Annotated in this window: 54 protein-coding genes (2 of these 54 running past the window's edge); 30 read left to right on the forward strand and 24 right to left on the reverse strand. The window is 66.2% G+C overall.

Annotation, left to right across the window (positions count from 1 at the left end; translation table 11 throughout):
• Window positions 1–333, forward strand: partial view of an isochorismatase family cysteine hydrolase gene (locus tag QX041_RS01325; protein WP_315715675.1) — the 3' end only. Its footprint begins 354 nt before the window's first position; only the last 333 of its 687 coding nucleotides appear in the window; its start codon lies beyond the left edge, outside the window; its stop codon occupies window positions 331–333.
• Between the two features lie 75 nt (window positions 334–408).
• Window positions 409–2064 (forward strand): regulator, encoded by a 1656-nt coding sequence (locus tag QX041_RS01330; RefSeq protein WP_315715676.1) that lies wholly within the window; start codon window positions 409–411, stop codon window positions 2062–2064.
• Window positions 2065–2116: 52 nt separating this feature from the next.
• Here the strand turns inward: QX041_RS01330 and QX041_RS01335 are convergent, their stop codons facing one another.
• The 3 genes from QX041_RS01335 to QX041_RS01345 all read right to left on the reverse strand — a co-directional run bounded on the left by QX041_RS01335 (window position 2117) and on the right by QX041_RS01345 (window position 3680).
• A complete protein-coding gene (locus QX041_RS01335) occupies window positions 2117–2608 on the reverse strand; it encodes a TlpA disulfide reductase family protein (RefSeq protein WP_315715811.1) in 492 nt (163 codons plus the stop codon).
• Between the two features lie 106 nt (window positions 2609–2714).
• Window positions 2715–3179, reverse strand: coding sequence for a hypothetical protein (locus QX041_RS01340; protein ID WP_315715677.1), 465 nt, complete (start codon window positions 3177–3179; stop codon window positions 2715–2717).
• Window positions 3180–3242: 63 nt separating this feature from the next.
• Window positions 3243–3680, reverse strand: a complete 438-nt coding sequence (locus tag QX041_RS01345) for a DoxX family protein (RefSeq protein ID WP_315715678.1) — start codon at window positions 3678–3680, stop codon at window positions 3243–3245.
• Window positions 3681–3781: 101 nt separating this feature from the next.
• On the opposite strand from QX041_RS01345, the gene QX041_RS01350 reads away from it, so the two are divergent.
• Window positions 3782–4735: a LysR family transcriptional regulator gene (locus tag QX041_RS01350; RefSeq protein ID WP_316164322.1), complete on the forward strand. Its 954-nt coding sequence runs from the start codon at window positions 3782–3784 to the stop codon at window positions 4733–4735.
• Between the two features lie 132 nt (window positions 4736–4867).
• On the opposite strand, the gene soxA is transcribed toward QX041_RS01350, so the two are convergent.
• The 9 genes from soxA to QX041_RS01395 form a co-directional block, all read right to left on the reverse strand.
• Complete coding sequence (gene soxA, locus QX041_RS01355; protein ID WP_409977928.1) at window positions 4868–5644, reverse strand: sulfur oxidation c-type cytochrome SoxA; 777 nt, start codon at window positions 5642–5644, stop codon at window positions 4868–4870.
• Window positions 5644–5964 carry a thiosulfate oxidation carrier complex protein SoxZ gene (gene soxZ / locus QX041_RS01360; RefSeq protein WP_315715681.1) on the reverse strand — a complete coding sequence of 107 codons (321 nt, stop codon included), beginning with the start codon at window positions 5962–5964 and terminating at the stop codon, window positions 5644–5646. The genes soxA and soxZ overlap by 1 nt, the downstream gene beginning before the upstream one ends.
• Window positions 5964–6452, reverse strand: coding sequence for a SoxY-related AACIE arm protein (locus QX041_RS01365; RefSeq protein WP_315715682.1), 489 nt, complete (start codon window positions 6450–6452; stop codon window positions 5964–5966). The genes soxZ and QX041_RS01365 overlap by 1 nt, the downstream gene beginning before the upstream one ends.
• A gap of 6 nt (window positions 6453–6458) precedes the next feature.
• Window positions 6459–6902, reverse strand: coding sequence for a sulfur oxidation c-type cytochrome SoxX (gene soxX, locus QX041_RS01370; RefSeq protein ID WP_315715683.1), 444 nt, complete (start codon window positions 6900–6902; stop codon window positions 6459–6461).
• Complete coding sequence (locus QX041_RS01375) at window positions 6889–8166, reverse strand: NAD(P)/FAD-dependent oxidoreductase (RefSeq protein WP_315715812.1); 1278 nt, start codon at window positions 8164–8166, stop codon at window positions 6889–6891. Before QX041_RS01375 ends, soxX begins: the two co-directional genes overlap by 14 nt.
• Before the next feature lie 56 nt (window positions 8167–8222).
• On the reverse strand, window positions 8223–10406 hold the full coding sequence (locus QX041_RS01380) for a xanthine dehydrogenase family protein molybdopterin-binding subunit (protein ID WP_315715684.1): 2184 nt from the start codon (window positions 10404–10406) through the stop codon (window positions 8223–8225).
• A 10-nt stretch (window positions 10407–10416) separates the two neighbouring features.
• A complete protein-coding gene (locus QX041_RS01385; protein ID WP_315715685.1) occupies window positions 10417–10866 on the reverse strand; it encodes a (2Fe-2S)-binding protein in 450 nt (149 codons plus the stop codon).
• A gap of 137 nt (window positions 10867–11003) precedes the next feature.
• Window positions 11004–12404 carry an MFS transporter gene (locus QX041_RS01390; RefSeq protein ID WP_316164323.1) on the reverse strand — a complete coding sequence of 467 codons (1401 nt, stop codon included), beginning with the start codon at window positions 12402–12404 and terminating at the stop codon, window positions 11004–11006.
• A 130-nt stretch (window positions 12405–12534) separates the two neighbouring features.
• Window positions 12535–13167, reverse strand: coding sequence for a GntR family transcriptional regulator (locus tag QX041_RS01395; protein WP_315715813.1), 633 nt, complete (start codon window positions 13165–13167; stop codon window positions 12535–12537).
• 120 nt (window positions 13168–13287) lie between these two features.
• On the opposite strand from QX041_RS01395, the gene bioB reads away from it, so the two are divergent.
• From bioB to QX041_RS01420, 5 genes are all read left to right on the forward strand, one after another.
• Window positions 13288–14340 (forward strand): biotin synthase BioB, encoded by a 1053-nt coding sequence (bioB, locus tag QX041_RS01400; protein WP_409977927.1) that lies wholly within the window; start codon window positions 13288–13290, stop codon window positions 14338–14340.
• A 100-nt stretch (window positions 14341–14440) separates the two neighbouring features.
• Window positions 14441–15586, forward strand: coding sequence for an 8-amino-7-oxononanoate synthase (locus QX041_RS01405; protein WP_315715815.1), 1146 nt, complete (start codon window positions 14441–14443; stop codon window positions 15584–15586).
• Window positions 15583–16215, forward strand: a complete 633-nt coding sequence (bioD, locus tag QX041_RS01410) for a dethiobiotin synthase (RefSeq protein ID WP_315715687.1) — start codon at window positions 15583–15585, stop codon at window positions 16213–16215. Before QX041_RS01405 ends, bioD begins: the two co-directional genes overlap by 4 nt.
• Window positions 16212–17477 (forward strand): adenosylmethionine--8-amino-7-oxononanoate transaminase, encoded by a 1266-nt coding sequence (locus tag QX041_RS01415; RefSeq protein WP_315715688.1) that lies wholly within the window; start codon window positions 16212–16214, stop codon window positions 17475–17477. The genes bioD and QX041_RS01415 overlap by 4 nt, the downstream gene beginning before the upstream one ends.
• A gap of 82 nt (window positions 17478–17559) precedes the next feature.
• The gene (locus tag QX041_RS01420; RefSeq protein ID WP_315715690.1) at window positions 17560–19503 is read left to right on the forward strand and encodes an alkyl/aryl-sulfatase; all 1944 of its coding nucleotides are present in this window, start codon (window positions 17560–17562) and stop codon (window positions 19501–19503) included.
• Between the two features lie 46 nt (window positions 19504–19549).
• Here the strand turns inward: QX041_RS01420 and QX041_RS01425 are convergent, their stop codons facing one another.
• On the reverse strand, window positions 19550–20620 hold the full coding sequence (locus QX041_RS01425; RefSeq protein WP_315715691.1) for a glycosyltransferase family 4 protein: 1071 nt from the start codon (window positions 20618–20620) through the stop codon (window positions 19550–19552).
• A 291-nt stretch (window positions 20621–20911) separates the two neighbouring features.
• On the opposite strand from QX041_RS01425, the gene QX041_RS01430 reads away from it, so the two are divergent.
• The 4 genes from QX041_RS01430 to QX041_RS01445 all read left to right on the forward strand — a co-directional run bounded on the left by QX041_RS01430 (window position 20912) and on the right by QX041_RS01445 (window position 26877).
• Window positions 20912–22675: an ABC transporter ATP-binding protein gene (locus QX041_RS01430; protein WP_316164324.1), complete on the forward strand. Its 1764-nt coding sequence runs from the start codon at window positions 20912–20914 to the stop codon at window positions 22673–22675.
• 72 nt (window positions 22676–22747) lie between these two features.
• The gene (locus QX041_RS01435; RefSeq protein ID WP_316164325.1) at window positions 22748–24949 is read left to right on the forward strand and encodes an amylo-alpha-1,6-glucosidase; all 2202 of its coding nucleotides are present in this window, start codon (window positions 22748–22750) and stop codon (window positions 24947–24949) included.
• Complete coding sequence (locus tag QX041_RS01440; protein WP_410051855.1) at window positions 24949–25455, forward strand: PRC-barrel domain-containing protein; 507 nt, start codon at window positions 24949–24951, stop codon at window positions 25453–25455. The genes QX041_RS01435 and QX041_RS01440 overlap by 1 nt, the downstream gene beginning before the upstream one ends.
• A 96-nt stretch (window positions 25456–25551) precedes the next feature.
• A complete protein-coding gene (locus QX041_RS01445) occupies window positions 25552–26877 on the forward strand; it encodes an MFS transporter (RefSeq protein WP_316164326.1) in 1326 nt (441 codons plus the stop codon).
• Window positions 26878–26891: 14 nt separating this feature from the next.
• Here QX041_RS01445 and QX041_RS01450 read toward each other — a convergent pair whose 3' ends face one another.
• The 4 genes from QX041_RS01450 to fixL form a co-directional block, all read right to left on the reverse strand.
• The gene (locus tag QX041_RS01450; RefSeq protein ID WP_315715816.1) at window positions 26892–27596 is read right to left on the reverse strand and encodes a helix-turn-helix domain-containing protein; all 705 of its coding nucleotides are present in this window, start codon (window positions 27594–27596) and stop codon (window positions 26892–26894) included.
• A gap of 111 nt (window positions 27597–27707) precedes the next feature.
• Entirely contained in the window at window positions 27708–28112 is a 405-nt protein-coding gene (locus QX041_RS01455; RefSeq protein WP_316164327.1) for a response regulator, read from the reverse strand.
• A gap of 77 nt (window positions 28113–28189) precedes the next feature.
• Window positions 28190–28807 carry a response regulator FixJ gene (fixJ, locus tag QX041_RS01460; RefSeq protein ID WP_315715698.1) on the reverse strand — a complete coding sequence of 206 codons (618 nt, stop codon included), beginning with the start codon at window positions 28805–28807 and terminating at the stop codon, window positions 28190–28192.
• Window positions 28800–30323 carry a sensor protein FixL gene (fixL, locus tag QX041_RS01465; RefSeq protein WP_409998690.1) on the reverse strand — a complete coding sequence of 508 codons (1524 nt, stop codon included), beginning with the start codon at window positions 30321–30323 and terminating at the stop codon, window positions 28800–28802. Before fixL ends, fixJ begins: the two co-directional genes overlap by 8 nt.
• A 271-nt stretch (window positions 30324–30594) precedes the next feature.
• Between fixL and QX041_RS01470 the strand changes: the two genes are divergently transcribed.
• From QX041_RS01470 to ccoS, 10 genes are all read left to right on the forward strand, one after another.
• The gene (locus tag QX041_RS01470) at window positions 30595–31428 is read left to right on the forward strand and encodes a universal stress protein (protein ID WP_316164328.1); all 834 of its coding nucleotides are present in this window, start codon (window positions 30595–30597) and stop codon (window positions 31426–31428) included.
• A 37-nt stretch (window positions 31429–31465) separates the two neighbouring features.
• A complete protein-coding gene (locus tag QX041_RS01475; RefSeq protein ID WP_315715700.1) occupies window positions 31466–31891 on the forward strand; it encodes an HPP family protein in 426 nt (141 codons plus the stop codon).
• 215 nt (window positions 31892–32106) lie between these two features.
• Complete coding sequence (ccoN, locus tag QX041_RS01480) at window positions 32107–33753, forward strand: cytochrome-c oxidase, cbb3-type subunit I (protein WP_316164329.1); 1647 nt, start codon at window positions 32107–32109, stop codon at window positions 33751–33753.
• 10 nt (window positions 33754–33763) lie between these two features.
• A complete protein-coding gene (ccoO, locus tag QX041_RS01485; RefSeq protein WP_172236801.1) occupies window positions 33764–34498 on the forward strand; it encodes a cytochrome-c oxidase, cbb3-type subunit II in 735 nt (244 codons plus the stop codon).
• Between the two features lie 17 nt (window positions 34499–34515).
• Complete coding sequence (locus QX041_RS01490; RefSeq protein ID WP_315715702.1) at window positions 34516–34680, forward strand: cbb3-type cytochrome c oxidase subunit 3; 165 nt, start codon at window positions 34516–34518, stop codon at window positions 34678–34680.
• Between the two features lie 6 nt (window positions 34681–34686).
• Complete coding sequence (gene ccoP / locus QX041_RS01495; RefSeq protein ID WP_316164330.1) at window positions 34687–35559, forward strand: cytochrome-c oxidase, cbb3-type subunit III; 873 nt, start codon at window positions 34687–34689, stop codon at window positions 35557–35559.
• 112 nt (window positions 35560–35671) lie between these two features.
• A complete protein-coding gene (gene ccoG, locus QX041_RS01500; protein WP_316164331.1) occupies window positions 35672–37153 on the forward strand; it encodes a cytochrome c oxidase accessory protein CcoG in 1482 nt (493 codons plus the stop codon).
• Between the two features lie 17 nt (window positions 37154–37170).
• Window positions 37171–37671 carry a FixH family protein gene (locus QX041_RS01505; protein ID WP_315715705.1) on the forward strand — a complete coding sequence of 167 codons (501 nt, stop codon included), beginning with the start codon at window positions 37171–37173 and terminating at the stop codon, window positions 37669–37671.
• Window positions 37672–37685: 14 nt separating this feature from the next.
• Entirely contained in the window at window positions 37686–39887 is a 2202-nt protein-coding gene (locus QX041_RS01510; protein ID WP_315715706.1) for a cation-translocating P-type ATPase, read from the forward strand.
• A complete protein-coding gene (gene ccoS / locus QX041_RS01515; RefSeq protein ID WP_315715707.1) occupies window positions 39878–40063 on the forward strand; it encodes a cbb3-type cytochrome oxidase assembly protein CcoS in 186 nt (61 codons plus the stop codon). The genes QX041_RS01510 and ccoS overlap by 10 nt, the downstream gene beginning before the upstream one ends.
• Here ccoS and QX041_RS01520 read toward each other — a convergent pair.
• Window positions 40033–41262: an MFS transporter gene (locus QX041_RS01520; protein ID WP_315715709.1), complete on the reverse strand. Its 1230-nt coding sequence runs from the start codon at window positions 41260–41262 to the stop codon at window positions 40033–40035. The genes ccoS and QX041_RS01520 overlap by 31 nt on opposite strands.
• 92 nt (window positions 41263–41354) lie before the next feature.
• Entirely contained in the window at window positions 41355–41840 is a 486-nt protein-coding gene (locus QX041_RS01525) for a cupin domain-containing protein (protein WP_409977935.1), read from the reverse strand.
• Window positions 41841–42084: 244 nt separating this feature from the next.
• Between QX041_RS01525 and QX041_RS01530 the strand changes: the two genes are divergently transcribed.
• Together QX041_RS01530 and QX041_RS01535 are read left to right on the forward strand one after the other, a co-directional pair.
• Window positions 42085–42366 carry a hypothetical protein gene (locus QX041_RS01530; protein ID WP_315715711.1) on the forward strand — a complete coding sequence of 94 codons (282 nt, stop codon included), beginning with the start codon at window positions 42085–42087 and terminating at the stop codon, window positions 42364–42366.
• Window positions 42367–42451: 85 nt separating this feature from the next.
• Window positions 42452–43171, forward strand: a complete 720-nt coding sequence (locus QX041_RS01535; protein WP_315715712.1) for a peroxiredoxin-like family protein — start codon at window positions 42452–42454, stop codon at window positions 43169–43171.
• On the opposite strand, the gene QX041_RS01540 is transcribed toward QX041_RS01535, so the two are convergent.
• Window positions 43159–44055, reverse strand: a complete 897-nt coding sequence (locus QX041_RS01540; RefSeq protein WP_315715713.1) for a LysR family transcriptional regulator — start codon at window positions 44053–44055, stop codon at window positions 43159–43161. The genes QX041_RS01535 and QX041_RS01540 overlap by 13 nt on opposite strands.
• 183 nt (window positions 44056–44238) lie before the next feature.
• Between QX041_RS01540 and QX041_RS01545 the strand changes: the two genes are divergently transcribed.
• From QX041_RS01545 to QX041_RS01555, 3 genes are all read left to right on the forward strand, one after another.
• Window positions 44239–45060, forward strand: a complete 822-nt coding sequence (locus QX041_RS01545; RefSeq protein ID WP_315715714.1) for a 3-hydroxybutyrate dehydrogenase — start codon at window positions 44239–44241, stop codon at window positions 45058–45060.
• 76 nt (window positions 45061–45136) lie between these two features.
• Window positions 45137–46291, forward strand: coding sequence for a patatin-like phospholipase family protein (locus QX041_RS01550; protein WP_315715715.1), 1155 nt, complete (start codon window positions 45137–45139; stop codon window positions 46289–46291).
• Between the two features lie 239 nt (window positions 46292–46530).
• A complete protein-coding gene (locus tag QX041_RS01555) occupies window positions 46531–48654 on the forward strand; it encodes a HAMP domain-containing methyl-accepting chemotaxis protein (RefSeq protein WP_315715716.1) in 2124 nt (707 codons plus the stop codon).
• A gap of 21 nt (window positions 48655–48675) precedes the next feature.
• On the opposite strand, the gene glgA is transcribed toward QX041_RS01555, so the two are convergent.
• The gene (glgA, locus tag QX041_RS01560; protein ID WP_315715717.1) at window positions 48676–50091 is read right to left on the reverse strand and encodes a glycogen synthase GlgA; all 1416 of its coding nucleotides are present in this window, start codon (window positions 50089–50091) and stop codon (window positions 48676–48678) included.
• Between the two features lie 339 nt (window positions 50092–50430).
• On the opposite strand from glgA, the gene QX041_RS01565 reads away from it, so the two are divergent.
• The 3 genes from QX041_RS01565 (at window position 50431) to QX041_RS01575 (ending at window position 54041) form a co-directional block, all read left to right on the forward strand.
• Window positions 50431–51498: a CaiB/BaiF CoA transferase family protein gene (locus QX041_RS01565; protein ID WP_410051856.1), complete on the forward strand. Its 1068-nt coding sequence runs from the start codon at window positions 50431–50433 to the stop codon at window positions 51496–51498.
• Window positions 51499–51729: 231 nt separating this feature from the next.
• Complete coding sequence (locus QX041_RS01570) at window positions 51730–52797, forward strand: alcohol dehydrogenase (RefSeq protein WP_316164332.1); 1068 nt, start codon at window positions 51730–51732, stop codon at window positions 52795–52797.
• Window positions 52798–52961: 164 nt separating this feature from the next.
• Window positions 52962–54041 (forward strand): isocitrate/isopropylmalate dehydrogenase family protein, encoded by a 1080-nt coding sequence (locus QX041_RS01575; protein WP_316164333.1) that lies wholly within the window; start codon window positions 52962–52964, stop codon window positions 54039–54041.
• Here the strand turns inward: QX041_RS01575 and QX041_RS01580 are convergent.
• The 3 genes from QX041_RS01580 to QX041_RS01590 all read right to left on the reverse strand — a co-directional run.
• Window positions 54038–54859 (reverse strand): enoyl-CoA hydratase, encoded by an 822-nt coding sequence (locus QX041_RS01580; RefSeq protein WP_316164334.1) that lies wholly within the window; start codon window positions 54857–54859, stop codon window positions 54038–54040. The genes QX041_RS01575 and QX041_RS01580 overlap by 4 nt on opposite strands.
• A 439-nt stretch (window positions 54860–55298) precedes the next feature.
• A complete protein-coding gene (locus tag QX041_RS01585) occupies window positions 55299–55694 on the reverse strand; it encodes a helix-turn-helix domain-containing protein (protein WP_015668220.1) in 396 nt (131 codons plus the stop codon).
• A 7-nt stretch (window positions 55695–55701) separates the two neighbouring features.
• Window positions 55702–56173, reverse strand: the 3' portion of a protein-coding gene (locus QX041_RS01590) for a LysR family transcriptional regulator (RefSeq protein ID WP_315715722.1). The gene runs 749 nt beyond the window's last position; 472 of the gene's 1221 nt are visible here — the last part of the coding sequence; its start codon lies off the right edge, out of view — the gene reads right to left on this strand; the stop codon is at window positions 55702–55704.

The raw sequence follows: 56173 nt of genomic DNA on the forward strand, positions 1-56173 counted from the left end.
GGCCACGACATCATTCCCGCGCTCTATCCTGTCGACGGCGAGGTCGTGATCGACAAGCCGGGGAAGGGCGCCTTCTACGCCACCGAACTCGGTGACGTGCTGAAGCATCACGGCGTCGAAAACCTGCTGGTGTGCGGCGTCACCACCGAGGTCTGCGTCAACACCACCGTGCGCGAGGCCAATGACCGGGGCTATCGCTGCGTCGTCATCTCCGACGGCTGCGCGTCCTACTTCCCGGAATTCCACGAGATGGGCCTGAAGATGATCAAGGCCCAGGGCGGCATCTTCGGCTGGGTCGCTGACTCCGCCGCGGTTCTGAAGGCCATGAACTGAGAGATGAACCGAGAGACGAGTCGAGACGAATGAGTTCGGTCATGTAGTCGCTGCAAGCAACAGGGGAGCAAGGCGATGAGCGGAAGCGGGACGGCAAGCTCGGTAAGAGCGGATTTCAAGCCGGTGCTCTGGACACCCGGAGACTGGAACGCGTTCTTCGGTTTCGGCACCAACATCCTCGTCAACATGCTCGTCCTCACCGGACTGTTGCGCTTCGTGCTGAAGATGCCGGACAGCCTGGTGTTCGGCCGCATCCTGCCGGCGCTCGGCCTCATGATGTGCCTGTCGACCCTGTACTACGCCTTCCTTGCCTATCGCCTGGCGCAGAAGACCGGACGCAGCGACGTCTGCGCGCTGCCCTCGGGCGTCAGTGTCCCGCACATGTTCATCGTGACCTTCGTGATCATGCTGCCGATCACGCTCAAGACCGGCGATCCGCTGAAGGGCTGGTCGGCCGGCCTCGTCTGGGTGTTCTTCCAGAGCTTCATCCTGATGATCGGCGGCTTCGTCGCGCCCTATATCCGCAAGATCACGCCGCGCGCGGCGCTGCTCGGCACGCTGGCCGGCGTCTCGGTCACCTTCATCTCGATGCGGCCGGCGCTCGAGATGTACATGACGCCGCAGATCGGCCTGGTGTGCTTCGCGATCATTCTGGTGAGCTGGTTCGGCGGGGTGAAATATCCGAAGGGGCTGCCGGCCGGCCTCGTGGCGATCGCGGTCGGCATGATCATCGCCTGGGGCTCGAACCTGTTGGGCCTCGGTCTCGGCGGGCTCAGCGTCAAGGGCGTCGGGGACGCCTTTGCGAGCTTCGGCTTCTCGGTGCCGCTGCCGGCGTTCGGCACGGTGTTCTCCGGCTTCGAATATCTCGGCGTGATCCTGGTAACCGCGATCCCGTTCGGCATCTACGACCTCGTCGAGGCGATGGACAATGTCGAGAGCGCGGAAGCCGCGGGCGACGAATATCCGACCACGCGGGTGCTGACAGCCGACGGCGTCGTCAGCCTGATCGGCTGCATGATGGGCAACCCCTTCATCAACGCCGTCTATATCGGCCATCCCGGCTGGAAGGCGATGGGCGGCCGCATCGGCTACTCCGCGGCGACCGGGCTAATGGTGATCGTGCTGTCCTGGCTCGGCATCATCTCGGTGCTGCTGGCGCTGGTGCCGGTGGTCGCGATCTCGCCGATCCTGCTGTACATCGGCATGCTGATCGGCGCGCAGGCGTTCCAGACCACGCCGGTCAAGCACGCGCCGGCGATCGTGCTCGCCTTCACGCCGCATCTCGCCGCCTGGGCCAAGCTGCAGATCGACACCATGCTGGCCTCGACGGTGGCCGCGGCGCAGAGCGTCGGCGGCCTCGCAGCCGACAAGGTCGATGCGGTCAAGACCGCTGCGATCGCGGCGCTGCCGCAGCAAGGCGTGCTGTATCACGGGCTCGAAGTGATGGGCGGGGGCTCGATCCTCGCCGGCCTCGTGCTCGGCGCGATCGGCGTGTTCGTGATCGAGCGCGACTTCACCAAGGCGGCGGCCTTCGCGCTTGCCGGTGCCGTCATGACCTATTTCGGCTTCATGCATGGCGAGGCCGTCGGCATCGGTGGCGGCTTCGGCGTCACGCCGGCGGTGGCGCTGGCCTATTTCGTGGTCGCAGGCGGATTGTTTGCACTGGGGCGGCTCGGCATGTCCGAGAGCTACCTGGCGCATGCCGACATGCATGCGGCGCCGGCAGAATAGGTATCTTTTCAACGAGAACGACAACCGGCGGCATGGCCGCCGGTGATGATTTTCACGCGCCCGGCTGATCGAGATAATAGCGCAGCAGCGCCTGGCCCGGCTCGGACAGCCATTCGGCCGCCCCGGTGACATAGCCTTCGATCAATCCCGTCGTGCCGATCAGATAGGTGATCGGCATCGCCGGCGTCGCGAAGATCGAGGCATCGGCATTGGCCGGATTGGTCGCTTGCGCATGCGGATCGGCGTAGGAGGCGCGGGGCATCGCGATCGCCTCGGCATAGCGGCGGATGCTTTTGATGTCGCGCCGGTCGGTGCAGATGGTCCAGACGTCGAGCGCCGGAATCCGCATCCGCTCCAGCCCGGCCAAAGTCGGCAGGTCGACCTTGCACGCCGCGCACCAGCTCGCCCAGAGATTGACCAGCGTGACATGGCCGGGCTTGGGCGCGAGCGTCACGTCCTTGCCGCCCATGTCCTGCAGCTTCAACGGCGGCAGCGCCCGGCGCGGCCGCTCGACGATGAACTGGGTGCGGCCGCTGCGGAACACCGGCGGGCTCGGGTCCTGTGCGCCGGCGCAAGCAGGCCTGCTTGTCAGCAGCAGCAGGCTGGCCGCCGCCAGCAGCAGATCGCGCCGTGCGGGCGCGCTCAAAACCTCAGCCATGGACGTAGGCCCAGCCTTTGCGCTGCAGCTCGACGACGCGGCCGATGCCGAACGGCACCAGCCTGGCGCCGTCGATCAGCTGGATCGTGAGGTTCTCCTTGCTCTCCGCGATCGACTTCGACGAGGCGCACATGCTGAAGCCGATATGCGGATACATCTGCCGCAGCGCCGCGAGCGGCTCCTTGAGCGGTGATTTGTCGGCGCGAAATACGTCGATGCCGGTGCCGTTGGCGACGACCTCGATCGCGGGGGTCTGTCCGAGACTGCCGAAATGCCGCGTCAGATTGCCGGAATAGCTGATGGCGTGACCCATCACATGGGGGTCGTTGCGGTCGATCAGCACGACAATGCCGGCGCGATGCTGGGCGACGGCCGGGACGGCGGGGGCTGGGGCGCCGAGGGCTGTCGCGCCAGCGAGAAAGCCGCGGCGCGACACGTCAGGGATCGGTTCGCTCATCATGGCTTCCTTCAAAGCACGCGATGCGCCGGCGCTGGATGGCCAGCGCCGGCGATGCTCGGATCAGCCGCGCGGCGCGATCGGCGCCTTGCCGTTGCGGCCCCACAGCACGAACAGCGACAGCGCCAGCAGCAGGATGTTCAGGGGCGTGACCGCCGCTTCGCCGCGGGAGATGTGGAAGGCGAACGCGAACACCTGCAGCGTGGCACAGCCGATTGCGGCCAGCACGGTCAGGCGCGGCATGATGCGGGTCAGCGACGGCAACAGGATGCCGAGCCCGCCAGCCAGATCGATCAGGCCGATGGTGCGGACGAAGGCCACCGAATATTCGCCGGTCCACGGCATCATCTGGGCGAGTTCCTTGATCGGGGTGAAGACCTTGGTGACGCCGGCGAAGCAGAACAGGGCGAAGAGCAGGGTCTGGGCGACCCACAGGCCGATGCGCAGCGCCAGCGGGGGCTGGAGTGGGCTGAGATCGGTGGTCGATGCGGTGCTGGACATGGTCGGAGCTCCAAATGAAAACGTGCCCGACATTGATAATTTCTTCTGGTTTGATCATTATGCTTTTCGTTAAGTCATCATTTTCTATTGGTTGATGATAAGTGGATACGTTGGTCAGTATTCGGGTGTTCTGCCAGGTCGCGGAGCTCAAGAGCTTCGCGGCCGCCGCCGATCGCCTGGGGCTTTCGCCGGCGATGGCCTCCAAGCATGTCATGCAGCTGGAGCAGCGGCTCTCGACCCGGCTGCTCAACCGCACCAGCCGGCGTGTCGGCCTGACCGAGGCCGGCCAAGTCTATTTCGACCAGGTGCGGCCGATGCTGGAGTCTCTCGACGAGGTCGAGGCCGTCGTCAGCAAGGCGACCGTGATCCCGCGCGGCACCCTAAAGGTCAGCGCGCCGGTATGGTTCGCCAATCCGCTGTTTGCCGGCACGCTCGCAGCGTACCGCGCGCGCTATCCGGACGTGGTGATCGATCTCAGCGGACGCCTGGTCAATCTCGTCGACGAGGGGTTTGATCTGGCGCTGCGCGTCTCGGCCACGCCCGGCGATGGGCTGATCGCGCGGCCGCTGTCGCCGGTGCTGATGCAGCTCGTCGCCGCGCCGAGCTATCTCGCCGCCGCCGGGCGGCCGAAGGCGGTGGCCGATCTCAATGGCCATGCAATGCTGAAATACGCGTTGTACCCGCTGCGGGCCATGATCCTGCCGACCGGAGAGGGCGAGGTGACGGTCAACTTCAACGAGGTGCTGATCAGCGGCAACGAGACGCTCCTGCATCACGCCGCTGTCGCCGGCATGGGCATGGCGGTGCTGCCGCGCTGGCTGATGGCCGACGACCTCGCCAGCGGCCGGCTCGAGACGGTGCTGCCGGAGATGCTGACGATCAAAGCGCCGCTGATGGCGGTCTATCCCAGCCGAAAATATCTCTCCGCCAAGGTCCGTACCTTCATCGACTTCATCGCCGCCGATCCCCTGATGAAGCAGGCCTCGGACGGACCTCTCGCCGCGATCGATCCGACGGCGGCAGGGGTGAGAAAGGGACGGAAGGCAGGATCTTGAGCATATTGGGTCGCCGGGGGTCTCCATGCCGTCATGGCCGGCCACGACGCGTAACCCATGGCACGGCTCGTTCGTAAGCGGCGTTCTGCAAGCTCGAACGACTTGCCTGATAGCTCGCGAGACCTTGCCCGCTCACGGCCGCACCGCCGGCGCCTCCACCGGCATCCCTTGCGCCCGGGACATCAGATACAGCTCCAGCGCGATCATGTCGGGGGCGTCGAAATCGTAGGCCTGGGCGCGCACCCCGGTCATGCAGCCGCGCAGGCGGCGCTGCAGCGAGCCCATGCCTTGCCATTCCAGCCGGTAGATCGGATAGCCCGTCGGCTGTCCCTGCGTGATCGCGGAGCCGGCGAGATGCTTGCTCCAATTGTCATCGTGACAATTGGTGCAGGCGAGATTGAGCTGGCCCTGCCGCTGAAAAAACAGCTCGCGACCGCGCGCGATGAAGGGCTTGAGCCGCGGATCGTCGCCAGCGGTGATCGGCATCCCGCGCGATTGCTTCGCGATCAGCGCCGTCAGTGCCAGCAGCTCGCGGCTCTCTGCTGCGAACGGCGCTGCCTCCTGATGCTGTTTGCGGCAGAGATTGACGCGCTGGCCGAGATCGACCGGCGCACCGCTGGTGGCATTGAAGGCGGGATAGCGCGCGGCGACGCCCTTCATGCTGACATCGACCGGGCCATGACAATCGCCGCACGCCTTGTTGGCCGTGCCTGCCTTCGTCGTCCACAGCGCCTCACCGTCGAGCACCGACAGCATCGCCGGATTGGCGGTGTCGTCGTCCTGCATCGCCCTGGTGTCCGACGACATGAAGTCATAGCCGGAGCGGCGCTCGGACTCTGCGATCTCGCCGGCAAGCACGGGCAAGGTCACGACGATTGCCGTGACGACAGTGAGAAACGCAGACCGCATCATTCGATCGTGATCGCGGCGGCGGTGGTGGCGACGAACCCGTTGTCGCCGATCCATTCGAACTCGAAGCGGCCGCTCTCGGTAGCCGTGGTGAAGAACGACAGGAACGGATTGGCGGCGATGGCCGGATAGAGGTCGGCGCGAAAGATCTCGGTGCCGTTGAAGCGGCAGGTGAAGCTGGTGATGATGTCGCGCGGGATGGCTTCGCCTGCGGCCGTATGGCGATAGCCCGGCTCCATGACGTGGCTCATCAGTGTCTTGATCTCGATGACGGCGCCGCGCTTGGCCTTGGCGGGAACGTTGACGAGGGCGGCAGGCATCACGGCATCTCCTCGGTGCAGGCGGCCAAGGTCACGATGACGTCGACGCTCGCCGACCAGAACGAGCCGTCGGAGAGCTTTGCGATCGCCACGACCTTCTGGGTGTCGGCGAGCCGGATGCGCGTCGTGACCTGGGCGCGGCCGGCGCTGGCTGTCAGGTGAAAGCTGGCGACGTTGGGCTGCGGGTTCTTCTCGTTGAAGACGTGGATGCTCTTGACGAAATCGTCAGGCGTCATCGGGTGATCGACGCTGACGGTCATCGGCACGGTGTTGCCGTTCTCGACCAGCGGCGGGATGTCGAGTCGGATCTTGCCGGCGTTCACCTTTGCCTCGCCGACGAGGTTGCGGATCGCGGACGCCAGCATCGCCGGGGTCGCCTGCGCAGGCCGGACCGTGATCAGCGGCAGTGCGCCCGCGGCGGTCAGCGTTCCCGCCAGTTGCAGCAGGTGGCGGCGGGACATGTGGGACGGTTCGAACATGCCGGTCATATGGGCTCACTCGCGCAAGGTCGCGAGATAGGCGACGATGTCTTCGATCTGCTCTGCCGACAGGATCGGCTTGCCGCGCCAGGCGGAACCGACGCGCGTCAGCCCGTCAATGCGATAATAGGACGGCATGATCGTTTCCGGATTGAGCCTGGAGGCATCGACCAGCCGCAAGCGGAGCTGCGGGATCGTCGAACGGCTGCCGGCCCCGGCAAGGCTGGGTGCGAGATCGCCCTGGAAGTGCGCTTCCGGAAACGGGCCGGAGTGACAGAGGATGCAGGTCGAGCTGCGCGCGACGACGAGTGCGCGGCCGCGGGTGGCGTCGCCGGGCCGTCCGGTGAGGGACGAGGCGATGCCGTCGCCGGTGATCGTAGCGGGCGCGAGTGTCTGCGCCGCGACAGCGGCGGGCAGGGCGGCCACGAGCGCGGCGATGACAAGGCTAGCCGAAGGCATCGTGGGTCAGCGCCTTGAACCAGGCCGTCGCCGCGGCGGCCTCACGCGCGCGCGTCTCGCGCGATGCGTCGACCGGGCTGGCCCGTCCGCCCTCGATCTCGGCGAAGATGTCTCCCTTGGGCTGGTAGATGCCGGCGAGCGAGAACGCGTCGTCCGGCGCGACGATGCTGTAACAGATGCCGGTCAGCGTCGGCGGCTCCGACCGCCGTCCCGTCAGATCGCGCACGATCACGGCCGCGCACGCCTTGCCCTGCGCCTGGGCGGCGCCGGCCGATTTCGGGATGCCGCCGCCGAGACAGGCGTCGCCGATGACATGGACGTCGGGGACGAGCTTCGAGGCGAAGGTCGCGGCATCGATCGGGCACCAGCCGGTGCGGTCGGCCGCGCCGGCGAGGGCGGCAATGCGGCCGGCCTTCTGCGGCGGGATGATGTTGGTCACATCGGGATTGTAATTGCCGAACTCGGTGACGACGGTACGCGTGGCGATCTCGACGCCGGTGACGCGGCCGCCCTGCGACAGCGGAATGCGCTCGATCATGCCGGGGTAGAGCTGCTGCCACGCCTGCTCGAACAGCTTCTGCTGCGAGAAGCTGTCCTTGGCATCGAGGATCAGCACCTTCGACTTCGGCTTGTGCGCCTTGAGATAATGCGCGATCAGGCTGGCGCGTTCGTAAGGCGCGGGCGGACAGCGCGACGGATTGGCCGGGACGGCGATCGCGACGGTGCCGCCATCCGGCATCGCCTCGATCTGCGTCCGCAGCAGCAGCGTCTGCTCGCCGGCCTTGTAGGCGTGCGGCATGACCGCGGAGGCGGCCTCGTCGTAGCCTTGCAGGGCCGTGAAATCGAGGTCGATGCCGGGCGCCAGCACGAGGCGGTCATAGGCCAGCGCGCTGCCGTCGGCGAACGTGACCTTGTGGGCGGGCGCATCGACCGCCGTGGCCGCCCGCAGCACAATGCTCACGCCTTCGGCTGCGATCTTGTCATAGCCGAACTGCTGGGCACTGATATCGCGCAGGCTAGCGATGACCTCGTTGCTGAGCGGACACGCCGTGAAGGTCGTGTTGGCCTCGACCAGGGTGACGTCGAGCTTGCCATCGGCTTGGCGCAGCGCGCGGGCGCAACTGGCGCCGCCGAAGCCGCCGCCGATCACGACGACGCGCGCCATCGCTTGTGCGCGCAGCACGGCAGGGGCGGCGATCATGGCAACTGACGCCGCGATCAGGCCGCCGACCTCTCTGCGCGTGCGCTGCCGGGACATCGTCATCATCATTGCAATAGCACGGCGGCGGCCATTGGTCCCAACGGCCGCCGCCACGCGGGTCATGCGAAGGTGATGTTCTGGTCGCGCAGTGGCAACGAGCGGATGCGCTTCCCGGTGGCGGCAAAATACGCATTCAGCACGGCGGGTGCGGCGACGCCGATGGTCGGCTCGCCGACGCCGCCCCAGAAGCCGCCGCTCGGGATCATGATCGCTTCCACCTTCGGCATCTCGGCGATGCGCATCGAGTTGTAGCTGTCGAAGTTGGTCTCGACGATCCGTCCGTCCTTCACGGTGCAGCCGCCGTAGAACAGCGCCGAGAGGCCGTAGACGAACGAGCCGGCGATCTGCCGCTCCACCTGCGCCGGGTTGACGACGTAGCCGGGATCGGTCGAGGCGACGATGCGGTGGATCTTGATCTTTCTGCCGTCGATCACCGAGATCTCGGCAGCACCCGCGACGTAGCTGCCATAGCCGTGCAGTTGAGCGAGGCCACGGGACACGCCGTCCGGCGCCGGCGTGCCCCAGCCGATCTTCTCCGCGACAGCGTTGAGCACCGCGAGATGCTTGGGATGATCGGCCATCAGCTTGCGGCGGAAGTCCAGCGGATCCTGGCCGGCCGCATCGGCGAGCTCGTCCATGAAGCATTCGAGATAGATCGCGTTCTGGTTCACGTTGACGCCGCGCCAGAAGCCCGGATTGATGTGCGGGTTGCGCATCGCGTGTTCGATCAGCAAATTCGGCACGGAGTAGCCGATCGTGGCTTCGCCCGATGGTGCGAGCCCCTGGAAGGTCGCGGGGTCCTTGCCGTTGACCAGCGCGTCGGGCCGCAGGCTGAACAGGATCGACTGGCCGGAGATGCGCATGTGCAGTGCCGTCAGATTGTTGTCGGCGTCGAAGCCGCCGGTCAGCTTGCACTGCGTGATCGGGTGATAGCGGCCATGGGTCATGTCCTCCTCGCGCGACCACAACAGCTTGATCGGCGTGCCCGGCATCTCCTTGGCGATCTTCACCGCCTGGCGGACATAGTCGGTCTGGCCGCGCCGGCCGAAGCCGCCGCCGAGGATCAGCTTGTGCACCTCGCATTTGTCGGCGGGCAGCCCTGAGGCTTCCAGAACCGCGGCGAACGCCGCCTCGCCGTTCTGCGTGCCGCACCACACCTCGCATCGCTCGGGCGTGTAGAGCGCCGTGGCGTTCATCGGCTCCATCGTGGCGTGGTTCTGATAGGGATAGTTGTAGACGGCCTCGACCTTCCTGACGGCGCTCGCCAGCGCCGCCTTGGCGTCGCCGTTCTCGTTGCCGACAAAGGCGGGGCCGGACTCCAATCCTTCCGCGAGCCATTTGGCGATCGAGGCCGAGGAGACCTTGGCGTTCTCGCCTTCGTCCCACACGATCGGCAGCGCATCGAGCGCCGTCTTCGCGTGCCACCAGGTGTCGGCGACCACGGCCACGGCGGTGCCATCGATCGCGACCACCTTCTTGACGCCCTTCATGCCGGCGATCTTGGCCTCGTCATAGCTCTTCAGCTTGCCGCCGGTGACCGGACAGTCCTTGATCGCGGCGTTGAGCATGTTCGGCAGCTTCATGTCGGCGCCGTAGATCATCGCGCCGGTGACCTTGTCGGCGGTGTCGAGCCGTCTCACGCCCTTGCCGATCAGGGTCCAGTCCTTCGGATCCTTCAGCTTGACGTCGGCAGGCGGCGTCAGCTTCGCGGCGGCTTCCGCCACCTTGCCGTAGGTCGTCGTGCGGCCCGACGCCTTGTGGGTGATGACGCTGTTGGCGGCGGTGCATTCGGCCGCCGGAACCTTCCATTCGTCGGCGGCCGCCTGGATCAGCATCATGCGCGCGGCGGCACCGCCCTTGCGGACGTAGTCCTGCGACGAGCGGATGCCGCGGCTGCCGCCGGTGGAGAAATCGCCCCACACGCGCTTGCGGGCGACGTTCTGGCCGGGCGTCGGATATTCGGTCGTGACCTTGCTCCAGTCGCAGGCAAGCTCCTCCGCGACGAGCTGGGCGAGCCCGGTCAGCGAGCCCTGGCCCATTTCCGAGCGGGCGATGCGGATCACCACGGTGTCGTCGGGCCGGACGACGACCCATGCATTGACCTCGGGTGAGCCATCGGCTGCGCGCACCACCTGCGGGCCGCCGAAGGGGATATCGAGGCCGAGGGCGAGGCCGCCGCCGAGTGCGGCGGTGCCGATGACGAAGGACCGGCGGTCGAGGCGCGGCGTCACATGCTGGTTCATGCCGTCCTCCTCAGGCGTTGGCCGCGGCGTGGATCGCCTCGCGCACCTGCGCGAAGGTTCCACAGCGGCAGATGTTGGTGATGGCGTCGTTGATGTCCTGATCGCTCGGCTTCGGATTGTCCTTGAGCAGTGCCGCGACGGCCATGATCATGCCGCTCTGGCAGTAGCCGCATTGCGGAACGTCGTTCTCCACCCAGGCCTGCTGCACCTTGTGCAGCCCGTTGTCGCTCGCGAGCCCCTCGATGGTGGTGATCTGCTTGCCCTGGGCCTCGGAGACGGTGACGCCACAGGAGCGCACGGCCGCGCCGTCGAGATGCACGGTGCAGGCGCCGCATTGTGCAATGCCGCAGCCATATTTGGTGCCGGTCAGTCCGGCATTCTCGCGGATCGCCCACAGCAGCGGCGTGTCGGGCTCGACGTCCAGAGTATAGGATTGTCCGTTGATCGTGAGGTTTGCCATCGCAGATCCCTTTCGTTCAACTCGCCAGTTGAACAGAGGGCGGCAATGTGGCGCGAACGTTTGCATCCTTCAAATCAAGAATATGCGTTTGCCGCGCGGGAAGATTTGTGATGAGCCGGGGTTGTAGTTGCTTCGGCTCATGGGCCGCGCGGCGGAGCTACGGCAAGCCGCAGAAAGCTCATCACGCTGCCCAGCGCGGCGAAACCTGCGCCGAGGGCCAAGGCAAGGGTGGCTCCGTCGTGCCCCGCAAGGCTGAAGCACAAGGCGGCCAGCGCCGCGCCGGTGGTCTGACCGGTCAACCGGGCCGTGGCGACGATGCCGCTGGCGCCGCCGCTGCGATGGGGCGGGGCGCTTGACATGATGGCCTTCATGTTCGGCGCCTGGAAGAAGCCGAACCCGATGCCGCAGATCAGCATGCGCCAGACGATGTTGGCGATGCTCGGGTTCTCGGGCAGCATGGCGAGCAGCGCCATGCCGGATCCGAGCATCACCAGGCCGATGCCGCCGAGCAGGCCGGCGGGAAAACGGTCCGACAGCCGCCCGGCGATCGGGGCCATGATCGTGACCGCGAGCGGCCAGGGTGTCATGAAGAACCCGGTCTCGACCTGCGAACGCTGGAGAATGTCCTCGAAATAGAACGGCAGCGACACGAAGCCGAGGCCCTGCACCGAGAAGGAGCAAACCGCGGTCGCCGCCGACAGCGCGAAAACCCCGCGGCGGAACAGATCGATCGGCAGCATCGGCGCCGGGTGATCGGCCTGGCGGCGGGTCAGGATGACGCCGAGCACGAGCGCGCCGACAAGCTCTGCCACCACCATGGCCGGCGTCGCGCCATGCGCGGCGCTGCCGATGCCGGTGATGAACAGGCCGAGGCAGAGCGCAGCGAGCCCGGCGCCGAGAAAGTCGAAGCCATGCTCGGCGCGCGGCGTGCGCGGCAGCATCTTCATGCCGATCGCGATGGCGATCAGGCCGAAGGGGAGGTTGATCGCAAACAGCCAAGGCCAGGAGCCGAGCGAGAGAATGGCGGACGCAATGGTCGGGCCGAAGGTGAAGGAGATGCCGACCACGAGCGCATTGTGGCCGAGGCCGCAGCCGAGCATTTTTCCAGGATAGACGTAGCGCACCAGCGCGGTGTTGACGCTCATGATGCCGCTGGCGCCGAGGCCCTGCAACGCGCGGGCAACGACCAGGGTCGGCAGCGACCACGCCAGCGCGCAGCCGACCGAGGCCAGCGTGAACAGCAGGAGGCCGCCGAGATAGATGCGCTGATGGCCGACGATCTCGCCGAGCGCGCCGAGCGGCAGCAAGGTCGCCACCAGCGCGATCTGGTAGATGTTGACCACCCAGACCACCTCGGCCGGGGAGACGTGGAGATCGGCCGAGATCGACGGCAGCGCGATGTTGGCGATGGCGACGTCGAGCGAGGCCATCGACAGCGCGGTGAAGATCGCCGCGATCGCCCAGGGACGCTGGCCCGGCGGTAGGCCGTCGGCGGTGCCGTCGCCGGCGAGCCTCGAAGCGTGGTGGCGGTTGGACATGGAGACCTTTGGAGACCTTCGGTTCGCGGGGCGCGTCCGGATCAGCATGTACACGGGAGCAGGCGAGCGCCCCAGCCGTCGCGGGCGCATGGCGGTATGCGCCCGGTCGCAAGGAACGGGTTGAAGCCGGCTACACGCCCGGCCTTGCCAGCCGCTCGATCGTCTGGTTGTGCCGCGTCAGGAGCTCGCAGGCGTGGCCGATCTGGCGGGCGCGCAGGGCCTGCAGGATCAGCCGGTGATCCTGGTTGGTGCGCGGACGCCAGCCGGCATTGCGGGCCATCGCCAGCACGAGGCGCGAATTCGCGAGGCGTAGTCCGTCGAGGCTCGCCAGCAGCCGCGGCATCGCGCAGGGCGCGACCAGCGCGCGATGAAAGGCGCGGTTTGCGGTCTCGAACTCCTGGATGGTCTCGGCATTATCGGCCTCGATCAGCGCCAGCTCGATCGCGGCGAGATGCGCCGGCGTATATCGCGGCGCGGCATTGCGCAGCGCGATCACCTCGAGCGCTGTGCGCATCTCGACGATCTCCCTGGTCGACTTCGCATCCAGCGGCGCCACCCGCACGCCGCGTCGCGGCGCCGCGACCACCAGATAGAGCGCCTCGAGCTGCCGAAATGCCTCGCGCACCGGCACGTGGCTGGAGTTGAACTCGCGCGCGACGTGGTCCTGCCGCAACGGCGCGTCGGGCGGCAGCGCACCGCTGACGATGCGATCGGTGATCGCTTCGGCGATCCGCTGAGCGGTGGTGAGATTCTCGTCCGGCATAGTCATAGATTATCTATCGAAAAAACCGATGCAGCGGAAGCTCTCGTCCGATACGGTGCTCGAATACAGAGAAATCATAGATAATGTCTATGATAATCTATAATTTGGCGTGGAGCGAGCATGGCGGATCAAAGCGGCGCGGGCCCTGATCGAATGGCGGTTGGCAATGCCATCCGTCATGACTGGACCAGAGACGAGGCCGAGGCGCTCTATCGCCTGTCATTTCCGGACCTGATGTTCCTGGCGCAGTCGGCGCATCGCCGGCAGTTCGATCCCACCCGCGTCGAGACGGCGAGCCTGCTCAGCATCAAGACCGGCGGCTGCCCGGAGGATTGCGGCTACTGCTCGCAGAGCGCGCATTACGACACCGGGCTCAAGGCGACCAAGCTGATGGACCGCGACGAGGTGGTCGCCACCGCGCGGCGCGCGAAGGCCGCCGGGGCCGAGCGCTTCTGCATGGCCGCCGCCTGGCGCAGTCCGAAGGACCGCGACCTCGATCAGGTCTGCGACATGGTCAGCGCAGTGAAGGATCTGGGCATGGAGACCTGCGTCACGCTGGGCATGCTGACCCCGCCGCAGGCACAGCGGCTGAGGGAGGCCGGGCTCGACTTCTACAACCACAATGTCGACACCTCGCCCGAATTCTACGACCGCATCATCACCACGCGCACGCTGCAGGACCGCATCGACACGCTCGCGCATGTGCGGCAGGCCGGCATCAAGGTGTGCTGCGGCGGCATCATCGGCATGGGCGAGGAGGTCGATGATCGGCTCGGCATGCTGGTGCTGCTGGCCAATCTCGCTGAGCATCCCGACAGCGTGCCGATCAACATGTGGAACGAGGTCAAGGGCGTGCCGGTCAACGCTACGGCCGCGCGGCCCGATCCGATTGCGCTCGTGCGATTGATCGCGGTGTCCAGGATCATGATGCCGGCCAGCGTGGTGCGGCTGTCCGCGGGCCGGCAATATATGAGCGACGAGCTGCAGACCCTGTGCCTGCTCGCTGGCGCCAATTCCATCTTCATCGGCGACGTGCTGCTGACCACGGCCAATCCGCAACGCGACCGCGACGCCGATCTGCTCGCGCGGCTCGGCATGACATCGTCGCTGTCGGCGCGCCCGGGCGCGCCGATCGCCGCCGGCGAGGGCGCGGAGGCTTCGTCCCCGGCCTGATTCAACCCTCAGCGCGATCTCGGCGCGACGGCGCCCACGGAACTGCCTTGTCGTGCCGGTCCACGTCCGCGGCTGACCGAAAGAGAGCGGAGCCATGCCCATGCCGCCCGACAGATTGGCGATCTATTCCGACGGTCTGCAGAGACTCGCGGCCGATGACCGGTTGCGGCGCCTCAGTCCACGGGCCGGTCTCGATTTCTCCTCCAACGACTATCTCGGTCTCGCACAGGCTCCGCGGATGAAGCGCGCGGTCGCCGCGGCCATGGAGGCCGGCACGCCGGTCGGCGCCGGCGGCTCGCGCCTGCTGCGTGGCAATTGCGAGGAGCACGAACGGCTCGAGGCGGACGCGGCGCGCTTCTTCGGTGCCGAGAGCGCGCTGTTCTTCGGCTCCGGCTACATGGCGAACTTCGCCGTGCTCACCACGCTGCCGCAGCGCGACGACCTGCTGGTGCTCGATGCGCTGGTTCATGCCAGCACCCATGAAGGCGCGCGCGCCGGCCGTGCCGAGACGTGCCAGTTCATCCACAACAACGCCCAGTCGGCCGAGGACGCGATCCTGATCTGGCGCAGGGGCGGCGGGGTGGGCCGGCCCTGGATCGTCGTCGAAAGCCTCTACAGCATGGATGGCGATCTCGCGCCGCTGGCGGATTTGATCGCGATCGCCGAGCGCCACGATGCCTTTCTGCTGATCGACGAGGCCCATGCGACCGGGGTCCACGGCGCGCAGGGCCGCGGTCTGGCCGCAGCCTACGAGGGACGCGAGAGCGTCGTGACCGTTCACACCTGCGGCAAGGCATTGGGCGCAGCCGGTGCGCTGGTCACCGCAAGCCGCGTGCTGCGCGACACGCTGATCAATCGCTGCCGACCCTTCGTCTTCAGCACGGCGCCGTCGCCGCTGATGGCGGTGGCGGTGATGGAGGCGCTTGCGATCCTGCGGGAAGAGCCGGAGCGGCAGCGGAGGCTGGAGCAGCTCGTTGCCTTCGCCCATGGCGCGATCGCCGCGCGCTTCGGTGAAAGCTGGTCGCCGTCGCAGATCATTCCCTGCGTCGTCGGCGACAATGCGCGCGCGATGAACCTGGCTGCCGCGCTGCAGGCGCGGGGCTTCGACGTCCGCGGCATCCGCCCGCCGACGGTGCCGCCGGGCACGGCGCGGCTCAGGCTGTCGCTGACCTTGAACATCGACGAGCCGGCCATCGCGGCGCTGCTCGACGCGCTCGCCGATGAGATCGGAAGGCCGCGGCCATGACGCTGCGCATCGTGGTCACCGGGACCGACACCGGGATCGGCAAGACGGTGTTCGCCGCCGGCCTCACGGCGCTGCTCGGGGCCTGCTATTGGAAGCCGGTCCAGGCCGGCCTTGCCGAGGAGACGGACTCCTGCTGCGTCCAGCGGCTCGCCGAGCTCGCCGACGACCGCGTGCTGCCCGAAGCCTATCGGCTGGCCGAGCCGGCCTCGCCGGATCGCGCGGCGCGCCTCGCAGGCATCAGCATCGATCCGCTCCGCCTCCGTCCTCCGCAGGTCGTCGGCCGCCCTGTCGTGATCGAGGGAGCCGGCGGCGTCATGGTGCCGCTCGATTCCGGAACGCTCTATCTCGATGTCTTCGCGCGATGGCAGCTCCCGGTCGTGCTCTGCGCGCGCACCAGTCTCGGCACGATCAATCACTCGCTGCTGTCGCTGGCGGCGCTGCGCAGTCGCGGCATCGACGTGTTCGGCATCGCCTTCATCGGCGACGGCCACGACGACAACGAAGATACGATCTGCCGGCTCGGCGAGGTGAGGCGCCTTGGCCGGTTGCCCTGGGTCACGCCGCTGACGGCGCGATCGCTGCAGCACGTGTTCGCCACCCAATTCCAGCGCACGGATTTCGAACCATGATGCGCAAGGCAACCTCGCCGATCTGGCATCCCTTCACGCAGCATGCGCTCCAGCCCGAGATGACGGCGGTCGCGCGCGGCGAGGGCGCCTATCTCTTCACCGCCGACGGCAGGCGGATCATCGACGCGATCGCGTCGTGGTGGGTGGTCACGCACGGCCATTGCCATCCGCATATCGTGCGCGCGATCCAGGACCAGGCCGAGCGGCTGGATCAGGTCATCTTCGCCGGACATAGCCACGAGCCGGCCGAGCAGGTGGCCGCCGGGCTGCTCGCGCTGGTGCCGCCGAGCCTCACGCACGTGTTCTTCTCTGACAGCGGCGCCACCAGCGTGGAGGTCGCGCTGAAGATGGCGCTCGGCTACTTCAAGAACATCGGCGAGCCGCGCTCGCGCATCGCGGTGATGCAGCATTCCTATCACGGCGACACCATCGGCGCGATGTCGGTCGGCGCGCGCGGCGTGTTCAATGCGGCCTATGAGCCGCTGCTGTTCGACGTCGCCGTCGTCCCGTTTCCAGTGCAGGGCCGGGAACAGGCGACTCTGGATGCGCTCGCTACAATTTGCGAGAAGGACCGGCCGGCCGCCTTCATCGTCGAGCCCCTGGTGCTCGGCGCTGGCGGCATGCTGATGTATCCGGCCGAGGTGCTGCGCGAGATGCACCGGATCTGCAAGGCGTTCGGCGTGCTGTTCATCGCCGACGAGGTGATGACCGGCTGGGGCCGCACCGGCACGTTGTTCGCCTGCGAGCAGGCGGACATCGCCCCCGATATCGCCTGCTACGCCAAAGGACTGACTGGAGGCGCGATGCCGCTTGCGGTCACGCTGTGCAGTCCCGCTATCTACGAGGCGCACTATTCGACCGACCGCGCCTGCACGTTCTTTCACTCCAGTTCCTACACCGCCAATCCCATCGCCTGCGCGGCAGCGAGCGCCAATCTCGAGCTGTGGCGGCAGCCGCAGACGCGGGCCCGGGTCGCCGCCGTCGCGGCCGCGCAGGAGCGCTGCCTCGACCGCCTGCGTTACGACGAGCGATTTTCCGACCTGCGGCGCTGCGGTACCATCACCGCGCTCGATCTCCATGCCGACGAGCCGGGCTACCTCGCCGAGGTCGGCCCGAAGCTGCAGGCCTTCTTCCGCGACAGCGACGTCCTGCTGCGTCCGCTTGGCCACACCATCTACGTCATGCCGCCTTACTGCGTCACCGCCGGGGATGTCGAGACGGTCTATGCCGCCATCGACGAGGCCGTCGATCACGTGCTCTGAGGGGCTGTTCTGCGGCCCGCGATTTGCGCTCCGCGATCCCGCGCACTAGCATCGTGCCAACGTCGTTGCGGAGGAAACAGTCATGAGCGCGCCGGTCAGCGGAGATGGCACCAAGGATCCGAAGGAGGCCAGCGCGGCCGTGAGCGCAGCGCAGCAGGCCGTGCTGGAGGCGCTGCCGTTCGGCGACACCGCCGATTTCGATGATGCCGCCCGCGGCTTTCTCGGCACGATCGATCAGGCCAAGGTGACGACGGCGCAGGGGCGCACCGTCTGGAGCCTCGCGCCTTACCACTTCCTTGACGCGGAGCAGGCGCCGCCGACCGTCAATCCCAGCCTGTGGCGGCAGGCGAAGCTCAACATGCATCACGGCCTGTTCGAGGTCGTGCCCGGCGTCTACCAGGTGCGTGGGCTCGACATCGCCAACATGACGCTGATCGAGGGGGACACCGGCGTGATCGTGGTCGACACGCTGACCTCGATCGAGGGCGCGCAGGCCGCATTGGAGCTGTACTACCAGCACCGCGGCGTCAGGCCGGTCACGGCGGTGATGTTCACGCATACCCACACCGATCATTGGGGCGGCGCGCGCGGCGTGGTCGACGACGACGCGATGGCCAGCGGCCGCGTGCCGCTGATCGCGCCGAACCTGTTCATCGAGCATGCGGTCTCCGAGAACATCATCGCCGGCCCTGCGATGCTGCGCCGGGCGCAATATCAGTTCGGGCCGCTGCTCGCGAAGGGGCCGAAGGGCCATGTCGATTGTGGGCTCGGCAAGACCATGGCGGCGGGAGCCGTTGCGCTGCTGCGGCCGACCGACCTGATCATGGCGACCGGGGACACCCGGGTCATCGACGGTCTCACCTTCGAATTCCAGATGGCGCCGAACAGCGAGGCGCCGGCGGAGATGCATTTCTTCGTGCCGCGCTATCGCCTGTTGAACCTCGCCGAGAACTGCACGCACAACTTCCACAACCTGCTGCCGTTTCGCGGCGCCGACGTGCGCGACGCGCTGGCGTGGTCGAAATATCTCAGCGAGGCGCTGCAACTGTGGGGCGGCAAGGCGGAGGTGATGTGCGGCCAGCATCATTGGCCGATATGGGGCGCGAGCCGTGTCGACGGCATGATCCGCGAACAGCGCGATCTCTACAAATTTGCCCACGACCAGACCGTGCGGCTGATGAATCATGGCCTGACCGCAAGTGAGATCGCCGAGCAGATCAGGCTGCCCCGGAGCCTCGAAGGGGCATGGCATGCGCGCGGCTATTACGGCCACATCCGCCACAACGTGAAGGCGATCTACCAGAAATATCTCGGCTGGTATGATGCCAATCCCGTCAATCTCGATCCGCTGCCGCCGGTCGAGGCCGGCCGGAAATACGTCGCCTATATGGGCGGGACAGAGGCGCTGCTGGCGCGGGCGCGCGCGGACTTTGCCAACGGCGAATACCGCTTCGTCGCGCAGGTCGTGGGTCATCTCGTCTTCGCCGAGCCAGACAATGCCGAGGCGCGCGCGCTGCTGGCCGACACGCTGGAGCAGCTCGGCTATGCCGCCGAGAGCGCGACCTGGCGCAATGCCTATCTGTTCGGCGCGCAAGAGCTGCGCCAGGGTATGCCGGAGGTTCCGGCCCGGCCCGGCCTGCCGCGCGAGACGCTGGCGGCGCTGCGCACCGAGCAGCTATGGGACGTGCTCGGGGTCAGGCTGAACGGGCCCAAGGCGGAAGGCAAGCATATCGTGCTGAACTGGACGTTCACCGACACCGGCGAGCGCTTCGTGCTCACCTTGCAGAATTGTGCGCTGACCTATGCGGTCGGCGTGCAGGCGTCGACCGCCGATGCGGGGTTCACGCTGGCGCGTTCGACGCTCGATGCGGTCATTGCCAAGGCCACGAGCTTTCCGGAAGCGGTCGCGGCCGGGAAGATCAGCTTCGCGGGCAATCCGATGCGGCTGGCCGAGCTGATGTCGCTGATGGACGAGTTCCCGCGCATGTTCGAGATCGTCGAGCCGAAGCGGGCTGCCGTCACCTGAGATGAGGCGGAGGCCGGGCTCGCCGAACTTGCCCGGCCTCCTCATGCTACTCGGCGCTGCTGACCAGCCGGATGCGCGGCGCAGCGATGTCGATCAGGCGGCGATAGGCCGCGAGATAGTCGAGCGCCATCCGGCGCGCGGTGAAGCGTCGCTCGAACTGCGCGCGCACGCGGGCGCGGCTCAGCTCGGGCAGGCGACTGACGGCCGCTACCGCGCTGAGCTCGTCCTCGACGATGAAGCCGGTCACACCGTCGTCGATCACTTCGGGAACCGAGCCGCGGTTGTAGGCGATCACGGGCGTGCCGCAGGCCATCGATTCGATCATCACCAGGCCGAACGGCTCCGGCCAATCGATCGGCAACAGCAGGCCGAGCGCGCCGGACAGGAACTCCGGCTTCTCGTGATCGCTGATCTCGCCGATGAACTCGACGAGCGGATTGCCGTGAATCAAGGGACGGATCGTCTGCTCATAATAGTCTTGGTCGGCGCGATCGATCTTGGCCGCGATCTTCAGCGGAATCCCGCAGCGCATCGCGATCTTGATGGCACGGTCGACACCCTTTTCCGGGGCGATGCGTCCGAGCACGGCGAGATAGCTCGGCGTCACCGGCCTGGGCACCAGGAGCGTTGCGGGCAGTCCATGCAGCACGGTGCGCACCCAGTTCGCATTCGGAACCGGCCGGCGCTGCGAGTCCGAGATCGAAACGACGGGAACATCCTTGAAGACCGAGAACACCGGCTGGTGCTCCGGAAGATCGAGCCTGCCGTGCAAGGTGGTCAGGAACGGTGTGGGTTGCCGGTGGAACAGGGAGAACGGGTAGTAGTCGAGGTGGAAGTGCAGAATGTCGAACTGTTCGTCGTCGCATTGCTGCCGCACGTTTTCGAGCATCACCATGTGCAGCGCGTTCGGATCCCTCACCGAGCCGTCGAGGCGCAGAGCTTTTGGCCATGTCGGAGAGAGCTTCGCCGAGGTCTGAGAATCTCCGCTGGCGAACAGGGTGACGTCGTGTCCGAGGGCAACGAGTTCTTCGGTCAACCAATGGACGACCCGCTCAGTGCCGCCGTAGAGCTTCGGAGGCACGGCCTCCGTCAATGGAGCTATTTGCGCAATGCGCATCTCATCGTCTCCTGTTCGTGACCGATCATGGATGAATCCCCAATGGCACCGGCACTGCCACAGCGGGAACGTTGTCGCATGTGCGAAGTTCCATTCACGCGATCACTCTTTCTTCGACACAACGTGTTCCGTGCCGTCTCATTGATGCCATCCCCGCTCTCCAACGCTGCTGCCGCGGCATCGTCGGAGGGCAGGTTTGCGCCGCGAAGGCGCACGGAACCCGAGAAACCGTTCGTCGTTCATCTGGCCGCATCAGGTGTCGCCACGACCTCGCTCATCAACGGGAAGACCATGGATCAGCTTTCTGGCTACGCGCACCGCCCCTTTCCCTTCGTGATGCGCTATCTGCGCAAGCGCCCCACCGCCCACCTCGTGATTCTGATGGCCGTCATCGGTGCGGTTGCCTGTTCGGTAGGCACGCAATATGGCGTGAAATCCCTCGTCGACAGCCTCTCGGCAGGGCCTGCGGGCGGCGGCAACGTCTGGGCCGCGTTCGTGCTGCTGATGGCGCTGATCGCGACCGACAACATTCTTTGGCGTGTCGCCAGCTGGATCGCGAGCTTCACCTTCGTCCGTGTCACCGGAGATCTCCGGCGCGACATCTTCCGTCATCTCACCGGGCATTCGCCGAGCTATTTCGGCGACCGTTTGCCCGGCATGCTGTCGAGCCGCATCACGGCGACGTCGAACGCCGTGTTCACCGTGGAGAACATGTTCGTCTGGAACGTCTTGCCGCCATGCCTCGCCACCGTCGCGGCGATCTGCCTGATCGGAACCGTGAGCGGCCCGATGGCCATCGGCCTGCTGCTGATCGCGGCGATGATGGTGGCGGCGATGTTCCGTCTGGCGGCCGCCGGCAAGCCGCTGCATGACGATTTCGCCGACAAGGCGGCCATGGTCGACGGCGAGATGGTCGACGTGATCTCGAACATGCCGCTGGTGCGCGCGTTCTGCGGCCTGCGCCACGAGCACGACCGGTTCGACGCGACGGTCGACAGGGAGTTGGAGGCACGCGGGCGCAGTCTCCGCTACCTCGAAAAGCTGCGCATTCTGCACGCGACGGTGACGATCGTGCTGACGATCGCGCTCATGGCGTGGGCGATCTCGCTGTGGCAGCGGGGCGGGGCGACGACCGGCGACGTCGTGCTGGTCTGCACGCTCGGCCTCTGCATTCTCAACGCGACGCGGGATCTGGCGGTGGCGCTGGTCGATGTCACCCAGCACGTGGCGCGCATGAGCGAGGCGATCGCGACCCTGCTGCAGCCGCACGAGCTGCGCGATGACCCGCAGGCCGAGCCGCTGGTCAAGAGCGGTGCGGCCATCGCCTTCGACAACATCACCTTCCACTATCCTGGCGGTCACAAGCTGTTCGAGAATTTCACGCTGCGCCTGCAGCCAGGCCAGCGCGTGGGCCTGGTTGGGCAGTCCGGCGGCGGCAAGTCGAGCCTGTTCACGCTGCTGCAACGGTTCTATGATCCGCAAGCCGGGCACATCAGGATCGACGGCCAGGACATCGCCAAGGTCACCCAGCAGAGCCTGCGCGAGGCGATCTCGGTGGTTCCGCAGGACATCTCGCTGTTTCATCGCTCCATTCTGGAGAATATTCGCTACGGACGTCCGAGTGCGACCGACGACGAGGTGTTGCGGGCGGCGATCGCGGCGCGCTGCGACTTCGTCGAGACGCTGCCGGAAGGATTGCAGACGATGGTCGGGGATCGCGGCGTCAAGCTGTCGGGCGGGCAGCGCCAGCGCATCGCGATCGCGCGCGCCTTCCTCAAGGATGCGCCGATCCTTCTGCTCGACGAGGCCACCGCCGCGCTCGACAGCGAGTCCGAGGAGGCCATCCGTGAGGCGTTGAGTCGTCTGATGCGCGGCCGCACCGTCATCGCGATCGCGCATCGCCTTGCGACCTTGCGGAACTTTGACCGCGTGGTGGTGCTGAGATCGGGCAGGATCATCGAGGACGGCGCGCCTGACCGGCTGATGCAGGACGAGGGCCCGTATCGTGAGCTCGTCACCCAGGAGATGAACCGGCTCGCCAAGTTCGCCGCCTGATCGTAGCGTCGGGTCGCGTCGAGAATGTGCACTCTCGGTTGTCTGGGCACTTCAACATCGCATGAGGCCAACATGTCCGCCGAAGTCGCAAGCACACTGTCGTTGATCACCCAGACGGACGAGCCTGCCGAGCAGCCGTTCTATATTCCCATGACGGGGCCGGCGTCCCGGCCGCGGCGCTCGCTCAAGCACGACGATACGTTCATCGTCCTCGACGGCCATGGCGACATCGGCGCCTCGGCCGGCGGACCGGACGGTCTCTTCAACGCCGATACGCGCTATCTCGCGCGGCTCGAATTGACGCTGGACGACGTTCAGCCCCTGCTGCTCGGCTCGAGCCTGCGCGACGACAACTCCGCGCTGACCGTCGATCTCACCAATCCCGACATCTACAGCCAGGGCCGCCTGGTGCTGCCGAAGGATATGCTGCACATCGTGCGCACGATCTTTCTCTGGCATGGCACGGCCTATCAGCGCATCGGGCTGCAGAACCATGGCGATCGCCATGCCAGCTTCGATCTCAAGCTGACATTCGACAATGATTTTGCCGACCTTTTCGAGGTGCGAGGCACCGTGCGGCCGCGGCGCGGCATCGGCTCGAGCCGGCTGGTGGAACCGTCCGAGGTGGTCCTGCACTATCGCGGCCTGGACAATGTCCTGCGCACCACCGACGTGAGCTTCGATCCGCGTCCGACGCATCTCACCGTCAATGTCGCAACCTATCATTTCGACCTTGCCCCGCAGGAATCGGCCTCGCTGTTCGTGGCCGTGATGTGCAACGCCAAGGCCGGCGAGCGGCCCCGGCCCTTCTTCCGCAGCCTGCTCGCCCATCGCCGAGAGATGCGCCGATGCACCGTTGGCGCCGCCAGCATCGAGACCTCCAACGACATCCTCAACGAGGTGCTGTGCCAGGCAGCGGCCGATCTGAACATCCTGATGACGGATACGCCGGAGGGGCGTTATCCCTATGCCGGCATTCCCTGGTATTCGACCACATTCGGTCGCGACGGGCTGATCACCGCGATGCAGATGCTGTGGGTCGATCCGCGCATTGCCCGCGGCGTCCTGCGCCGGCTCGCCGTGCATCAGGCGCGCACGACCGATCCGCTGTCCGATGCCGAGCCCGGCAAGATCCTGCACGAGATGCGCGGCGGCGAGATGGCGGCGCTGCGTGAGGTGCCGTTCGGCTGCTATTATGGCAGCGTCGATTCCACGCCGCTGTTCGTGCTGCTCGCCGGGCTCTATATCGAGCGCACCGGCGACATCGACACCCTGAGGGAGCTATGGCCGGCGATCGAGCTGGCGTTGCGCTGGATCGACGGCCCCGGCGATCCCGATCGCGATGGCTTCGTGGAATATCAGCGCGCCTCCGAGCAGGGTCTCGCCAACCAGGGCTGGAAGGACTCCTACGACGCGGTGTTCCATGCCGATGGACGTCTCGCGGAAGGTTACATCGCGCTTGCGGAGGTGCAGGGCTATGTGTTTGCCGGCAAGCAGCTGGCGGCGCGTTGCGCCCGCCGGCTCGGCAAGGCCGAGATGGCGGACCGGCTCCAGGCCGAGGCCGCTGATCTCGCGGAACGGTTCGAGGACGCCTTCTGGTGCGAGGATCTGAACACCTATGCGCTCGCGCTCGACGGCCACAAGCAGCCCTGCCGCGTCCGGACGTCCAACGCCGGGCAGCTGCTGTTCAGCGGCATGGTACGCGAGGATCGCGCCCGCAAGCTTGCCGCCGAACTGCTGCGGCCGCATTTCTTCTCGGGCTGGGGCATCCGCACCGTCGCCTGCGGCGAAGCGCGCTACAATCCGATGTCCTATCACGACGGATCGATCTGGCCGCACGACAACGCGCTGATTGCGCTGGGCCTGTCGCGCTATGGCCTCAAGCATGCGGTCGAGCAGGTGTTCGGCGGCCTGTTCGAAGCCGCGTCCTACATGGATCTGCGCCGGCTGCCGGAGCTGTTCTGCGGCTTCCGGCGCGAAAAGCATCGCGGCCCGACGCTCTATCCGGTGGCCTGCGCGCCGCAGGCCTGGGCCAGCGCGACGCCGTTCACCTTGCTCGAGGCGGCGCTCGGGCTCGAGTTCGACGCCGCGCGCGGCGAGATCCGTCTGCGCAATCCGCGGCTGCCCGCCTTCCTGGACTGGGTGGTGCTGCGCGATCTCAGGCTCGGCAGCTCGACGATCGACCTGCGCATTCGCCGCCATGGCGAGGACATCTCCATGGAGGTGCTGCGGCGGCGCGGTCAGATCCAGGTCTCGCTGGTGCTGGCGCAATGATGGCGTTGAAACCCACTCTCCACCGAGCTGCTTGCGGCTGTCTCGTCACGCTGCCGTTGCTCATCGGTCCGTATGTCGGCGACGGGCATGCGCAGCAGCCGTCGCCGGCACCGCCTGCCAAGGATGCCGCGGCGCCCGCGAAGGAGCCGGCACCGCCGCCCTCGGTCACCATCCTCGGCGCGCGCGATGCGCATGGCGTGCTCGGTCGCGACGTGCGCAGCTCGACCGGCGAGGACATGGGCCACATCGTCGACGTCATCGTCGATTCCACCGGCACGGTGCGAGCCGCGGTGATCGATTTCGGCGGCTTCCTCGGTGTCGGCAGCCGCAAGATCGTGGTCGACTGGACCGCGCTCGACTTCAAGCACATCGCCGAGAAGAGCGACCAGGTCACGCTCGACCTCACCAAGGAGCAGGTGAAGGCCGCGCCCGAATACAAGGAGGACAAGGCCGTCGTCGTGCTCGGCGCGTCCGGCAAGCTGTCACCCTGGGATTTCGATCATTGAGTTGATGTGTGCGATTGCCGGTCCGGCCTGCGCGTGCAGCGGAACACGGTGGGGATGTTCTGTCCCGTCAGCCTCATGAGTTGAGATGTGAGAGCCATGCCGATTGCACGGCCGTCGAGATCGCCTGACCGGGAGCCCGAGCCTGACCGCGCGGCAGAGGCGGGCGCGCGTCCGGATGCCGGGCAGGATCATGGCCAGTCGACTGCGAGACCGGCGCCGTCGCGGCAGAGCCTGCGCGGGCTGGACTGGTTCATCTTCTTCCTGGCCGACGTGCAGACCGGCTTCGGTCCCTTCATCGCGGTCTATCTGACGACGCAGAAATGGACGCAGGCGCAGATCGGCCTCGTGCTGTCGATCGGCGGCATCGTCGGGCTGATCGGGCAGATGCCGGGCGGCGCGATCATCGATGCGGCCAGATCCGAGCGCCGCGTCGCCGGCCTTGCCATCGCGGCCATCGGCGGCTGCGCGCTGGCCTATGCGGCTTGGCCGATCTTTCCCGTGGTCGCGGCTGCCGCAACGTTGCATGCGGCGGCGAGCTGCGTGCTGGGACCCGCGATCGCGGCGATCAGCCTCGGCCTGGTCGGGCCGCGCGGCATGGCGGAGCGGCTCGGCCGCAATGCGCGGTTCGCGTCGCTCGGCAATGGTGTGGCCGCGGCCGTGATGGGCACCTGCGGCTATCTGCTGTCCAGCCGCGCCGTGTTCCTGGTCACCTTCATTCTCGCCTTTCCGACGCTGATCGCGTTGTCGCGAATCCGCGAGCGCGAGATCGACGTCGCGCGGGCGCACGGCCGGGCCGATCACGAGGACAAGGAGGTCGCGCGGCTGTCGAATCTGCTCGGCCTGCTGCGCCAGCGCGCGCTGCTCGTGTTCGCGCTCGGCGTGTTCCTGCTGCAACTCGCCAATGCGGCGATGCTGCCGCTGATGGCCGGCGTGGTGACGACGAAATCGAGCGAATGGGCGCCGATGTTGATCGCGTTCTGCATCGTGGTGCCGCAGGCGATCGTGGCGCTGACCTCGCCCTCGGTCGGCGCGGTCGCGCAGCAATGGGGCCGCAGGCCGCTGCTGATGCTCGGGTTTGCCGCGCTCGCGATGCGCGGCGCGCTGTTCGCGGTCGTGCACGATCCCTACGTGCTGGTGGCGGTGCAGATCTTCGACGGCGTCACGGCGGCCGTGTTCGCCGTCATGATTCCGCTGACGGTGGCCGACGTCGCCTTCGGCAGCGGGCATTTCAATCTGGCGCAGGGAATCGTCGGGACGGCGTCCGGAATCGGCGGATCGCTGTCCACCGTCGTCGCCGGCTTCGCCAGCGACCGCTACGGCAGCGCCACCGCCTTCATCGGTCTGTCGGGCGTGGCGCTGACAGGTCTTCTTCTGATCGCGCTGCTGATGCCCGAGACCGGGCACCGCCGGCGCAGGGCGTGAACGGGCAGGGCGCCTCAGGCGTCCATGCTGCGCAGGCGCTGGCGGTTGCGCAGCACGATCTGGCGGGCACCGGAGAAGCCGAGAACGCCCTGGCTGTGCAACTGCGACAGCGCGCGCGACACGGTCTCCAGGGTCAGGCCGAGATAGTCGCCGATATCGCGGCGGCACATCGGCAGCGCCATCATGCCGGCGACGGCGAGGCGGCGGTCCATCTCGAGCAGGAAGGTCGCGACGCGCTCCATCGCGGTCTTGCGGCCCAGCAGCAGCATGTGGTCCTCGGCATGGCGGAGATCGCCGGCCGTCATGGTCCAGAGCTTGCGGGCGACCGCGACGTCGACGCCTGCGGCCTGTTCGAGGCTGCGGCGTTTCACCAGGCGCACGGTGGTATCGATGATGGCCTCGGCGGCGAGGCGATGCATGGAGCCGAATTCGAGGCCGAAAACGTCACCGGGAAGATGGAAGGCGCCGATCTGGCGGCGGCCGTCGGAGAGCAGCTTGTAGCTGCGAACCGCGCCGGAGATCACCTGGTAGACGTACTCGGCCGGCTCGTCCTCGCCATAGATCTCCTCGTCCTTCTTGTAGGAGAACTCGCTGGCGATGAGCCCGGCATGGCCGGTGATCTCGGCAAAGGGATTGGCGGCAGGAGAGACGACAGGAGAGGGGACGGCGTGGGGGGCGTTGGTGCTGACGACCGAATTGGTAATCGACTGATTGAGCATGACCATCTCCTTGCGGCGGATGGCGATGTGGTACACGGCGGCTCCCGTTAAGGACATTTCGGCCGTTATCTTAAGGGGGGTTCCTTACGTAGATATACGTAGCCGGCCCGCTCAGGAGATGCGCTGGGCGGTACCCGAATGGTCGTTGGCGATCGCCTTGCGGATCCGCTTCACCAGATTGTCGTCGAGCAGCGGCTTGAGCAGGAAATCCTGGATCCCGACGGCCGCCGCGCGCGCCGCAAGCCGGTCATCGTAGTGCCCCGTGATCAGCACCACCGGCGCGGTCGCCCCCTGCTTGCGCAACCGTTCGGCGAGCTCGACGCCGTTGATCTCCGGCATCTTGTAGTCGACCACGAAGCAGTCGACGGGCGCGTGGTCCGAGGCCTTGAGCAGCGCGGTGCCGCTGCGAAACGTGCGCACGTCGAAGCCATCGGCCTCCAGCAGGAAGCGCAGCGAGCCGAGGACGTCAGCATCGTCGTCGGCTACGTAGACCGTAGGTTTTGTGTGAGCCGACATCGCACGTGCCGCGAGAATGTGATGTTGAACCGAGGCGCAAGATAACACTCGATTCTGTCAAGGTAGCTTGATCTAGCTCAATCCTTCAGCGCGCCTGCGCGCATCGCCAGACGCACCAGCTCGGAGAGGCTGTTCGCTCCCATCTTGGTCATCACGTTGGCCCTGTAGACCTCGATGGTGCGCGGACTGATGTCGTATTCGCGCGCGATCAGCTTGTTGGAGAGACCGGCCATCAGTCCATCCATTACCTGGCGCTCCCGGGGGCTCAGGCTGGCGACGCGGGCCAGGATGTCCTGCGTGACCGATTCGTTCTTCGCGGCCGGCTCGGCCTGCTGGATTGCCGTTTCGATCATGGCGACCAGTCGCTCGTCCTCGAACGGCTTCTCCAGAAAATCGACCGCGCCGAGCTTCATCGCCTCGACCGCGAGCGGCACGTCGCCATGGCCGGTCATCACCAGGATCGGAAAGCTGCTGCCGGCGGCCTTCATGCGCTTGAGCAGCTCGATGCCGTCGATGCCGGGCATCCGCACGTCCGAGACGACGCAGCCGAAAGGGAGCATCGGCAGTCGGCCGAGAAAGACCTCCGCGTTCTCGAACAGCGTGACGTCAAAGCCTGATGAATCGAGCAGGAAGTTGAGCGAATCCCGCATCGCCTCGTCGTCGTCGATCACATAGACCTTGGCCCGTTCAGCCATCGTGCTCAACCTTGGTGGAGGCCGCGGGCAGGGTGAAGCGGAACGTCGCGCCTCCCGCTTCGTTGTTCTCGGCCCACATGCGCCCGCCATGGGCCTCGATGATGGACCGGCTGATCGAGAGGCCGACTCCCATTCCGGTGTCCTTGGTGGTGAAGAAGGTCTTGAAGAGATTGGGCATGACGTCGTCGTGGAATCCCGTTCCGGTGTCGGATACCGAGACCTCGATCAAGTCGTCGCTGAGTCTGCAATTTGTCGCACTGAGCTCGCGGCGTTCGGAATGAGCCATCGCCTCGAGTCCATTGCGGAACAGATTGACCAGGACCTGCTGGATCTGGACCCGGTCGGCGAGCACGAGATCGGCCTCCGGATTGAGTTGAAAGCGCAACTGGACGTTCTGCTCGCGGGCGCCGGAAAGGCCGAGGGCGCCGGCTTCCTCGATCAGCTTCGACAGGCTCTCGACCCGCTTCTCCGATTCGCCGCGCGAGACGAAATCGCGCAGACGGCGGATGATCTGGCCGGCGCGAATTGCCTGCTCGGCGGCGCGGTCCATCGCGCTCTCGATCTTGGGCGTGTTCGGATCACTGCTGCCGGCCAGCAGCCGGCGCGAGCCTTTCATGTAATTGCTGATCGCGGCGAGCGGCTGGTTCAGCTCATGCGCCAGCGCCGAGGCCATCTCGCCCATGGCGCTGAGGCGCGACACGTGGACCAGTTCCGACTGCAGTTCCCGCAGCCGTGCCTGGGTCTGCTGATGCTCGGTGAGATCATGGGCGAAGCCGGTGAAATAGGGCTTGCCGCCGGACTGCATCTCGCCGATCGACAGATGCATCGGGAATGTCGTGCCGTCGCGGCGGCGGCCGGTCACGATGCGGCCGATGCCGATGATGCGGCGCTCGCGACTGGCATGGTAGCGGGTGAGGTAGCCGGCATGGCGCGAGCGGTCCGGCTCGGGCATCAATTCGCTGACGTCAAGGCCGACCGCTTCTGCCTCGGTGAGGCCGAACATCCGCTCCGCCGCGGAGCTGAAGAACTGGATCGTGCCGCTGCCGTCGATCACGATCATCGCGTCCGGCACGGTGTCCAGGATCGAGCGGAAATGCTGCTCGCGCAGCCGCAGCGTCTCCTCCAGCCGCTTCTCCTGGTCGATGTCGAGGGCGATGCCGCGCAGATGATGCGGCGCGCCGGCCTCGTCGGGGACCACGCCGGCAAGCACGCGAATCCAGTGGCCGCCGCCGGACACCTTGAACGACATGTCGAACCCGGTGCTCCGATGGCGCGAATCCTCGATCGCCGCCTCGACCGGCGCGCGATCCTCGGGCGCGAGCAGCGCCAGGAAGGACCCGTAGGTCACCGGCTGATCGGCCGCCACGCCGAACAGCTTCCGCGTCGTCACCGACCAGTAGAACTCGCCCGAGGCCAGATCGAGATCCCACGCGCCGAAGCCCAGCCTCCGAGCGTCCTCGGGAGCGTCGTCGAGCCTGGCGGATGCATCCGGGAAGGGGTGGGTGAAGTCGCGCAATTCGAGGCCTTTGATCGATTCGCCGTTGTCCGATTCGCCGTTGCCGCCGCGGCCGGGAGGCCGACCACCGCGGTATCCTATACCAGATTGCGCCCCTGCAACCCGGCCCGACTTAAACTTTGGTTCGACAATTCAAGGCTTTCTCCGATCCTGGGCCGGGTTCCAACGGTGTCCTGCCGCCCGTGCTTCACCGCCGCACCTTGATCTATCTCATCACGGCAGGTGATTTCACCTCTAAGAGCTGCATGGAAGCAATGTTTGGAGAGGCGGGATGACGTTCGCGACTGTCATGGTGAGCCTTGCGCTCAGTCAGCCGAATGAGGCCCGCCTTCAGGTCGCGGCCGACTTGGCGGCGCGCTTTGACGCAGGTGTCATCGGCGTGGCGGCCGCGGAATTCGCGCCGCCGCTGTATTTCACGACCGGCGAGCAGGCGCAGGATCTGATCGAGCAGGGTGAGGCCGCGCTGCGGAATCGACTGGCCGAGCTCGAGCAGCAGTTCCGCACCGCAGTGGGTGACCGGGCTGCGTCGTTGAGCTGGCGCAGCGCCGTGGATTTCCCCGCGCGCTACGTGCTGGCGCAGGCCCGTGCCGCCGACATTCTCGTCACCGGCGGCGTGCCGCCCGGGGTGTCCGATGCGTTCGCGGTGGCCAATCCCAAGGATCTCGTCATGCAGGCCGGGCGCCCGCTGCTCGTGGTGCCGGACAACGTCAGCAGCCTCGATCTCGGGACCGTGCTGGTGGCCTGGAAGGAGACACCGGAGGCGCGCCGCGCTTTGACCGATGCCCTGCCGCTGCTCGCCAAGGCGAGCGGCGTCGTGGTCGCCGAGATCCCGGAGACCGCCTCGGAATATGACGCCTGCGCGGCGCGTCTTGCGGACGTCGTCGCATGGCTCGGCCGTCACAAGATCGTCGCATCGGCGCGCGTCGCGGAGCCGGGGCAGGGGCGCAACGTTGCGGCTACGCTCGACGCCGTCGCCACCGATGTTTCGGCCGGTCTCGTCGTGGCGGGCGCCTATGGCCATTCCCGATTCCGCGAGCTCGTGCTCGGCGGGGTCACCGAGCATCTGATGACGCGCAGCGAGCGTTGTGTTCTGCTGTCGCACTGAAATTCGACCCGCTCCATTCGAGAACAGGATTGCCGCCTTGTACAGATTTCTCGAGGAAACCGCCGGCAACTACATGACGCGGAACGTCACGACCGTGACCCGGGAGACGACGATCCGCGAGCTCGGCGAGATGTTCGACCGCGACGATTTCAACACCTACCCCGTCGTCGAGAACGACGAGGTGATCGGCATCGTCACCAAGTTCGACGTGCTGAAATGCTTTGCCTTCACGCCGAATCAGATGCTGCCGCGCTACAGCGACCTGATGAACCGGACGGTCGCCGACGTGATGACGTCCGAGTTCATCTACGTCAGGCCGGATACGAAGCTGACGCGCGTGCTGCAACTGATGGTCGAGCATCGCATCCGCAGCCTTCCCGTGACCGATGCCGACAACCGCGTGGTCGGGATCGTGGCGCGCGAGGACATCGTGCGAGCGCTGGCGGCTGCCGCCAAGGATTGAGCGCGGCGCGCTGAGTCCGAAGCCTGCTACGAACGTCTAATGACGGCCGGCATGCATCGCTGCATGCCGGCCGTCGCCGTGTCTGCGAGCGAAACCGCGTCGTCGTGCAACACTCTGCCTGTTTACCGGCGAACTGGTCGCAAAGTTGATTTCGATCAATTCCACGTGTGAACGATTGTGGTTGCTGGGCTCGTGTTCTTTCAGCGAGATTCCGCATGAGCGCGTCCTCATCCACAAAATCCATGACCATCGGCGAAAGTGGCTTGTCGCTCACTTTTGCCGTCACCGCCTTCCTGTGCGTCTTCGCTGCGGCGAAGGCACTGGATACGGCCTTCGCGTTCCACGCCTCGCTCGCGGCTGCCGCCAGCGCGGCGTCCGTCTTCTTCATCCTCAACCGCTACTTCGAGCGCGGCGAGCTGCCGCCGCAGGAGATCAATGGTCGGCCGAACTACAATCTCGGTCCGATCAAGTTCGCCTCGTTCATGTCGATGTTCTGGGGCATCGCCGGCTTCACGGTCGGCCTCATCATCGCCTCGCAACTGGCCTGGCCCGCGCTGAACTTCGACCTGCCATGGACCAGCTTCGGCCGCCTGCGGCCGCTGCATACCTCGGCGGTGATCTTCGCCTTCGGCGGCAACGTGCTGCTGGCGACGTCGTTCTACGTCGTGCAGCGGACCTGCCGCGTGCGTCTCGCCGGTGATCTCGCGCCCTGGTTCGTGGTGATCGGCTACAACTTCTTCATCCTGATCGCGGGCACGGGCTATCTGCTCGGTGTCACCGAGGGCAAGGAGTACGCCGAGCCCGAATGGTACTCGGATCTTTGGCTGACGATCGTCTGGGTGGTCTACCTGCTGGTCTTCCTGACGACGATCATCAAGCGCAAGGAGCCGCACATCTTCGTGGCGAACTGGTTCTATCTTGCCTTCATCGTCACGATCGCGGTTCTGCACCTCGGCAACAATCCGGCGCTTCCGGTGTCGCTGTTCGGCTCCAAGTCCTACATCGCCTGGGGTGGCGTGCAGGATGCGATGTTCCAGTGGTGGTACGGCCACAACGCGGTCGGCTTCTTCCTGACCGCCGGCTTCCTGGCCATCATGTACTACTTCATCCCGAAGCGGGCTGAGCGTCCGATCTACTCGTATCGGCTGTCGATCATCCACTTCTGGGCGCTGATCTTCCTCTACATCTGGGCCGGCCCGCACCATCTGCACTATACGGCGCTGCCGGACTGGACGCAGACCCTGGGCATGACCTTCTCGATCATGCTGTGGATGCCATCCTGGGGCGGCATGATCAACGGCCTGATGACTCTGTCGGGAGCGTGGGACAAGCTGCGGACGGACCCCGTGCTGCGCATGCTGGTCGTCTCGGTCGCCTTCTACGGCATGTCGACCTTCGAAGGTCCGATGATGTCGATCAAGGTGGTCAACTCGCTCAGCCACTACACCGACTGGACCATCGGTCACGTGCACTCCGGTGCGCTCGGCTGGGTCGGCTTCGTCTCCTTCGGCGCGCTGTACTGCCTGGTGCCGTGGATCTGGAACCGCAAGGGTCTCTATAGCCTCAAGCTCGTGAACTGGCACTTCTGGACGGCCACGCTGGGCATCGTGCTCTACATCTCCGCGATGTGGGTCTCGGGCATCCTGCAGGGTCTGATGTGGCGGTCCTACACGGCGCTCGGCTTCCTCGAATACTCGTTCATCGAGACCGTCGAGGCGATGCACCCCTTCTACATCATCCGTGCCGCTGGTGGCGCACTGTTCCTGATCGGCTCACTCATCATGGCCTACAATCTCTGGATGACGGTCCGTGTCGGTGAGGAAGAAGTTCAGTCGCCCGTCGCCCTTCAGCCGGCGGAGTGAGGTATCAACCATGTCTTTCTGGCAACGACACCAAGTCTTCGAGAAGAACTCGATCATCCTGGTCATCGGCATCCTGCTGGTGATCGCGATCGGCGGCCTCGTCGAGATCACTCCGCTCTTCTACCTGAAGAGCACGATCGAGGCGGTCGACGGCGTGCGTCCCTATACGCCGCTCGAGCTGGCCGGCCGCAACATCTACGTCCGCGAGGGCTGCTATCTCTGCCATTCGCAGATGGTTCGTCCGCTGCGCGACGAAGTGGAACGCTACGGCCACTTCTCGCTCGCCGCGGAGAGCATGTACGACCATCCGTTCCAGTGGGGCTCCAAGCGTACGGGTCCTGACCTCGCCCGCGTCGGCAACAAGTACTCCGACGACTGGCATGTCACCCACCTGACCAACCCGCGCGCCATCGTCCCCCAGTCGATCATGCCCGGCTATCCCTTCCTGAAGGAGACCGAGCTGAACGCCGACAACGTCGCCGATCACCTGAAGACGCTGCGGGCGGTGGGTGTGCCCTACACCGACGACCAGATCGCCAACGCCGCCGCCGACCTCAAGGCGCAGGTCGATCCGGACGGTGCCGGTGCCGAGGCGCTCACCAAACGCTATCCGAAGGCGGTGGTGCGCAACTTCGACGGCAAGGCGGGTGCGCCGACCGAGATGGATGCGCTGGTAGCGTACCTGCAAATGCTCGGCACCTTGGTCGACTTCAAGATCTACAACGAAAAAGCCAATCTGCGCTGAGATCAGAGGCGAACATCATGAAGCCCATCATTGCAGTCGAAAACATCGCGTCGTCACTCGTGACGACGCTGTGGACCCCGATCTTCGTCGCGATCTTCATCGCGATCGTGACCTATGCCCTCTGGCCTCGCAACAAGGCCGCTTTCGACGAGGCGGCGAGCATGCCGTTGCGGGAGGATTAATTCATCATGGCTGACCATACCGAAGTCGACAGTGTCTCCGGCACCCCCACCACCGGCCACGCCTGGGACGGCATCAAGGAGCTCAACACCCCGCTGCCGCGGTGGTGGGTGATCACCTTCTACATCACCATCGTCTGGGCGATCGGCTACTGGATCGTGTATCCGGCCTGGCCGACCATCTCCAGCAACACTCAGGGCCTGTTCGGCTACTCGTCCCGTGCGGACGTGGGGGTCGAGCTTGCCAATCTCGAGAAGATCCGCGGCGCCAAGATGGCGGCGCTCGCGACCGCCTCGCTCGCCGACATCGAGAAGGATCCGGCGATGCTGGCCCTGGCGCGTGCCAAGGGCAAGACCGTGTTCGGCGACAACTGCGCCGCCTGCCACGGGACCGGCGCGGCCGGCGCCAAGGGCTTCCCGAACCTGAACGACGACGATTGGCTGTGGGGCGGCTCGCTGGAGCAGATCCAGCAGACCCTGCTGTACGGCGTGCGCTCGGGTCACCCGAAGACGCGCGAGGGCCAGATGCTCGCCTTCGGCAAGGACGGTGTCCTGAAGCCGGCGGAGATCGTCACGGTCGCCAACTACGTCCGCGAGCTGGCGGGCCTGCCGACCCGGCCGGGTTATGACGCCAAGGCCGGCGCCAAGGTCTTCGCCGAGAACTGCGTGGCCTGCCATGGCGACAACGCCAAGGGCAATCCGGAGCTCGGCGCGCCGAACCTCACGGACAAGATCTGGCTGTACGGCTCCGACGAGGCGACCTTGATCGAGACCATCACCAATGGTCGCGCCGGTGTCATGCCGGCCTGGGAGGGCCGTCTCGACCCGACCACGATCAAGGCGATGGCGGTCTATGTCCACTCGCTCGGTGGCGGAAAGTAACGGAAATCCAACGGAACTTTCCCTTCGATTGAGCTGGATCAACTGAGCGGCCGGAGGTGGACATACCTTCGGCCGCAACTGCGAGAAGACCCCCAGCCATGATCCGCCAGCCATGAACCAGACGGTAAGACCGGACGACCTGAAGCCTCAGGACCTGCAGCCCGTGGACGATTACGGTCCGCTCTATGCTGCGCACAAGAAGGTCTATCCGCAGAGCGTCTCGGGCACTTTCCGCCGGATCAAATGGGGCCTGATGGGCTTCTGCCTCGGCGTCTATTATTTCCTGCCGTTCGTGCGCTGGAATCGCGGCCTCGGCGCGCCCGACCAGGCGGTGCTGATCGACTTCTCGAACCACCGCTTCTATTTCTTCTTCATCGAGCTGTGGCCGCAGGAGGTGTACTACTTCACCGGCCTCCTGATCATCGCCGCCATCGGCCTGTTCCTGATGAACGCGATCGGCGGCCGTATCTGGTGCGGCTATCTGTGCCCTCAGACGGTGTGGACCGACCTGTTCTATGCCGTCGAGCGCCTGATCGAGGGTGACCGGCGGGAGCGCATGAAGAAGGATGCCTCCGGCGACCCGATGAAGCTGGAGCGGATTTCGGAGCTCGTGCTCAAGCATTCGATCTGGCTGATGATCGCGTGGTGGACCGGCGGCGCCTGGGTGCTGTATTTCAGCGATGCGCCGACGCTCGTGAAGGATCTCATCACCTTCCAGGGGCCGATGCTCGCCTATGTCTGGATCGCGATCCTGACCGCGACGACCTACACGCTCGCCGGCTTCATGCGCGAGCAGGTCTGCGTTTATATGTGCCCGTGGCCGCGCATCCAGGCGGCGCTGACCGACGAATGGGCGCTCAACGTCACCTACCGCTATGACCGCGGCGAGAGCCGCATGTCGGTCAAGAAGGCCGCCGAATTGCGCGCGCTCGGCCAGCCGGCCGGCGACTGCATCGATTGCAAGCAATGCGTGGCGGTATGCCCGACCGGCATCGACATCCGCGACGGCGCCCAGATGGATTGCATCCAGTGCGGCCTCTGCATCGACGCCTGCGATACCGTCATGACCAAGATCGGCCGCCCGACGCGGCTGATCGGCTATGACAACGACATCAACATCCATCGTCGACAGGAAGGCAAGCCGCCGATCTACAAGCTCGTGCGCCCGCGGACCATCGTCTATGCCGCGATCATCGCCGTGGTCGGCGGCGCCATGGTCTACAAGCTCGCGACTCGGTCGCTGCTCGAGGTCAACGTGCTGCACGATCGCAATCCGATCGCGATCAAGCTGTCCGACGGCTCGATCCGCAATGCCTATACGGTGCGCGTCCTCAACAAGCACGGCTTCGATCGCGTCATCGCCATCGACATCGAGGGGCCTGCCAATTCGACCGTCCACGTCGTCGGTGCGGATTCGGTGACGCCGGACCGGCCGATGATCGTGATCGGGCGCGACCAGACCGAGGAGCTGCGCCTCTTGGTGACCGCTCCCGAGGAGAACAATCCCGCGAAGTCCATCCCAGTGAAGTTCCATGTGACGGATATCGGTCTCGGCGTCGTCGCCTCCGCCACCGACAATTTCGTCAGCCCGTAGAGCTAAGGAGCCTGTCAATGGCCAGCCGTTCCAATCCTTCTTTCCAGCTGACCGGAGGCATGGTGCTCGCGATGCTCCTCGCCTTCTTCGGGACCGTGATCGGCGTCAACGTCTACATGATGAAGATGGCGATCTCGACCCTGCCGGGCACCGAGGTCGACAGCGCCTACAGCGCCAGCCTCGGCTACGAGAAGGAGATCGCGGCGGCGCGCGCCCAGGAGGCGCGGCGCTGGCAGGTCGAGGCGCATATCGAGCGTAGCGCCGGCGGCGCCGCCATCCTGCAGGTCAACGCGCGCGACGCAAGCGGCAATCCCGTCTCGGGCCTGACCTTCCAGGGCCGGCTCGAGCGTCCGGCCGACAAGCGCGCGGATCAGGACGTCGCCCTCGCCGAGGTCGGCATCGGCATCTATCGCGGCACGGCGGAGGCGATCGCGCCGGGCCAGTGGGACCTCGTGCTCGAAGGTGATTCCAGCGGCCGCCGCCTGTTCATGTCGAAGAACCGCGTGCTGCTGAACTGAAGGGACTTCCGATCATGCATGTGACGCGTGACTTCTCCCACTACGTCAAGGATCTCGGCGCCGGCCTGAAGCACATCGACCTCGCGGTCGAGGGTGTCAGCTGCGCCGGCTGCATGGCCAAGATCGAGCGCGGCCTCTCGGCACTGCCCGACGTGACGCTCGCGCGGGTCAACCTGACCGACCGCCGCGTCGCGCTGGAATGGAAGCAGGGCACGCTCGATCCGGCCAAGTTCATCGACCGCCTCGCCGAACTCGGCTACAAGGCCTATCCGTTCGAGAAGGCAAGCGCCGAGGCCACCGAGGCCGAGGAATCGCGCTTCCTGCTGCGCTGTCTCGGCGTCGCCGCGTTCGCGACCATGAACGTGATGATGCTGTCGATCCCGGTGTGGTCCGGCAATGTCAGCGACATGCTGCCGGAGCAGCGCGACTTCTTCCACTGGCTGTCGGCCGTCATCGCATTGCCGGCCGCGGCCTATGCCGGCCAGCCGTTCTTCCGTTCGGCATGGCGCGCGCTCAAGAGCGGCAACGTCAACATGGACGTGCCGATCTGCATCGGCGTGATCCTGGCGCTGGGCATGTCGGTCGTCGAGACCTTCCACCACGCCGAGCACGCCTATTTCGACGCCGCGATCATGCTGCTGACCTTCCTGCTGGTCGGCCGCTATCTCGACCAGAACATGCGGCGGCGGACTCGCGCGGTCGCCGGCAATCTCGCCGCGCTGAAGGCGGAGACCGCGACCAAGTTCATCGGCCCCGACGAGATTTCGGAGGTACCGGTCGCCGCCGTTCGCGCCGGCGATCTCGTGCTGCTGCGGCCCGGCGAGCGCTGCGCCGTCGACGGCGTCGTGGTTGAGGGCCGCTCCGAGATCGACCAGAGCCTGATCACCGGCGAGACGCTGTACGTGCCGGCCGAGCAGGGCACGGCGGTCTATGCGGGTTCGCTCAACATTTCCGGCACGCTGCGCGTCCGGGTGTCGGCCGCGGCCGAGGGCACCTTGCTCGCCGAGATCACGCGCCTGCTCGACAACGCGCTGCAGGCTCGCTCGCGCTACATGCGCCTCGCCGACCGCGCCTCGCGGCTCTATGCGCCGGTCGTGCACGCAACAGCGGCGCTCACCGTGCTCGGCTGGGTGCTGATGGGCGCGAGCTGGCATGACGCCATCGTCACCGGCATTGCCGTGCTGATCATCACCTGTCCCTGCGCCCTCGGGCTCGCGATTCCCACCGTGCAGACCGTGGCGTCGGGCGCGATGTTCAAGTCCGGCGTGCTGCTCAATGCGGGCGATGCGATCGAGCGCCTCGCCGAGGCCGATCACGTCATCTTCGACAAGACCGGCACCTTGACGCTGCCGGAGCTCGAGGTCGTCAACGCCGCCGACATCCCTGCAGATGTGTTCGCGCTGGCCGGCCAGCTAGCGCTGTCGAGCCATCATCCGGTGGCCGCGGCGGTGGCCCAGGCCGCCAATGCGCGGTCGCCGCTGATGGGCGCGGTCGAGGAGCCGGGCCAGGGTGTCCGCGCCGTCGTCGACGGCGTCGAGATCAGGCTGGGACGTCCAACCTTCTGCGGCGCCGAGGCGCTGGTTGCGCAGACCGGCAGCGTCGATCCCGAGGCCTCGGTGGTGGCCTTCAGCCGCGGCGACAGCAAGTACCTGTTCTCGGTGCGGCAGGGCTTGCGCCCCGACGCCGCCAAGATCGTCGCCGGCCTGCAGCGGCGCGGCATCAAGGTCGAGATCCTCTCGGGCGATCGCGAGGCGGCGGTGGCCGCGGCCGCCAAGGCGCTCGGCATCGGCGAGTGGCGCGCCGGCGTCACGCCGGCCGACAAGATCGCGCGCATCGAGGAGCTGAAGCGCGCGGGCGTCAAGGTCATGATGGTCGGCGACGGTATGAACGACGCGCCGTCGCTCGCCGCCGCGCACGTCTCGATGTCGCCGATCTCGGCCGCGCATCTGAGCCAAGCCACCGCGGATCTCGTCTTCCTCGGTCGTCCCCTGGCGCCGGTGCTGGCCGCGATCGACTACGCGCGCAAGGCGCTGCATCTGATGCGGCAGAATCTGTGGCTCGCAGTCGGCTATAACGCCCTGGCGGTGCCGCTGGCGATCAGCGGCGTCGTCACCCCGCTGATCGCGGCAGCCGCGATGTCCGGCTCGTCGATCATCGTCATGCTGAATGCGCTGCGTGCCCGCAAGGTGGCCGGGGAGGCCGCGTCATGGAAGTGATGATCATTCTCGTCCCGCTCGCTCTGGCGCTCGGCCTTGCCGGCCTGGTCGGCTTTCTCTGGTCGCTGAAGAGCGGCCAGTATGAGGATCTCGAAGGGGCGGCCTGGCGCGCCATCGCCGACGACGATGAGCAGGCCCCGCCGGCTCAGCCCGAGGCCGCGCCGAGCCGGTCCTGAACGCCTGGCAGCGTCATCCGACGCGCCAGGTATCCCGCGACCGCGAGCGCGGCGGCGATGCCTGCCACGCAAGCCGTCCAGCCGAACCGGTCGAACAACTGGCCGAGCACGGCCGTTCCGATGATGCCGCCGGCGAAATAGCTGGCGAGGTAAAGACCGCTTGCAACGCCCTGATCGTGGGCGGCGGTCTTTCCGACGAAACCTGTGGTCACGGCCTGGGCGAAGAACGTGCCCGCTCCGACCAGCACCATGCCGGCGAGCACCGCCCCGAGCTGTGACGACAGCATCAGGACGAGGCCGAGGCCTGCGGTTGCGAGTGCGCCCCAGATCGCGCCCTGTGTGCCAATCCTTGCGACCGTCCGGCCGGCGAGCAGCGTGGTGACGATCGAGGGCAGGAAGACGAAATACACCAGTCCGACCTCCATCATGCCGAGCGACAGCGGCGGTCGCACCAGCACGAAGTTCACGAAGGTGAAGGCGCCGATGAAGGCGAACAGGACGCAGAAGCCGACGCCGAAGGCCGCGCGCAGCCGGCGGTCGCGCAGGTGATCGGCGATGGCCCCGCCGCGCAGCCGCATCGTTCCCTGCGCACGCATGGCCGCGCCTCCGACCGCGAATGCGGCGAGAAGGGCGCCGCAGACATTGAGCGCGGCGAAGACGTAGAAGGTCGGCTTGAGGCCCAGGGCACCGGTGAGACCGGCCGAGAGCAGGCGCCCGACCAGATTGCTGGCGACGTTGCCGGTGATATAGGCCGCGAAGGCGCCGCCGGCCTCGCTGGCGGTGCACTGCTCGCCGAGATAGGCAAGGGTGAGGGCGAACGCCGAGGCCATGCACAGGCCCTGCAGGATGCGCAAGCCTGCGAACACCGTCAGGTCGGGCGCGCTGCCGAGCAAGGCGGTGAAGCCGGCGAGCAGGGCAAGGCTGGCGACGATGCCGATCCGGCGATCGATCAGCGGGCTGAGCAGGCCGATGACCAGGCTCGCGATCGCCATTCCCAGCGTGCAGGCGTTGACGGCAAGCCCCATCTCGGCCGCGCTGACCTGATAGTAGCGCGCGAGGACCGGCAGCATCGCCTGCGCCGCGAACAGATCGACGAGGCTGAAAAAGGCGAGCAGGCCGACCAGGACCGCGCGCCGCGCCGCCCTTCGTGCATTCACATCGGCGGCTCCAATCGGCAACCGTGCGGACAGATCCGTCATGGCAATCTCCTCGGCTCCACAGGCAACGCGGCCGTATCCGGATCGCCTGCCTGAAGGCGGCGATCCGAAGGCGGCTGGCGGAGGCCCGCGATCTACATGTTGTGATCGTGCGGATCCTTGCGAACGTCGCCGACATAGAGGATGACCGTCTCCTTGCCGTCGTTCTTCCACCAATGCGACGTGCCGAACACCTCGGCTCTCAGATCGCCGGCCTTGTGCAGGATCGGCTCGGCGCAGTTGCTGGCATATTCGATGATCTCGCCCTGCTGAACGAAGATCAGCGCCGGGCGATCGTCATGGCTGTGCCACGGCACGATGCCGCCGGGCGCGATGGTCAGCTTGCGGAAGCGCAACTCGCGGTCCTTGATATTGGCGGGCTGCTTGGCGAGATCGATCGCGCCAAGCGTGACGTCGGTAACGCCGACCGCCTTGACGTCGGCTTTCTCACGTACGCCGGCCTTGATCTTGTCGGCCGGACACTCGCCGGCGCGGGCGCCGGACGCCGCGATCACCGTCGTAGCAACGGCCAGGACGAAAGCAGCGCTCAGGCGGCGCGCGCGTGTAGGTGCGATCTGCATCAACATGTCATTGTCTCCTCTGATGGAACAGCGGCCCGCGCCGAGCGGGCATCGCGAGGCGCACCATCGGGGAGCAGGGGACATGATGGAAATGCATCCTTTCTCTGGAGCCGATAGACCGCCGCTATCGATAGGCGGACGCTATCCTCGCGATTGGACAACGGCATTTCTCAAGCAGAGCAGGTCGCGCTTGTAATGCGGACGCCCGATGACGGGCGACAGCATTCATGAGGAGGAGATATCCATGACCCGCCTGTCCAAGACCTTGATCGCCGCGGCCGTGGTCGCGGTCTCTGCCACCGCAGCCATCGCGCAAGGCGGTCTCGATCTCGCGCCCGGCATGGCCTATGTCTACAGCGCCGGCAAGACCAGCATGATGACGATGGCCGCCGGCGACGCCAATCATCGGGCCATGATGCGCCACGCCAGGAAGGTGCCGAACAACACCGTCTTCTTCATGAGCGACGGGCAGCTCTATTCGGCGTCCGGCATGCTCGATCCCACCGGCAATTTCTATCGGCCCTGAGCGCGACGGTCGGGCAGGCCGCCCTTGTGGTCGGCTTGCCCGGGAAACTATCATGGTTGGGGTCCTGAACCTGCCGGAGCTGCTCATGACAGTGCTTTCACCCGCGGATGCCGAGCGGCTCAGACAGGCCTTCCTGCAATGCAGGGAGATGCAGGGCACCCTGCGTCAGCAGCTCGAGGCCTATGCCGCTGCGGGTCGCGAGATCTTTCCGGCCTACGCATCCGCCGTCGACCGCCTGGTGGCGCGGCTCGGAGACAACGGCGGCGGCGAGACTGCGCCGCGGCCCGGTGAGACGATGCCGCCATTCGTCCTGCCCGATGAGGCTGGCCGGCTAGTGAGCCTGCAATCCTGCCTCGTCCGGGGGCCGGTCGCCGTGATGTTCTTCCGCGGCCATTGGTGCCCCTATTGCCGGCTCAACGTTCGCGCGGTGATCAAGGCGCAGGAGCGCATCGACGCCGCGGGCGGCGCGATCGTCGCGATCATGCCGGAGCTGCAGGCGTTCACGCAGCAGTTCAAATCGGACGCCGGCGCCACCTTCCCTGTGTTGACGGACCTCGACAACGGCTATGCCTTGTCGCTCAACCTCGCGATCTGGCTTGGTCGTGAGATCCAGCAACTACTGGCGCACCAGGACCTGGCGAGCTTCCACGGCAATGACGGCTGGGTGTTGCCCATTCCGGCTGCCTTCGTGGTCGGGCGTGACGGTCTCGTAAAGGCGCGTTTCGTCGATCCCGATTTCCGCAAGCGGATGGAAATCGACGATCTGGTCGAAGCGCTTCGCCAGGCCGCGGCTCAGGACAGCTGAGCGAGCCATTCCTGCCAGTTCCTGCCGCGCAGCATGCGCATCACGGTCGAGGCAACCGCCGTGCGTTCACGGCCAGCAACGCCGTAGAGATGAACGGTGCGCCGCACGTCGAGTCCGTCGACGGTGGCCCGATGCAGGGTCTCCGGCAGCGTGGTCGTTTGCGGCACCACACCGATGCCGACTCCGGCTTCCATCAGCGCGATCAGGTCGCGTTCGGAGTGGACATCATGAGTTCGTCCGAGGTCGACGCCGCGTTCGCGGAGCAGCGTGCGCAACCTGTCCGCATGTTCGCAATAGTTGCGGCACAGCAACGCGTCACCGCCCAGATCATCGATCGCGATCGGATCCTGCCCGGCCAGCCGGTGCCGGCTGCTCACGGCGAGCGCGAAGTCCTCCGTGAAGAGAGGCCAGACATCCAGCCGATCCCAGGTCTCGTCGATCTCCGAGGCGATGCCGAGCTCCGCTTCGCCGCTCTTCAGATGCTCTGCGATCATGCGGCTGCTGCCGCGTAGAAACCTGAGCTCGAGCTGGTTGAACTGGCGCTGCAGCTGATCGAGCAGCGGGATCAGCAGCGCAAGGTCGACCGAGTCGGCGAGCGCGATCCGGAGCGTGCCGAGCTCTCCGCTCTTGAAGGACGAGGCGAGGGTTCGCGCGCCAACGGCAGCCTCGTAGCATTGCTTCAGCAGTGGATGCATGCGCTGGCCGAGCTCGGTGAGTTGCGCGGCCGGCCGCTCACGCCGGAACAAGTCGCCACCGAGCTCGGCTTCGAGCTGCTTGATCGCACGCGTCAGCGACGGCTGCGTCACGTTGCATTCCTCGGCCGCGCGCGTGAAGTGCAGCAGCCGGGCAACGGCAAGAAAATACCGAACCTGATGCATTTCCATCGAGGTGCTCCGTTCGATCGGGCTGACGTCCCGGGTGCAATATCCTACCAAGCGGGGCTTGGCACCAGCGATTGCGATAGCGAGCACCTATCGTGTGGCGAGCCAAACGGCATTTCCATTGGTCATGGCGGCCCGGCAATTTGTGCAGGCACGGGGCTCAACTGCTCGGACGAAGGCGACGCCATGGCTGTAGATTCACTGAAAGCCCGATCCACATTACCTCCGTTGTCCGGCAGGGTGGCGGTGATCACCGGCTCGTCCAGCGGCATCGGTCTGGGGATTGCGCAGGCACTTGCCGGTGCCGGGGCGCACGTCATGCTGAACGGCTTCGGAGCTCCCGAGGAGATCGGCCGCATCAGGTCGCAGATCGCTGCGGAGTTCGGTGTTCGCACCGGCTATGCTGCGGCCGACATGACGCAGCCGGAAGCGATCGCGAGCATGATGGCCGGTACCCTGCAGGAATTTGGCCGTATCGACATCCTGGTCAACAACGCCGGCATTCAACACGTCGCGCCGCTCGAGCAGTTTCCCGTCGAAAAGTGGGACGCCATCGTTGCGGTCAATCTCTCGTCGGCGTTCCACACGATGCGGTTGGCACTGCCGTCGATGCGGCGGAATAGCTTCGGTCGCATCATCAACATCGCCTCGGCGCATGGCCTCGTCGCGTCGCCGTTCAAATCGGCCTATGTCGCTGCCAAGCATGGCATCATCGGCTTGACCAAGGTCGCGGCGCTGGAGGCGGCCGAGATCGGCATCACCTGCAATGCGATCTGTCCAGGCTACGTCTACACGCCGCTGGTCGAGGCGCAGATCGACGGACAGGCCAGGGCGCACGGCATCTCCCGCGATCAGGTCATCCGCGATGTCCTGCTGGCGCAACAGCCGAACAAGCGCTTTGCAACGGTGGAGGAGATCGGTGCGCTCGCCGTCTTTCTCGCCAGCGATGCCGCCGCATCGATCACCGGTGTTGCCCTGCCGGTCGATGGTGGTTGGACCGCACATTGACGGTTGGGCGATGTAACAGCGACGGGAAAACTGCGAACAGGACAATGCATCAGGAGGGAGACATGAGGAGGGAGACATGGCCGACGTCGACGACACGATGTGCGCGATGATCGATCGCAGCAGGCTGCCTGGGCAGGTGGTTCTCGTCCTGCAGGGCGGTGGTGCGCTCGGTTCATACCAGGCCGGCGTCTATCAGGCGCTGCACGAGGCTGGTCTGGAGCCGGACTGGGTGATCGGGACATCGATTGGCGCCATCAATGCCGCTCTCATCGCCGGCAGCCCGGTGCAGGAGCGCATGACGCGGCTGCGGGAGTTCTGGAAGCGGATGCACCGGCGGCCAGCCTGGACAGTGCGCACGGCCTTTCCGGATTTCAACGAGCGGCTGTCCTATTGGACGACCGTGACGCATGGGATTCCGGGCTTCTTCCGTCCCAACGCCCTGGCGCATGCCGGGGAGTCCTATCCGCTCGGTGCCGAGCAGGCCGGCTATTACTCGACCGCTCCGCTGCGCGAAACGCTGCAGGAGCTCGTCGACTTCGATCGTCTCAACAATGGCGGTCTACGCCTCACGGTCGGGGCGGCGCATGTCAGGACGAGCCGGATGAGCTATTTCGACAGTCGCGACGAGGTGCTGGATGTCCGCCACATCCTGGCATCGGGCGCGCTGCCTCCCGCGTTTCCGGCAGTTCGCATCGATGGCGAACTGTATTGGGACGGCGGCATCCTGTCGAACACGCCGACCGAGGTCGTGTTCGACGACAATCCGCGAAAGGACTCGCTGATCTTCGCCGTGCATCTGTGGAATCCCGAGGGAGCCGAGCCGACGACCATGGCGGAGGTGTTCAACCGCCACAAGGACGCGCAATATTCGAGCCGGATCTCGAGCCATATCGCGCGCCAGCAGCAGACGCATCGGCTGCGGCATATCATCAATCAGCTTGCGGTTCATTTGCCGGAGTCGGCCCGCAATGATCCGGCGATCCGCGATCTTGTCAGTCACGGTTGCCAGACGCGGATGCATGTCGTCCGGCTGCTGGCCCCGCAACTCGCTCGCGAGAGCCATACCAAGGATATCGATTTCACCGAGCGAGGCATCATCGCGCGCTGGACTGCGGGCTATCAGCACACGCGATCGGTCCTGCAGCGCAGGCCCTGGTCGGGCGAGCACGATCCGCTCTCCGGCGTGGTGTTGCACGATCCCTCGGTCACGCTTGCAGCGGCTGCGGAGTAGAGGGCCCGATGAGCCGAGTCGATCCGATTGGCGCGGTATCGCGGCATTCAGATACCGCTCGGATCAGCTCAGTTTAAGGGATTAGTCGCCATTCGTTCTTAATCATTATGGCGCGGCAGCATCGCCGCGATTCGTGTTTGCCGACCGCGCGGGGACGTCGCCGGAGGCCGCTGCGCCAGCGCGTATCGGCCGACGCGAGCGTGACCGGCCGGGCAGCGATATTTGATTGGGAACGGCCGATGTCCGAGCGCTCGGTGCTGCAGAATGAGACGATCAAGCCGGAGACCGGTGCGGTCAGTCTCAAATGGAAAATTCTTGCCGGCAATCTGCTGACCGGCTTCTTCGCGATGGCCTTCGCCTTTGCGCTCGCATGGAGCGGGTGGGGCGACTTGCGCAAGCGCGAGCGGGCGGAGCAGGTTCTGGACGCCTTCGAGCTGGCACTGAAGGTCAATGCGCAGATCCCGCTCGAGCGCGGCCAGTGGAATCTGCTCGCGGCGGCCGGGTCCGCGTCGGCGGATGATGTCGCCAAGCTCGACAAGGCCATCGCCACGACGGACGAGTCGCTGGCACGGGCCAAGGCCGCCGCGCAAGTTGCGGGCCTGCCGACCACCAACATCGATGCCGCAGCGACGACACTGCGTGGCGTCCGTTCGGCGGCGCGCAACGCTGTACCGCTTCCGGCCGCGCAACGTCCGGCGAACATCCAGGCGACGACCACGGATGGCCTCGGTCGGGCGGCCGAGTCCCTGAATGCCGCCATCGACGAGACCGCGATCGAGCTGTCGGGGGCCGGCGGCGAGGTCGAGAACCTGTTGCCTTCGGCCCAGCTTGCGCAGCTGTCGCAATCGATGCGCACGATCAACGGCGCGCGCTCCGCCGTGCTGCGCTTCTTCATCCAGAACGTCAGCTGGACCCCGGCGCGTCTTGCCGAGGTGACCGAGCAGAGCGGACAGGTGACCCTGCTGTGGCAGCAGATCGAGCTCGCGGCGCGCAGCGTTCGCAATACGCCGGAGGTGTCCGCCGCGCTGGAGCACGTGCGCACGACCCTGATGGGTGCTGGCGAACAGCGCTACCGTCAGATCGTCACGGCGGGGCGCGACGGACAGCCGTCGCCGGTCACGGCTGAGGAATGGGGCCGCTGGACCACGCCGATGCTGAACAACGTCATCGTGCTGCGCGATGCGGCGCTGAAGTCCGCGCATCAGGCCATCGATCAGGCGATCGGCGCGGCGCGGCTGCGGCTGTTCATCGCGCTCGGCGTTCTGCTGCTGGTGGCGATCGTGTCGGTCGCCGTGGTCATCGGCGTCGTCCGCGGCGTCATCGGCCCGCTGGTCGGACTGACCGGCGTGACCCTGCGCCTCGCCAATGGCGAGCTGAGCGCCGATATTCCGAACGAGTCCCGCAAGGACGAGATCGGCGCGATGGCGCGCGCCCTGAAGATCTTCAAGGACGCGCTGATCGCCAAGAAGGCCTCGGACGAGGCCGCGCAGCGCGACGCGCAGGCGCAGATCGATCGGGCCCAGCGGCTGGATGCGCTGACGCGCAACTTCGAGTCGACGATTGCCGACATCGTCAACACCGTGTCGTCGGCGGCCTCGGGCCTCGAGACGTCGGCGGACATGCTGACAAACACCGCTAGCCGCTCGCAGGAGCTCAGCACGGTGGTGGCGGCTGCGTCGGAGGAAGCGTCCGCCAACGTTCAGTCGGTCGCCTCCGCCACCGAGGAGCTCTCCTCGTCGGTGACCGAGATCAGCCGTCAGGTCCAGGCGTCGGCCCGCATGGCCGGCGACGCCGTGCAGCAGGTGCGCCAGACCAATGGGCGCGTCGCCGAGTTGTCGCAGGCCGCAGCCCGCATCGGCGACGTCGTCGAGCTCATCAACAGCATTGCCGGACAGACCAATCTCCTCGCACTCAACGCCACCATCGAGGCGGCGCGCGCCGGCGACGCCGGCCGCGGTTTCGCGGTGGTTGCGACCGAGGTGAAGGCGCTCGCGGAACAGACGGCGAAGGCGACCGAGGAGATCTCACAGCAGATCTCGGGCGTGCAGGCCGCGACGCAGGAATCGGTGAATTCGATCCAGGCGATCAGCTCGACGATCGAGCGGCTTGCCGAGATCGGAGCAGCCATTGCGGCGGCGGTCGAAGAGCAGGGCGCGGCAACGCAGGAAATCTCGCGCAACGTGCAGCAGGCCGCCCACGGCACCCAGCAGGTCTCGTCCAACATCACGGACGTGCAGCGCGGCGCCTCGCAGACCGGCTCGGCCTCCGCCGAGGTGCTGTCGTCGGCCAAGTCGCTGGCTGGAGATTCCAACCGCCTCAAGCGGGAGGTCGGCAGCTTCCTGGAAGCGGTCCGCGCAGCGTAAGAAGCCAGCCTTTCAAGCGGGCTACGACGCCAGCATCTTCCGGTACAGTGCGTTGTAGCAGGCGGCCGACAGGTTCCAGCTGAATGAGCGTGCCATCGCCGACAGCCGCATCTCGTTCAGCCGTTCGGTGCTGGTGAACGCCGAAAACGCGCGCTTAACCCCGCCGAGGAAGGATTCCGCCGACGGCTTCTCGAACAGGAATCCGGTCTCGCCATCTGTGATGGTCTCGGCGAGGCCGCCGGTCTGGTGGCCGATCGGCAGCGAGCCGAAGCGCTGGGCATACATCTGGCTCAGGCCGCATGGCTCGAAGCGCGACGGCATCAGGGTGAAGTCGCTGCCGGCGAAGATGCGCCGCGCCTGTGCATCGTTGAAGCCGATGGCGACCCCGATCGCGTCCGGCCGGCGGCGGTGGGCCTCCATCAGCGCGCGCTCGATGGCGGGCTCGCCGGTGCCGGTGACCACGATCTGGCCGCCGGCGCCGACGATCTCATCGGCGGCTTCCAGCACCAGGTCGATGCCTTTCTGATGGACGAGGCGCGCGACGATGCCGAACATCGGACCGCGCGACACGGCGAGGCCGAACTGCTTGCGGACGTAGTCGGCGTTGGCCTTCTTGCCCTTCCAGTCGCCCGCGGCGAAGGGCTGCGCCAGCTGCTGGCAGTAGCGGGGATCCCAGCTCTCGTCGATGCCGTTGAGAATGCCGGTCAGCTCATCGGCATTGGAGCGCTGCCGGAGCAGGCCCTCCAGCCCGCAGCCGAGCTCGGGCGTCGTGATCTCCTGGGCATAGGTCGAGCTGACCGTGGTGAGATGCGACGCATAGATCAGACCGCCCTTGAGAAAGGACAGTTTGTCGTAGAACTCCAGACCGTCGATGTGGAACGAGGATTCGGGGGCGCCGATCCGGCGCAGCGACTCGCGCGGGAACAGGCCCTGATAGGCGAGGTTGTGGATGGTCAGGATCGACGGTACGTCGACCCCGCGCCACGCCAGATAGGCCGGCACCAATGCGGCCTGCCAATCATTGGCGTGGACCAGATCGGCTGCCCAGTTCTTGTCCAGCGTGCCCGCCGCCAACTCGGCGGCGGCGGCGGCGAGACGGCCGAAGCGGATGTCGTTGTCCGCCCAGTCCTGCCCGCTTTCGTCGCCATAGGGGTTGCCCGGCCGGTCGTAGAGCTCGTCGCAGAGCAGGACGTAGACCGGCAGGCCGTCGCGGGTCGACGACCGCCCCAGGGCGCAGCCCGGCATCTCTGCCAGGGGCGCGCAGTGGCCGACGATCTCGATGTGAGTGAGTTGCTCGATCACGTCCCGGTAGCCGGGCAGCATGATCCTGACATCGGTGTGTGAGCGCAGCGCCCGGGGAAGTGCCGCCGAAACGGCAGCCAGTCCGCCCACCCGGACGAAATCGTCCATTTCGGTCGTAACGAACAGAACCCGCAAGAGATGTCCTCGATCAAGCCCCATGTTCGTCCTATGCAAGAAAAGGTCCAAATTCAGTCATGAAGAAAGGCGCTGCCGCACCGCGGCGGGACGCCAAACGCTTTCGACATCGAATGGTTCGATCTAGAAACGACCTGCACGACGATCGATGGCTTACGCTTTGTGAATCCGCGACGGCAAAGCGGACCTTCGGCCTCGGTGCCGAGCGAGAAGAGTTCAAACCAGGGAGCTGCCAGGGTGAGTCTAGTGGGAAACGATGAGAGCCGTTTGACAGGATGTTTCGAGGGACTGCGCGTCCTCGACTTCTCGACCACCATCGCCGGCCCGCACTGTGCCCGCATGCTTGCCGATATGGGAGCGGAGGTGATCAAGATCGAGTCAGTCGAAGGTGAAACCATGCGCACCCGGCCTCCGATGCGTCATGGCTGCTCTACCGCTTTCGGTCAGCTCAACGTCGGCAAGAAGAGCGTCGTGCTCGACCTCAAGTCGCGCGACGGTGTCGCCGCGGTGCGTCGGCTGGTCGCATCGGCCGATATCCTGGTTGAGAACTTCCGCCCTGGAGTGATGCAGCGGCTCGGGCTGGACTATGCGGCCTTGAGCGCGCTGAATCCGCGGCTGATCTACTGCTCGATCTCGGGCTACGGCCAGACCGGCCCATCGGCGGAACTCCCGGCCTACGCCCCGGTGATCCATGCGGCTTCGGGCTACGACATGGCGCATCTCGCCTACCAGCCGGGGCGCAGCCGACCCGATTATTGCGGCATCTACCATGCCGACGTCGTCACCGGGACCTACGCGTTCGGCGCCATCGCCTCCGCTCTGTATCAGCGCGAACGCAACGGGCGCGGCCAGCACATCGACTGCTCGATGCTGGAATCGATGCTGAGCCTGACACTGAACGAGATCCAATGGTCGCAATTTCCCGTCGCGCAGCCGTCGCGGCCGACCTTCGGCCCGGCGGAGTGTCGCGACGGCTATGTGATGATCGCCATCGCCAGCGAGAAGACGTTCCAGAACCTGATGACCGCGATCGGCCATCCGGACTGGGTCGATGATCCCAGATTCGCAAAATATTCCGACCGGCGGGCAAACTGGGGGGCGCTGATGGATGGCGTGGAAGCCTGGTCGCGCCGGCTCACCGTCGCCCAATGCCTGGAGGCATTGAATGCGGGCGGCGTGCCAAGTTCGGCCTACCGCAGCGTGGCCGATGCGCTGGCTGATCCGCAGATCGCGCATCGCGGCGCGCTGGCCGATGTGGAGGATGCAGCCGGCAACTTCAAGGTCGTCAACCTGCCGTTTCGGATGTCGGAAGCGAAGGTTGCGGCCGGCCCGCGGGCCGCAAGCCTCGGAGAGCACACCGTGGAAATCCTGCGGGGCGCTGGCGTAGGCGACGCTGCAAAACCTTGAGCCCGCTAAGGCAAAACGCTGCAGGGCTGCCATGACCGCAGGCGCTGCGCGCAGCCTTGCCGCTCCTCGCGTTTCCAGCCAATGTCGCGATATCGCAAGAACAGTCCGGACCAGCCGGACGCGCTCATGCCGGGGAGGAGGTCCAAGGCGACGTTGCCGCGCGCAGCCTCGCCGCTCGTCCCGTCGATGCGCCGTCCGGTCGCGCCCGCACCGGACTACGGGAGTGAAACCATGAAGAGCTTCAAGGTCACCGATTTCAATGCGCCGCTGACCGAGGTCGACGAGCCGACACCGCAACCATTCGGCAAACAGGTGCTGATCAAGGTGGAGGCGGCCGGCGTCTGCCACAGCGATCTGCACATCTGGGAAGGCGGCTATGATCTCGGGCACGGCCGCAAGCCGCTGTCCCTCAAGGATCGCGGCGTGTCGCTGCCGCGGACCATGGGCCATGAGAGCGCCGGCGAGATCGTGGCGTTCGGGCCGGAGGTCACCGAGGCGGAGAAGGGCGGGCTGAAGGTCGGCGACGTCGTGCTGGTCTATCCCTGGATCGGCTGCGGCAAGTGCGCGACCTGTCTCGCCGGCGACGAGAACATGTGCCTGAAGCCGGCCTCGCTCGGCGTCTATTGCGACGGCGGCTATGCCGACCACATGACGGTGCCGCATCCGCGCCACCTGATCGATCTCAAGGGGCTCGATCCGGTGACGACCGCGCCTTACGCCTGCTCCGGTGTCACGACCTACAGCGCGCTCAAGAAGGTCGAGAAGGATTTCGACACGCCGATCGTGATCTTCGGCGCCGGCGGCCTCGGGCTGATGGCGCTGTCGCTGTTGAAGGCAATGGGCGGCAAGGGTGCGATCGTGGTCGATATCGACGCGCGCAAGCGCGAGGCGGCGCTGGCGGCCGGCGCGCTGGCGGCGGTCGACGGCAAGGCGCCGGATGCGCTGGAGCAACTGAACAAGGCCGCAGGCGAGCCGATCCGGGCCGTCATCGACCTGGTCGGCAATGCCGCCACCGCGCAGCTGGGCTTCGACTGCCTCACCAAGGGCGGCAAGCTGGTCATCGTCGGCCTGTTCGGCGGCGGCGCGCCGTGGGCGCTGCCGCTCATTCCGATCAAGGCGGTGACGATCCAGGGCAGCTATGTCGGCAATCTCCGCGAGACAAAGGAGCTGCTCGACCTCGTCCGCGCCAAGCACATCGCGCCGATCCCGGTGACGCCGATGCCGCTCGCCAAGGCCAACGATGCCCTGCGTGAGCTGCAGAAGGGTCAGCTGGTCGGCCGCGCCGTGCTGACGCCGTAGGACACACCCTCTCCATCGTCATTGCGAGGAGCGAAGCGACGAAGCAATCCAGAGTCTCAACCTGGGCCCTGGATTGCTTCCGCCGTCGCCCTTCGGGCTAAGGCGGACAAGTCGCTTCGCTCGCAATGACGGCGCTAAATCCCTCGTGTGACGAAGAAAAAAGCATGCCCTCCACCAACGCACTCCACATCGCAGTCCTCCCCGGCGACGGCATCGGTCCTGAAGTCATGGCGCCGGCACTCGAAGTGCTGCGCAAGGTCGAGGCCAAGGCCGGCCTGTCGTTCCGGTTCACCGAGGCCCAGGCCGGCGCGAACAACTATCTCGCGACCGGCGTCTCGATCGCCGACTCCACGATCCGGCTGTGCGAAGAGGCGGACGCGATCCTGCTCGGCGCCTGCGGGCTGCCGTCGGTGCGCTATCCCGACAACACCGAGATCGCGCCGCAGATCGAGCTGCGCTTCCATTTCGACCTTTATGCCGGCGTGCGGCCGGCGCGGCTGATCCCGGCCGTGCCGAGTCCGATCGTCGGCGCCGCCGAGCGCGGCATCGACTTCGTCGTGATCCGCGAGTCCACCGAAGGCCTGTTCGCTTCGATGGGCAAAGGTGTCGTGACACATGAGGAGGCGCGCGAGACCCTCGTCATCACCCGCAAGACATCCGAGCGGCTGTTCAACTTCTCCTTCAAGCTCGCCGCCCGGCGCCGCGCGCGCGGCCGCTCGGGGACTTTAGCCTGCGTCGACAAGGCCAACGTCTTCAAGGCCTTCGCCTACTTCCGTAAGATCTTCGACGAGGTCGCTCAACTTCATCCGGACGTGAAGACGGACCGCCTCTACATCGATGCTTGCGCGCTCATGCTGGTGAAGCGCCCGTGGGATTTCGACGTTCTGGTCACCGAGAACATGTTCGGCGATATCCTGTCCGATCTCGCCGCCGGTCTCGTCGGCGGCATGGGCATGGCGCCGTCGGCCGACATCGGCGATCGCCACGCCGTGTTCCAGCCCTGCCACGGCACCGCGCCCGACATCATGGGGCAGGGCAAGGCCAACCCGACCGCGATGATCCTGTCGGCCGCGATGATGCTGGACTGGCTGGCGGACACCCATGGCATCGAGGGGGCAGCCGAGGCGGCCCAGCGGATCGAGCAGGCCGTCGACCAGGTCTACGCATCCGGCCTCAAGCCATTCGAGTTCGGTGGCAATGCCGGCACGATCGACGTGACCAGGGCGGTGCTGGAGGCGCTCTAAAGTCCCTTGAAGGCTGGCTTGCGCTTCTCCATGAAGGCGCGGCGGCCCTCGCGGAAATCCTCCGAATCCATGCAGATGTCGCCGATCCGCTTGATGGCTTCCATGTCGCGGCGGCTTTCGTCCTTCAGCACCTCGGCGATGGTGATCTTGGCGGCCTTGACCGCCAGCGGCGCATTGACGGCAATGGTGCGGGCGATCTCCAGCGTGGCCGGCAGCAGTTCGTCGTTGCTCATCATCCGGTCGACGAGGCCGATCCGCAGCGCCTCCGCGGCATCGATCCGCAGGCCCGTATAGAGCAGCAGCCGCGCCTGCGACGGGCCGACCAGTGACACCAGGTTGCGCAGGCCGTCATAGCCATAGGCGATGCCGAGCCTGGCGGCGGGGATGCCGAACTGGCTGTCCGCGGCGGCGAAGCGCATGTCGGTCAGCATCGCGATCTGCAGGCCGCCGCCGAGGCAGAAGCCGCTGATGCAGGCGATCGTCGGCTTCGGGTAGCCGGCGAGCAGCGCCCGCTGGGCGGCGCTTCGCTCGGCATAGGCCTCCGAGGCCGCGGCATTGTGGCGGCTCTGCTCGAACTGGCTGATGTCGGCGCCGGACACGAAGGCCTTGCCGCCGGCGCCGGTCAGCACCACGACCCGGATCGCGTCATCGTCGCGCAGCGCGACCAGTGCCTGGCCGAGCCCCTCCCACATCTCCAGCGACATCGCATTGCGCTTGTCCGGGTTGTTGAAGGTAATGATGCCGACGCCATCGTTCGCTCTGGTCATGAGGATCTTGTCCCCGGCGAAGGTGGTGGGGAGCTCGGAGATGGTCGGCATGTGGGTCCGTCCGCAGGAGGGCAGGCGGCCGGCATCGTTCACCGCGCCGGTGACGGCGTCAATGTAAGTTCAGGACATGATGGGCAGGCAAAGGGACGCTCGGGCCGAGCTCTCGACCTGTGCACGGGTGGCCCAGGAAAGGACGCGCAGCGTTCATGATCAGCGTCGGCCGGACGGAACCGAAACGCCGGCATGCCGCCACTTCCTATGACGGCAGAGAGCACGAGATTATAAAGGCGACGAAGCCTCAGACCGCGCAGCGATCGCTGTGCGGACGAGAAGGGCCGGTGTGTCGGCCGCGCCGATCGCTCGGCCTTGAGCCGAGGCAGTGAACTCGCCCGAGCTGGCAGAGCGCCTGGCGCCCCCAAGTTGCGCCCTCGAGCGAAGATGGCCCATATCCATCACGGGCAGACCTGTCTGACGGATCAGACAGCCTTGCCTATTCTTCGTTCGCTGCGATCGATTCCATCAAGGATACCAGCTGACGTTGCACGGTCTGGTCCTTGATCTTGCTGTAGGCGCGCAGCAACCGCAGGCTGAAGGCTGAGTCCAGGAACAGGAGGCTCTCGACCTCGCGCGCCTTGCTGTCGCCGTCGTAGAAGAACGTCACAGGCACGTCGAGCGCGGTGGCGATCTGCTGCAGACGCGCAGCGCCGACCCGGTTGACGCCCTTCTCGTACTTCTGGACCTGCTGGAAGCTCACGCCGAGCTTCTCGCCGAGCTCGGCCTGCGAGATCTTCTGCTCTACACGCCGCAGGCGAATCCGCTTGCCGAGCTCGATGTCGGGCTTGCCCGCACTGCGCTGCTTCATTTTCTTTGCCGCTGATTTGTTCATACTGATTTTACCGTCCTTCCATCGGAAAGCCCCCGAATAGATGGGTCAGGGGTTCACCCATATATACTGTTTTAAGTTGCTGTGGATGAATGAATTCGTCTTTAAACCACGGGTATTTGCCAGGGTTAAAAGCCTCGACCAGCCAGTCGATCATGTGACGCACCCTAGGGATGCGTCCGGTGGTGGCATGATAAGACAGCCAGATGTCGTAGGACCACTTGAGGTCAACCTCCAGTGGTATGATCTTCCCGCCCAGGGCACTCGCATAGGTTGGGAAGACCCCGATGCCGGCGCCGTGCGCCACGGCCCAGTAATTGGCGCTCGAGACATTGGTGGTCATCGCGATCAGGTCCCGCTGTTCGAAACCGGGGAAGATGGTGGCGAAGGCGGCATTGGCGGCGGCTTCGTCCGCCACCTGCAGAACCAAGCGGTGTTTGACGAGATCGTCAATCGTCTTTGGGATGCCAAATATCTCCAAA

This window comes from Bradyrhizobium sp. SZCCHNRI2009 (genome assembly GCF_032485115.1).
In the GTDB taxonomy this organism is placed as follows: Bacteria; Pseudomonadota; Alphaproteobacteria; order Rhizobiales; family Xanthobacteraceae; genus Bradyrhizobium.

What these genes read in the sequence shown, in the direction of transcription:
- QX041_RS01330 (WP_315715676.1), top strand. Translation starts at nt 409, where the DNA reads ATGAGCGGAAGCGGGACGGCAAGCTCGGTAAGAGCGGATTTCAAGCCG.
- QX041_RS01340 (WP_315715677.1), bottom strand. Translation starts at nt 3,179, where the DNA reads ATGAGCGAACCGATCCCTGACGTGTCGCGCCGCGGCTTTCTCGCTGGC.
- QX041_RS01345 (WP_315715678.1), bottom strand. Translation starts at nt 3,680, where the DNA reads ATGTCCAGCACCGCATCGACCACCGATCTCAGCCCACTCCAGCCCCCG.
- soxA (WP_409977928.1), bottom strand. Translation starts at nt 5,644, where the DNA reads ATGCGGTCTGCGTTTCTCACTGTCGTCACGGCAATCGTCGTGACCTTG.
- soxZ (WP_315715681.1), bottom strand. Translation starts at nt 5,964, where the DNA reads ATGCCTGCCGCCCTCGTCAACGTTCCCGCCAAGGCCAAGCGCGGCGCC.
- QX041_RS01365 (WP_315715682.1), bottom strand. Translation starts at nt 6,452, where the DNA reads ATGACCGGCATGTTCGAACCGTCCCACATGTCCCGCCGCCACCTGCTG.
- soxX (WP_315715683.1), bottom strand. Translation starts at nt 6,902, where the DNA reads ATGCCTTCGGCTAGCCTTGTCATCGCCGCGCTCGTGGCCGCCCTGCCC.
- QX041_RS01375 (WP_315715812.1), bottom strand. Translation starts at nt 8,166, where the DNA reads ATGACGATGTCCCGGCAGCGCACGCGCAGAGAGGTCGGCGGCCTGATC.
- QX041_RS01380 (WP_315715684.1), bottom strand. Translation starts at nt 10,406, where the DNA reads ATGAACCAGCATGTGACGCCGCGCCTCGACCGCCGGTCCTTCGTCATC.
- QX041_RS01385 (WP_315715685.1), bottom strand. Translation starts at nt 10,866, where the DNA reads ATGGCAAACCTCACGATCAACGGACAATCCTATACTCTGGACGTCGAG.
- QX041_RS01390 (WP_316164323.1), bottom strand. Translation starts at nt 12,404, where the DNA reads ATGTCCAACCGCCACCACGCTTCGAGGCTCGCCGGCGACGGCACCGCC.
- QX041_RS01395 (WP_315715813.1), bottom strand. Translation starts at nt 13,167, where the DNA reads ATGCCGGACGAGAATCTCACCACCGCTCAGCGGATCGCCGAAGCGATC.
- bioB (WP_409977927.1), top strand. Translation starts at nt 13,288, where the DNA reads ATGGCGGATCAAAGCGGCGCGGGCCCTGATCGAATGGCGGTTGGCAAT.
- QX041_RS01405 (WP_315715815.1), top strand. Translation starts at nt 14,441, where the DNA reads ATGCCGCCCGACAGATTGGCGATCTATTCCGACGGTCTGCAGAGACTC.
- bioD (WP_315715687.1), top strand. Translation starts at nt 15,583, where the DNA reads ATGACGCTGCGCATCGTGGTCACCGGGACCGACACCGGGATCGGCAAG.
- QX041_RS01415 (WP_315715688.1), top strand. Translation starts at nt 16,212, where the DNA reads ATGATGCGCAAGGCAACCTCGCCGATCTGGCATCCCTTCACGCAGCAT.
- QX041_RS01420 (WP_315715690.1), top strand. Translation starts at nt 17,560, where the DNA reads ATGAGCGCGCCGGTCAGCGGAGATGGCACCAAGGATCCGAAGGAGGCC.
- QX041_RS01425 (WP_315715691.1), bottom strand. Translation starts at nt 20,620, where the DNA reads ATGCGCATTGCGCAAATAGCTCCATTGACGGAGGCCGTGCCTCCGAAG.
- QX041_RS01430 (WP_316164324.1), top strand. Translation starts at nt 20,912, where the DNA reads ATGGATCAGCTTTCTGGCTACGCGCACCGCCCCTTTCCCTTCGTGATG.
- QX041_RS01435 (WP_316164325.1), top strand. Translation starts at nt 22,748, where the DNA reads ATGTCCGCCGAAGTCGCAAGCACACTGTCGTTGATCACCCAGACGGAC.
- QX041_RS01440 (WP_410051855.1), top strand. Translation starts at nt 24,949, where the DNA reads ATGGCGTTGAAACCCACTCTCCACCGAGCTGCTTGCGGCTGTCTCGTC.
- QX041_RS01445 (WP_316164326.1), top strand. Translation starts at nt 25,552, where the DNA reads ATGCCGATTGCACGGCCGTCGAGATCGCCTGACCGGGAGCCCGAGCCT.
- QX041_RS01450 (WP_315715816.1), bottom strand. Translation starts at nt 27,596, where the DNA reads ATGCTCAATCAGTCGATTACCAATTCGGTCGTCAGCACCAACGCCCCC.
- QX041_RS01455 (WP_316164327.1), bottom strand. Translation starts at nt 28,112, where the DNA reads ATGTCGGCTCACACAAAACCTACGGTCTACGTAGCCGACGACGATGCT.
- fixJ (WP_315715698.1), bottom strand. Translation starts at nt 28,807, where the DNA reads ATGGCTGAACGGGCCAAGGTCTATGTGATCGACGACGACGAGGCGATG.
- QX041_RS01470 (WP_316164328.1), top strand. Translation starts at nt 30,595, where the DNA reads ATGACGTTCGCGACTGTCATGGTGAGCCTTGCGCTCAGTCAGCCGAAT.
- ccoN (WP_316164329.1), top strand. Translation starts at nt 32,107, where the DNA reads ATGAGCGCGTCCTCATCCACAAAATCCATGACCATCGGCGAAAGTGGC.
- ccoO (WP_172236801.1), top strand. Translation starts at nt 33,764, where the DNA reads ATGTCTTTCTGGCAACGACACCAAGTCTTCGAGAAGAACTCGATCATC.
- QX041_RS01490 (WP_315715702.1), top strand. Translation starts at nt 34,516, where the DNA reads ATGAAGCCCATCATTGCAGTCGAAAACATCGCGTCGTCACTCGTGACG.
- ccoP (WP_316164330.1), top strand. Translation starts at nt 34,687, where the DNA reads ATGGCTGACCATACCGAAGTCGACAGTGTCTCCGGCACCCCCACCACC.
- ccoG (WP_316164331.1), top strand. Translation starts at nt 35,672, where the DNA reads ATGAACCAGACGGTAAGACCGGACGACCTGAAGCCTCAGGACCTGCAG.
- QX041_RS01505 (WP_315715705.1), top strand. Translation starts at nt 37,171, where the DNA reads ATGGCCAGCCGTTCCAATCCTTCTTTCCAGCTGACCGGAGGCATGGTG.
- QX041_RS01510 (WP_315715706.1), top strand. Translation starts at nt 37,686, where the DNA reads ATGCATGTGACGCGTGACTTCTCCCACTACGTCAAGGATCTCGGCGCC.
- ccoS (WP_315715707.1), top strand. Translation starts at nt 39,878, where the DNA reads ATGGAAGTGATGATCATTCTCGTCCCGCTCGCTCTGGCGCTCGGCCTT.
- QX041_RS01520 (WP_315715709.1), bottom strand. Translation starts at nt 41,262, where the DNA reads ATGACGGATCTGTCCGCACGGTTGCCGATTGGAGCCGCCGATGTGAAT.
- QX041_RS01525 (WP_409977935.1), bottom strand. Translation starts at nt 41,840, where the DNA reads ATGCAGATCGCACCTACACGCGCGCGCCGCCTGAGCGCTGCTTTCGTC.
- QX041_RS01530 (WP_315715711.1), top strand. Translation starts at nt 42,085, where the DNA reads ATGACCCGCCTGTCCAAGACCTTGATCGCCGCGGCCGTGGTCGCGGTC.
- QX041_RS01535 (WP_315715712.1), top strand. Translation starts at nt 42,452, where the DNA reads ATGACAGTGCTTTCACCCGCGGATGCCGAGCGGCTCAGACAGGCCTTC.
- QX041_RS01540 (WP_315715713.1), bottom strand. Translation starts at nt 44,055, where the DNA reads ATGGAAATGCATCAGGTTCGGTATTTTCTTGCCGTTGCCCGGCTGCTG.
- QX041_RS01545 (WP_315715714.1), top strand. Translation starts at nt 44,239, where the DNA reads ATGGCTGTAGATTCACTGAAAGCCCGATCCACATTACCTCCGTTGTCC.
- QX041_RS01550 (WP_315715715.1), top strand. Translation starts at nt 45,137, where the DNA reads ATGGCCGACGTCGACGACACGATGTGCGCGATGATCGATCGCAGCAGG.
- QX041_RS01555 (WP_315715716.1), top strand. Translation starts at nt 46,531, where the DNA reads ATGTCCGAGCGCTCGGTGCTGCAGAATGAGACGATCAAGCCGGAGACC.
- QX041_RS01565 (WP_410051856.1), top strand. Translation starts at nt 50,431, where the DNA reads ATGCTTGCCGATATGGGAGCGGAGGTGATCAAGATCGAGTCAGTCGAA.
- QX041_RS01570 (WP_316164332.1), top strand. Translation starts at nt 51,730, where the DNA reads ATGAAGAGCTTCAAGGTCACCGATTTCAATGCGCCGCTGACCGAGGTC.
- QX041_RS01575 (WP_316164333.1), top strand. Translation starts at nt 52,962, where the DNA reads ATGCCCTCCACCAACGCACTCCACATCGCAGTCCTCCCCGGCGACGGC.
- QX041_RS01580 (WP_316164334.1), bottom strand. Translation starts at nt 54,859, where the DNA reads ATGCCGACCATCTCCGAGCTCCCCACCACCTTCGCCGGGGACAAGATC.
- QX041_RS01585 (WP_015668220.1), bottom strand. Translation starts at nt 55,694, where the DNA reads ATGAACAAATCAGCGGCAAAGAAAATGAAGCAGCGCAGTGCGGGCAAG.